The organism is Amycolatopsis dongchuanensis (assembly GCF_039542405.1).
In the GTDB taxonomy this organism is placed as follows: domain Bacteria; phylum Actinomycetota; class Actinomycetes; order Mycobacteriales; family Pseudonocardiaceae; genus Amycolatopsis_E; species Amycolatopsis_E sacchari.
The window spans coordinates 1-49702 of the sequence record NZ_BAABIB010000010.1 but is presented as its reverse complement, the minus strand read 5'-3'; the positions used below and the strand labels follow the sequence as shown (position 1 = coordinate 49702).

At 71.9% G+C, this 49702-nt stretch carries 46 protein-coding genes and 1 pseudogene; 20 read left to right on the top strand and 27 right to left on the bottom strand.

The genetic code is table 11. The features are described from left to right. Window positions 1-209 (top strand): annotated as a pseudogene (locus ABFX51_RS02080) (histidine kinase); the annotation flags it as partial. 4 nt (window positions 210-213) lie between these two features. Here the strand turns inward: ABFX51_RS02080 and ABFX51_RS02075 are convergent. Continuing rightward, window positions 214-927 (bottom strand): sigma 54 modulation/S30EA ribosomal C-terminal domain-containing protein, encoded by a 714-nt coding sequence (locus tag ABFX51_RS02075; RefSeq protein ID WP_346051689.1) that lies wholly within the window; start codon window positions 925-927, stop codon window positions 214-216. A 67-nt stretch (window positions 928-994) separates the two neighbouring features. Continuing rightward, complete coding sequence (gene ppk2, locus ABFX51_RS02070) at window positions 995-1786, bottom strand: polyphosphate kinase 2 (RefSeq protein ID WP_091504193.1); 792 nt, start codon at window positions 1784-1786, stop codon at window positions 995-997. Window positions 1787-2169: 383 nt separating this feature from the next. Between ppk2 and ABFX51_RS02065 the strand changes: the two genes are divergently transcribed. Further along, window positions 2170-3477, top strand: a complete 1308-nt coding sequence (locus ABFX51_RS02065) for a bifunctional aminoglycoside phosphotransferase/ATP-binding protein (RefSeq protein ID WP_346051687.1) — start codon at window positions 2170-2172, stop codon at window positions 3475-3477. Window positions 3478-3523: 46 nt separating this feature from the next. On the opposite strand, the gene ABFX51_RS02060 is transcribed toward ABFX51_RS02065, so the two are convergent. Then, a complete protein-coding gene (locus tag ABFX51_RS02060) occupies window positions 3524-4180 on the bottom strand; it encodes a CBS domain-containing protein (RefSeq protein ID WP_346051685.1) in 657 nt (218 codons plus the stop codon). Window positions 4181-4326: 146 nt separating this feature from the next. Between ABFX51_RS02060 and ftsH the strand changes: the two genes are divergently transcribed. Both ftsH and ABFX51_RS02050 read left to right on the top strand, forming a co-directional pair. Then, window positions 4327-6216, top strand: a complete 1890-nt coding sequence (ftsH, locus tag ABFX51_RS02055) for an ATP-dependent zinc metalloprotease FtsH (protein ID WP_346051683.1) — start codon at window positions 4327-4329, stop codon at window positions 6214-6216. A gap of 422 nt (window positions 6217-6638) precedes the next feature. Beyond that, entirely contained in the window at window positions 6639-6920 is a 282-nt protein-coding gene (locus ABFX51_RS02050; RefSeq protein ID WP_091504196.1) for a hypothetical protein, read from the top strand. A 4-nt stretch (window positions 6921-6924) separates the two neighbouring features. On the opposite strand, the gene ABFX51_RS02045 is transcribed toward ABFX51_RS02050, so the two are convergent. Together ABFX51_RS02045 and ABFX51_RS02040 are read right to left on the bottom strand one after the other, a co-directional pair. Continuing rightward, entirely contained in the window at window positions 6925-9174 is a 2250-nt protein-coding gene (locus ABFX51_RS02045) for a heavy metal translocating P-type ATPase (protein ID WP_346051681.1), read from the bottom strand. Beyond that, on the bottom strand, window positions 9171-9572 hold the full coding sequence (locus ABFX51_RS02040; RefSeq protein ID WP_091504198.1) for a hypothetical protein: 402 nt from the start codon (window positions 9570-9572) through the stop codon (window positions 9171-9173). Before ABFX51_RS02040 ends, ABFX51_RS02045 begins: the two co-directional genes overlap by 4 nt. Window positions 9573-9678: 106 nt before the next feature. Between ABFX51_RS02040 and ABFX51_RS02035 the strand changes: the two genes are divergently transcribed. Next, window positions 9679-9906 carry a PLDc N-terminal domain-containing protein gene (locus tag ABFX51_RS02035; protein ID WP_346051679.1) on the top strand — a complete coding sequence of 76 codons (228 nt, stop codon included), beginning with the start codon at window positions 9679-9681 and terminating at the stop codon, window positions 9904-9906. On the opposite strand, the gene ABFX51_RS02030 is transcribed toward ABFX51_RS02035, so the two are convergent. Beyond that, window positions 9858-12527: a cation-translocating P-type ATPase gene (locus ABFX51_RS02030; protein WP_346051677.1), complete on the bottom strand. Its 2670-nt coding sequence runs from the start codon at window positions 12525-12527 to the stop codon at window positions 9858-9860. The two genes, ABFX51_RS02035 and ABFX51_RS02030, sit on opposite strands and share 49 nt — an antisense overlap. A gap of 107 nt (window positions 12528-12634) precedes the next feature. Between ABFX51_RS02030 and ABFX51_RS02025 the strand changes: the two genes are divergently transcribed. After that, the gene (locus tag ABFX51_RS02025; protein WP_091504201.1) at window positions 12635-13171 is read left to right on the top strand and encodes a GNAT family N-acetyltransferase; all 537 of its coding nucleotides are present in this window, start codon (window positions 12635-12637) and stop codon (window positions 13169-13171) included. On the opposite strand, the gene ABFX51_RS02020 is transcribed toward ABFX51_RS02025, so the two are convergent. Together ABFX51_RS02020 and ppsA are read right to left on the bottom strand one after the other, a co-directional pair. Continuing rightward, the gene (locus ABFX51_RS02020; RefSeq protein ID WP_091504202.1) at window positions 13152-13583 is read right to left on the bottom strand and encodes a universal stress protein; all 432 of its coding nucleotides are present in this window, start codon (window positions 13581-13583) and stop codon (window positions 13152-13154) included. The genes ABFX51_RS02025 and ABFX51_RS02020 overlap by 20 nt on opposite strands. A 7-nt stretch (window positions 13584-13590) precedes the next feature. Next, a complete protein-coding gene (gene ppsA / locus ABFX51_RS02015) occupies window positions 13591-15852 on the bottom strand; it encodes a phosphoenolpyruvate synthase (protein WP_091504203.1) in 2262 nt (753 codons plus the stop codon). 169 nt (window positions 15853-16021) lie between these two features. Between ppsA and ABFX51_RS02010 the strand changes: the two genes are divergently transcribed. Both ABFX51_RS02010 and ABFX51_RS02005 read left to right on the top strand, forming a co-directional pair. After that, window positions 16022-16486, top strand: a complete 465-nt coding sequence (locus ABFX51_RS02010; protein ID WP_091504204.1) for a universal stress protein — start codon at window positions 16022-16024, stop codon at window positions 16484-16486. An 11-nt stretch (window positions 16487-16497) separates the two neighbouring features. Continuing rightward, window positions 16498-16722, top strand: coding sequence for a hypothetical protein (locus tag ABFX51_RS02005; RefSeq protein WP_091504205.1), 225 nt, complete (start codon window positions 16498-16500; stop codon window positions 16720-16722). A 275-nt stretch (window positions 16723-16997) separates the two neighbouring features. On the opposite strand, the gene ABFX51_RS02000 is transcribed toward ABFX51_RS02005, so the two are convergent. Together ABFX51_RS02000 and ABFX51_RS01995 are read right to left on the bottom strand one after the other, a co-directional pair. Beyond that, complete coding sequence (locus ABFX51_RS02000; RefSeq protein ID WP_091504206.1) at window positions 16998-18092, bottom strand: acetate/propionate family kinase; 1095 nt, start codon at window positions 18090-18092, stop codon at window positions 16998-17000. An 8-nt stretch (window positions 18093-18100) separates the two neighbouring features. Then, window positions 18101-20743 (bottom strand): bifunctional acetate--CoA ligase family protein/GNAT family N-acetyltransferase, encoded by a 2643-nt coding sequence (locus ABFX51_RS01995; RefSeq protein WP_091504207.1) that lies wholly within the window; start codon window positions 20741-20743, stop codon window positions 18101-18103. A gap of 203 nt (window positions 20744-20946) precedes the next feature. Here ABFX51_RS01995 and ABFX51_RS01990 point away from each other — a divergent pair, with 203 nt between their 5' ends. Continuing rightward, the gene (locus ABFX51_RS01990; protein ID WP_245782865.1) at window positions 20947-21741 is read left to right on the top strand and encodes a hypothetical protein; all 795 of its coding nucleotides are present in this window, start codon (window positions 20947-20949) and stop codon (window positions 21739-21741) included. Here ABFX51_RS01990 and ABFX51_RS01985 read toward each other — a convergent pair. The 5 genes from ABFX51_RS01985 to ABFX51_RS01965 all read right to left on the bottom strand — a co-directional run bounded on the left by ABFX51_RS01985 (window position 21723) and on the right by ABFX51_RS01965 (window position 26990). Next, window positions 21723-22166, bottom strand: coding sequence for a DUF488 domain-containing protein (locus ABFX51_RS01985; RefSeq protein ID WP_177228521.1), 444 nt, complete (start codon window positions 22164-22166; stop codon window positions 21723-21725). The genes ABFX51_RS01990 and ABFX51_RS01985 overlap by 19 nt on opposite strands. Before the next feature lie 90 nt (window positions 22167-22256). Then, window positions 22257-23057: a methyltransferase domain-containing protein gene (locus ABFX51_RS01980; protein WP_342743455.1), complete on the bottom strand. Its 801-nt coding sequence runs from the start codon at window positions 23055-23057 to the stop codon at window positions 22257-22259. Between the two features lie 81 nt (window positions 23058-23138). Further along, window positions 23139-25511, bottom strand: a complete 2373-nt coding sequence (locus ABFX51_RS01975; RefSeq protein WP_091504210.1) for a phosphoketolase family protein — start codon at window positions 25509-25511, stop codon at window positions 23139-23141. Then, window positions 25508-26380 (bottom strand): universal stress protein, encoded by an 873-nt coding sequence (locus tag ABFX51_RS01970; RefSeq protein ID WP_091504211.1) that lies wholly within the window; start codon window positions 26378-26380, stop codon window positions 25508-25510. Before ABFX51_RS01970 ends, ABFX51_RS01975 begins: the two co-directional genes overlap by 4 nt. Continuing rightward, a complete protein-coding gene (locus ABFX51_RS01965; RefSeq protein WP_091504352.1) occupies window positions 26373-26990 on the bottom strand; it encodes a CBS domain-containing protein in 618 nt (205 codons plus the stop codon). Before ABFX51_RS01965 ends, ABFX51_RS01970 begins: the two co-directional genes overlap by 8 nt. Window positions 26991-27137: 147 nt before the next feature. On the opposite strand from ABFX51_RS01965, the gene ABFX51_RS01960 reads away from it, so the two are divergent. Further along, window positions 27138-27566: a pyridoxamine 5'-phosphate oxidase family protein gene (locus ABFX51_RS01960; protein ID WP_091504212.1), complete on the top strand. Its 429-nt coding sequence runs from the start codon at window positions 27138-27140 to the stop codon at window positions 27564-27566. Window positions 27567-27689: 123 nt separating this feature from the next. On the opposite strand, the gene ABFX51_RS01955 is transcribed toward ABFX51_RS01960, so the two are convergent. Continuing rightward, window positions 27690-30323 (bottom strand): cation-translocating P-type ATPase, encoded by a 2634-nt coding sequence (locus ABFX51_RS01955; protein ID WP_091504213.1) that lies wholly within the window; start codon window positions 30321-30323, stop codon window positions 27690-27692. A 392-nt stretch (window positions 30324-30715) separates the two neighbouring features. Between ABFX51_RS01955 and ABFX51_RS01950 the strand changes: the two genes are divergently transcribed. Both ABFX51_RS01950 and ABFX51_RS01945 read left to right on the top strand, forming a co-directional pair. Continuing rightward, window positions 30716-31237: a hypothetical protein gene (locus tag ABFX51_RS01950; RefSeq protein ID WP_091504214.1), complete on the top strand. Its 522-nt coding sequence runs from the start codon at window positions 30716-30718 to the stop codon at window positions 31235-31237. Beyond that, the gene (locus ABFX51_RS01945; protein WP_091504215.1) at window positions 31234-32295 is read left to right on the top strand and encodes a hypothetical protein; all 1062 of its coding nucleotides are present in this window, start codon (window positions 31234-31236) and stop codon (window positions 32293-32295) included. Before ABFX51_RS01950 ends, ABFX51_RS01945 begins: the two co-directional genes overlap by 4 nt. A 44-nt stretch (window positions 32296-32339) precedes the next feature. Here ABFX51_RS01945 and ABFX51_RS01940 read toward each other — a convergent pair whose 3' ends face one another. The 3 genes from ABFX51_RS01940 to ABFX51_RS01930 all read right to left on the bottom strand — a co-directional run bounded on the left by ABFX51_RS01940 (window position 32340) and on the right by ABFX51_RS01930 (window position 33984). Further along, entirely contained in the window at window positions 32340-32831 is a 492-nt protein-coding gene (locus ABFX51_RS01940; protein ID WP_091504216.1) for an RICIN domain-containing protein, read from the bottom strand. 110 nt (window positions 32832-32941) lie between these two features. Next, window positions 32942-33220: a 2TM domain-containing protein gene (locus ABFX51_RS01935; protein WP_091504217.1), complete on the bottom strand. Its 279-nt coding sequence runs from the start codon at window positions 33218-33220 to the stop codon at window positions 32942-32944. Continuing rightward, window positions 33217-33984: a slipin family protein gene (locus ABFX51_RS01930; protein WP_091504218.1), complete on the bottom strand. Its 768-nt coding sequence runs from the start codon at window positions 33982-33984 to the stop codon at window positions 33217-33219. Before ABFX51_RS01930 ends, ABFX51_RS01935 begins: the two co-directional genes overlap by 4 nt. Before the next feature lie 147 nt (window positions 33985-34131). On the opposite strand from ABFX51_RS01930, the gene ABFX51_RS01925 reads away from it, so the two are divergent. Then, window positions 34132-35388: a glycosyltransferase gene (locus ABFX51_RS01925; protein WP_091504219.1), complete on the top strand. Its 1257-nt coding sequence runs from the start codon at window positions 34132-34134 to the stop codon at window positions 35386-35388. After that, a complete protein-coding gene (locus tag ABFX51_RS01920) occupies window positions 35388-36335 on the top strand; it encodes a galactose-1-phosphate uridylyltransferase (protein ID WP_091504220.1) in 948 nt (315 codons plus the stop codon). Before ABFX51_RS01925 ends, ABFX51_RS01920 begins: the two co-directional genes overlap by 1 nt. Here ABFX51_RS01920 and ABFX51_RS01915 read toward each other — a convergent pair. From ABFX51_RS01915 to ABFX51_RS01900, 4 genes are all read right to left on the bottom strand, one after another. Further along, on the bottom strand, window positions 36313-37173 hold the full coding sequence (locus ABFX51_RS01915) for a hypothetical protein (RefSeq protein WP_218153378.1): 861 nt from the start codon (window positions 37171-37173) through the stop codon (window positions 36313-36315). The genes ABFX51_RS01920 and ABFX51_RS01915 overlap by 23 nt on opposite strands. Before the next feature lie 88 nt (window positions 37174-37261). Next, window positions 37262-38293 (bottom strand): lysylphosphatidylglycerol synthase domain-containing protein, encoded by a 1032-nt coding sequence (locus tag ABFX51_RS01910; RefSeq protein WP_346051669.1) that lies wholly within the window; start codon window positions 38291-38293, stop codon window positions 37262-37264. A 3-nt stretch (window positions 38294-38296) separates the two neighbouring features. Continuing rightward, window positions 38297-39307, bottom strand: coding sequence for a type I glyceraldehyde-3-phosphate dehydrogenase (gene gap / locus ABFX51_RS01905; RefSeq protein ID WP_346051667.1), 1011 nt, complete (start codon window positions 39305-39307; stop codon window positions 38297-38299). Between the two features lie 313 nt (window positions 39308-39620). Beyond that, window positions 39621-41282 (bottom strand): CocE/NonD family hydrolase, encoded by a 1662-nt coding sequence (locus tag ABFX51_RS01900; protein WP_346051665.1) that lies wholly within the window; start codon window positions 41280-41282, stop codon window positions 39621-39623. A gap of 83 nt (window positions 41283-41365) precedes the next feature. Between ABFX51_RS01900 and ABFX51_RS01895 the strand changes: the two genes are divergently transcribed. Both ABFX51_RS01895 and ABFX51_RS01890 read left to right on the top strand, forming a co-directional pair. Further along, window positions 41366-41875: a GbsR/MarR family transcriptional regulator gene (locus ABFX51_RS01895; protein ID WP_091504224.1), complete on the top strand. Its 510-nt coding sequence runs from the start codon at window positions 41366-41368 to the stop codon at window positions 41873-41875. 642 nt (window positions 41876-42517) lie between these two features. Continuing rightward, a complete protein-coding gene (locus ABFX51_RS01890) occupies window positions 42518-43087 on the top strand; it encodes a hypothetical protein (protein WP_346051664.1) in 570 nt (189 codons plus the stop codon). Window positions 43088-43242: 155 nt separating this feature from the next. On the opposite strand, the gene ABFX51_RS01885 is transcribed toward ABFX51_RS01890, so the two are convergent. Next, entirely contained in the window at window positions 43243-43815 is a 573-nt protein-coding gene (locus ABFX51_RS01885; protein WP_346051662.1) for a CGNR zinc finger domain-containing protein, read from the bottom strand. A gap of 51 nt (window positions 43816-43866) precedes the next feature. On the opposite strand from ABFX51_RS01885, the gene ABFX51_RS01880 reads away from it, so the two are divergent. Together ABFX51_RS01880 and ABFX51_RS01875 are read left to right on the top strand one after the other, a co-directional pair. Beyond that, complete coding sequence (locus ABFX51_RS01880; protein WP_346051659.1) at window positions 43867-45282, top strand: MFS transporter; 1416 nt, start codon at window positions 43867-43869, stop codon at window positions 45280-45282. Between the two features lie 25 nt (window positions 45283-45307). Beyond that, complete coding sequence (locus tag ABFX51_RS01875) at window positions 45308-46429, top strand: epoxide hydrolase family protein (RefSeq protein ID WP_346051657.1); 1122 nt, start codon at window positions 45308-45310, stop codon at window positions 46427-46429. A 16-nt stretch (window positions 46430-46445) separates the two neighbouring features. Here ABFX51_RS01875 and ABFX51_RS01870 read toward each other — a convergent pair whose 3' ends face one another. Next, window positions 46446-47045: a TetR/AcrR family transcriptional regulator gene (locus tag ABFX51_RS01870; protein ID WP_346051655.1), complete on the bottom strand. Its 600-nt coding sequence runs from the start codon at window positions 47043-47045 to the stop codon at window positions 46446-46448. A gap of 45 nt (window positions 47046-47090) precedes the next feature. Between ABFX51_RS01870 and ABFX51_RS01865 the strand changes: the two genes are divergently transcribed. Next, window positions 47091-47846, top strand: a complete 756-nt coding sequence (locus tag ABFX51_RS01865) for an SDR family oxidoreductase (protein WP_346051653.1) — start codon at window positions 47091-47093, stop codon at window positions 47844-47846. Further along, the gene (locus ABFX51_RS01860; RefSeq protein WP_091504230.1) at window positions 47834-48562 is read left to right on the top strand and encodes an SDR family NAD(P)-dependent oxidoreductase; all 729 of its coding nucleotides are present in this window, start codon (window positions 47834-47836) and stop codon (window positions 48560-48562) included. The genes ABFX51_RS01865 and ABFX51_RS01860 overlap by 13 nt, the downstream gene beginning before the upstream one ends. Before the next feature lie 58 nt (window positions 48563-48620). Here ABFX51_RS01860 and ABFX51_RS01855 read toward each other — a convergent pair whose 3' ends face one another. Continuing rightward, the gene (locus ABFX51_RS01855; protein ID WP_428832429.1) at window positions 48621-48788 is read right to left on the bottom strand and encodes a hypothetical protein; all 168 of its coding nucleotides are present in this window, start codon (window positions 48786-48788) and stop codon (window positions 48621-48623) included. Window positions 48789-48991: 203 nt separating this feature from the next. Next, the coding region (locus ABFX51_RS01850) for a flavin monoamine oxidase family protein (RefSeq protein WP_346051651.1) at window positions 48992-49702 on the bottom strand (711 nt) is incomplete at its 5' end.

Here is a 49702-nt window from a genome sequence, read left to right as displayed (position 1 = left end):
CACGGGCGAACACGGTGACCATCACCATCTCCGTCGGCGACGACCTCGTCATCGACGTAACCGACGACGGCAAGGGCATGCCCCTGACGGTCTCCCGCAGCGGGCTGCACAACCTCGCGACCCGGGCAGAGGAAGCGAGCGGTGCCTTCCGCGTCCAGACAGCCGAGGCCGGCGGCACCAAACTGGTCTGGAGCGCGCCCGTCTCGTGAAGCGTCAGCCGGCGGTGACAAGACCGAGGTCGCCGTCGTGCCGCCGGTGCAGCAGGGCGCCACGGCCCGTGCCGGCCTCGGCGAAGAACAGGAACGGGCGGTCGTCGAGCTCGAAGCGCTCGCGGGCCTCGTCGAGGGTCAGGCGCGGGGCGGGATGGGGGCTTACCGTGGCCGGGCCGCCCTGCACGGCCGGATCGAGCCCTGCGAGCCGAAGGCCGCCGGGAACCCGGTAGAGCACGCAGTCCTGCCCGGTGCCCGCGTCGGTGAACAGGTGGAACTCGTAGCCCAGCGCCTGCAGTTCCTCCGCGGCGACGGCCACGGCGACCGGGGCCAGGCTGAACGTGCGGTGCCGCACGATCTCCCGGTCCCGGACCGCGACCGGCCGGGCCGGGCGGTGGCGGTCCGCCGCCGCGCGGTGCCGCCCCGCCCGGTCCAGCGCCCGCCGCACGCAGTCCTGCAGGTGATCCACGGCCGTGGCGACGGTCTCGCCGTCCACGTCAACGTGCAGGATCCGCCCGTTGAGATCGATGGTGGCGGAGATCCGGACGGCCGCGGCCGGGTCGTTGTGCCGGGTGATCGTCGCCCGGGCCGCCAGTACCGGCCGGGGTGCTCGCGCCAGGGCGTCGTGCAGGCGGCGGCGCAGGTGCTCGCCCGCGCCGGGCAACTGCCCTCGCACACTGATTTCGATGCTGCCGAGGGGAATTCCGTTGTCGTTCACGCCACCGACCCTGCTCCGCGTGGTCGTGAGCGCGGAGGGCACAAAGACCTCGGGGACCGGACGTCGGTCACAACGTGGCGGCGTGGTCGGGCACGTAGTTGCCCGGGTTCTTCTCCGGGCGCCGGTAGCCCGTGGCCGGCGGACGTTGCGGCAGCCGGATCGCCGGCGGGGGCACCTCGTGGTACGGCACGCTGCCCAGCAGGTGCGCGATCATGTTGACCCGCGCGCGGCGCTTGTCGTCACTGTCCACGATGGACCAAGGCGCCTCGGGTATGTCGGTGTAGAGGATCATCTCGTCCTTGGCGCGGGAGTAGTCGTCCCAGTGCTCGATGGACTCCAGGTCCACCGCGGACAGCTTCCAGCGGCGGACCGGGTCGCTCAGGCGGGCGCGGATCCGGTGCTCCTGCTCGGTTTCGCTGACCGAGAACCAGTACTTGCGCAGCAGGATGCCGTCCTCCACCAGCAGCCGCTCGAAGATGGGGCACTGGTGCAGGAACCGTCTGTGCTCCTCGTTCGAGCAGAAGCCCATCACCCACTCGACCCCAGCGCGGTTGTACCAGCTGCGGTCCATCAACACGATCTCCCCCGCCGCGGGCAGCTGTTCGACGTAGCGCTGGAAGTACCACTGCCCGCGCTCCCGGTCGTCGGGGCGTGGCAGTGCGACGATCCGCGCGACACGCGGGTTCAGGTACTCGGTGATGCGCTTGATCGTGCTGCCCTTGCCCGCCGCGTCGCGCCCTTCGAAGATCACCACGAGCCGCCGCCGCTCGGCGCGCACCCACTCCTGCAGCTTGACCAGCTCGGCCTGCAGCCGCGCCAGCTCGCGCTCGTAGACCTTGCGCGGCAGCCTGTCCCCCATCACACGCCGCCCGGGGACAGCACGCCGGCGACGGTTTCATGCCCGGCTTCGACGGGCCGTCCGTCCCCCCGCTCCGGCACCGTGTGCCGGTAGGTCTGCTCTGTCACACCCCCAGGCTCCGCCCGGGCCGGAACCGGGGCTAGGGACTGCCGACCCCGGCGACCATGACGTAGTGCCCTTCCCCGGTCGCCGAGTCCGGCGGAACGCTCGGGCCATGACCGCCAGTGCCCTGACCTCCCGGCCCGCCCGCACCACCGGCGACTGGGCCGCGGTGCGCGAGACGCACATCGGCTCGGTGTTCCTCGTCGGCGACCGCGCCTACAAGCTCAAGAAGCCCGTGGACCTCGTTCCTCGACTTCACCCGCCGCGAGACCCGGGAACGGGTGTGCCACAAGGAGGTCGCCCTCAACCGCCGGCTCGCCCCGGACGCCTACCTCGGCGTCGCGGACGTCACCGGGCCGGACGGTCAGGTGTGCGACCACCTCGTCGTGATGCGGCGGATGCCCGACGACCGCAGGCTGGCCACGCTGGTGCGCGAAGGCGCACCCCTGGCGGGCACGGTCCGCGACCTCGCCCGCGTTCTGGCACGGTTCCACGACCGGGCGCAGCGTGGTCCGGAGGTCTCCGCGCAGGGCACCCGGGACGCCATCCGCGCCCGGTGGCGCGCCAGTTTCGCCCAGGTCCGGCCTTTCCACGGACCGGTGCTGGATGCGGACATCGCGGCCGAAATCGAGCAGCGGACCGAGGAGTTCCTCGCGGGGCGAGAGGCGTTGTTCGAGCACCGGGTGAACACCGGACGTGTCGTCGACGGGCACGGGGACCTGCTCGCGGACGACATCTTCTGCCTGGACGAAGGCCCCCAGATCCTCGACTGCCTGGAGTTCGACGACCACCTGCGCTGGGTGGACGCGCTCGACGACGTCGCGTTCCTCGCCATGGACCTCGAGCGGCTGGGCGCACGCGAGCTCGGGCGGTCGCTGCTGGACCACTACGCCGAGTTCTCCGGCGACCCGGCACCATCCGCGTTGCGCCACCACTTCCTGGCCTACCGGGCGTTCGTCCGGGTGAAGGTCGCGTGCCTGCGCCACCAGCAGGGCGACGACGCGTCGGCACAGCTGGCGCGCGACTACGCGGACATCGCGCTGCGGCACCTGCGCCAGGGCGTGGTGCGGCTGATCCTCGTCGGCGGGCTCCCGGCGTCCGGGAAGTCCACCCTGGCCGGTGCGCTCGCCGACCACCTCGGCGCGACGGTGCTGCGCAGCGACCGTGTGCGCAAGGAGCTGGCCGGCCTGCCCGCCGAGCAGAGCGCCGCCGCCGAGTACGAGCGGGGCATCTACTCGCCGGAGCACACGAAACGGACCTACGACGAACTCGTCCGGCGCGCCGAACGCCTGCTGGCGATGGGTGAGACGGTCGTCCTGGACGCGTCGTGGAACTCCGCCGAGCGCCGTGCCGAAGCCGCGGCACTGGGCACCCGGACCCACAGCCGCCTGACGCCGTTGCGCTGCTGGGCGCCGGAGGCGACGACGTCCACGCGGCTCGCCTCACGGAAGGGCGGGATCTCCGACGCCACGCCCCGGATCGCGCGGCACATGGCGACCCACGTGCACCCGTGGCCCGACGCGCACGTCGTCTTCACCGCCGGCACGGAACGGGATTCCCTCACCCAGGCGCTGGCCTACCTGGACTGACCGCGGAAGGTGCCGCCGGGGCTTCCCGGCGGCACCTTCCGCGGTTTCAGCGCCCGTCGTCCCACACGTACCCGAGCCGGTTGCACACCTCGACCACCCCGGGCACCGACGCGGTCAGCGACCCGGCTGCCGCGGCCGAACTGCGGTATTCCAGCCGGCCCAGCAACATGACCTCGCCGTGGTGCACCGTCACGCTGTAACAGCCCGGCGCGGCCACCAGTGCCTTGCCGAACACCTCGGTCTCGACGTCGGCCTTGATCTGCTCGTCCGGGCGGAGGAAGACCCCGAGCAGGTCGCGCCGGGCCACCACGCCGACGAGCTTTCCGTTCTCCAGCACGAACAACCGCCGCAACCCACCGCCGCCCAGCCTGCGGGCGACCGCGGGCAGGGGTTCGCCGACGTCCACCGTCTGCGCCGGTGCGGTCATCAGCTCACGCGCCCGCACAGCACCGGCCTTGTGCCACGCTGCCTTGGTGCGGGACCGGGCGAAGCGGGACGGCGGCTCCTGGTCCCCGGCGTACTCCTCCTTGGGCAGCAGGTCGGCCTCGGACACCACGCCCAGCAGGGTGCCGTCGTCGCCCACGACGGGGACGGCACTGATCTCGCGTTGCGCCAGCAACACCGCGACATCCTTGAATTCGGCCTCGGGTGAGACCACGTACGGGTCCCTCGTCATCACCGCTTCGACGGTCAACGTTCGCATGGGCTCCTCCTCGTTCCTCGGTCACCGAAGCTAGGCGCGGCGCCACAAGCGGAAGGAGAGACTTCAGGCATCGCGGTGGAGGACTTTCGCCGCTCCTGCCGCCGTGCCGGCGTGCGGTCTCCTGGAAGCCGACGAAAGGAAGGCCCATGTCGCGAACCGCCCAGTCCGGGCCGCCGCCGGATCCCGTGCCGAAACCGGAGCCGCCCAAGCCCCCGGTGTGGCGGACGTGGCTGGTCTCGCTCGGTCTGCTGGCCGTGATGTTCCTGCTGTTCCTGCCCAGCATCCTGACCAGTTCGGCGGGTACCACGCCCTCGCTGTCCTACACCGAGCTGGTGACCAAAGTGGACTCCGGGCAGGTCAAGGCGGTCGAGATCGACGATCACGGTTCGGTCGGCGGCACCTACTCCGACGACTCGAAGTTCACCAGTCAGCTCCCCACCGCGCTCGGCGACACGCAGCTGGAGCAGAAGCTGCAGGCGCACGGAGTCCAGGTCACGGGCAAGGTCTCCTCGTCGGGCTCCGCCTGGCTGGCCGTCCTCATCGGACTCGTACCGGTGGTGCTGCTCATCGCGTTCATCGCCTGGGCCGGGCGCAACGCGCAACGCTCACTGGCCGGGGGCCTTGGCGGGTTCGGCCGGTCCAAGGCGAAGATCATCGAAGCGGAGCGGCCCACGACCCGGTTCGCCGACGTCGCCGGATACGAAGGTGTGAAGCAGGAAGTCAGCGAGGTCGTCGACTTCCTGCGCAACCCCGAGCGCTACGCCGCCGCCGGCGCGAAGGGCCCCCGCGGGGTGATCATGGTCGGGCCGCCGGGCACCGGCAAGACACTGCTCGCCCGCGCGGTGGCGGGCGAGGCCAGCGTGCCGTTCCTGTCGGTCACCGGCTCGGCCTTCGTGGAGATGTTCGTCGGCGTCGGCGCGTCCCGCGTGCGGGACCTGTTCACCGAGGCCCGCGACCGCGCGCCGTCGATCATCTTCATCGACGAGATCGACGCGGTCGGCAGCCGCCGCGGGATCGGCGGTGTGGGCGGGCACGACGAACGCGAACAGACCCTCAACCAGCTGCTGGCCGAGATGGACGGTTTCGACCAGAGCAGCGGCATCGTGGTACTGGCGGCCACGAACCGTCCCGAGACACTGGACGCGGCGCTGCTGCGGCCGGGGCGGTTCGACCGGCAGGTCACCGTGCCCCTGCCGAACCAGGCCGAGCGCGCCGCGATCCTCGCGGTGCACGTGGCGGACAAGCACCTCGCCCCCGACGTGGACCTGCAGCTGATCGCCCGTGGCACACCCGGTTTCTCCGGGGCGGACCTGGCGAACCTCGTCAACGAGGGCGCGATCAACGCCGTCCGGGACAACCGCACCCTCATCACCCGCGACGACCTCGGCGCCGCCCGCGACCGGGTCCTGCTCGGGCGCCGCGAGACCTCCAACGCCCTGCTGCCCGAGGAACGCCACTCCGTCGCCGTGCACGAATCGGGGCACGCGCTCGTCGCGGCGTTGTGCGAGCACGCCGATCCGGTCGAGAAGGTGACGATCCTGCCCGCCGGCATGGCGCTCGGCGCGACCGAGCAGCTGCCCGAAGCCGAACGGCACCTCTACAACGAGGCCTACCTGAAGGACCTGCTCGCGGTGCGGCTCGGTGGCCGCGCGGCCGAGCTGGTCGCGTTCGGCCAGGGCTCCACCGGTGCCGCGAACGACCTGTCGGGCGCGACCGACCTCGCCACGAAGATGGTGACCGAGTTCGGCCTGTCCCCCGCGCTGGGGCCGATCGGCTACCCGGCGACCGAGGCGGCCTACCTGCCCGGTGCGCCGGGAGCGGCAGGGCACCGGTACTCGGAGGAAACACAGCGCATCATCGACGAGGAGGTCGCGCGCCTGCTGCGGGAGGCGGAGAAGCGAGCGGTCGCGCTGCTCACCGCGCACCGCCCGGCGCTCGACAACCTCGCCGCCGAGCTGATGACCCACGAAACCGTGGACGGCGGGGCGGTCCTCGAGGCCTTGGCGCGGGAAGGCGCACTGGCACCGACGAGGTGAAGCCGGACACGTGGTCCTTTCTGTCGGTGGGTGGGGCTAGCGTCGGGCTGTCACTGCCGATCAACCTGGAGCAGACATGTTCGAACGCGACGCGGACTACCCGAAGGCTGTCGCCAGCTACGACGACGAAGGGGTGGACGCCGCGATCGACTGGTGCTGCGAGCACCTGCGGGACGGCGACGCGCTCACCGTGTGGACCTACCTCAAGTCCAACCTGCGGAACTGCACGCCGCTGCAGCAGTTCGTCGCCCGGTACTCCGACGTCGTGCACGTGACCGGCAGGGGCGGCGGGTCCGTCCGGGGCACTGGTCCGGTGCTGATGGCGTGGCCGGACATGGACGACATCGGGCAGCTGACGCAGCACAGCGGCCATCGCATCCGCGCGCTCTGCGTCCTGGCTCAGGATCACGAAGCGATCAGAGATGAAGAGCCTCACCAAGACGATCAACCACAGCAACACCATTTCCGCGGGTTTCGAGAAGGACATGGTCGTCGGCACCCTGCTCGCACTGCACGACGCCGGCGTTCCGATGGACGGCGAGGCGATGCAGGGCCGGGCGCTCGCCAACGGCTGGTCGGGCAAGAACCCGCAACGGCTCGCGCAGTACGTGCGCGACATCAACGCCGGGAAGCGCCCACGTTCTCGCCGCGTGTTGCGTACGGACTACGTCGAGTCGCTCCGGGAACGTGCCGGGAAGCGGTGACCCCTCACTCCCGCGCGAGCGTGAAGTACGCCTCTTCCTCCTGGGCGAAGTGCAGGGTCAGCACGGCATCCAGGCCGTACAGGGTGGCCCGCAGATCGTCGACCTGATCCGGCTGGATCGGCCCCGCCGCCAGGTGCCTGCCGAGCCTGCGCACCAGCCGCTCGATTTCGGCGTGGGAGCGGCTCATCGTGACGGTGCCCTCCGGGCCGCCGAGTACCGGGGTCAGTGCCGGGTACAGCTCCGACTCCTCCGCGCGCTCGTGCGGCAGCAGCTCCGCCACCAGCATCCGGTGCGCCTCCCGCACCGCCGCGTCCGCCGCCGGGCCCGCGCCTTCGGCCAGCGCGTCGGCGGCCTGGCGGACCGCGGCGCGGACCGGCACAAGTCCTGCGTGCTCACCGGAGAACCGGTGCAGCAGCTCGTCCGGGCCGGTGCGCGGACGGCGGCGGTGCAGGGCCCGCAGTGCGTTGAGGATGACCGCCACGTCGATGGCCTCCTGCACGACCGCGCCGGCGACCGGCACGAGCCAGCCGAAGGCCGCGGCCGCCATGGCCAGCAGCGACAGCACGGTGCCGGCTCCCGCGCTCTGCACGGCCAGCCGTCGCGTGCGGCGGGCGATCTCGATGACGTCCGCGAGCCGGTCGATGCGGTCGTCGAGGATCACCGCGTCGGCGGCCTGCGCGGCCGCGGTCGATCCTCGCGACCCCAGTGCGATGCCGACGTCCGCTGCCGCGAGCGCGGGTGCGTCGTTGACACCGTCGCCCACCATGACCGTGACGTCGCGCTCGTGTTCGGCCCGGACCCGTTCGATCTTCTGCGCGGGCGTGGCGTCGGCCTGGACCTCGTCGACCCCGATGAGCCCGGCCACCTCCCCCGCGTTGTCCACCCGGTCGCCGGTCAGCAGCACGACGTGCGCGAGCCCGGCCGCGCGCAGCCGCCGCAGCGTCCGGGCGGCGTCGCGGCGAACCTGGTCCCGCACCAGCAACGCCGCCGCTGGCACCCCGTCTCGTGTGACCCACACCAGCGACGCCAGATCGAGACTTCCCCGCCGCATCGCGTTGCGCGCCCACGGCGGCAGGTCGGCGGCGGAACCCAGCTTTCCCACGTGGACGAGGTGCCCGCCGACCGTCCCGTGCGCGCCGCGCCCGGGTTCCTCGGTCACCGATTCCGCTTGCGCCGCGACGACGTTGGCCCGCCGGGCCGCCCGTGTGACCGCAGTGGCCAGTACGTGCGGGGAGTACCGCTCGACCCCGGCGGCTTCGGCCAGCACCTGTCCCGCGGTGACCCCCGGCGCGCACACGACCGCGACGACCTCCGGCCGTCCCTCGGTGACCGTGCCGGTCTTGTCCATCGCCAACCGCCGCGCCTGCCCCAGCAGCTCCAGCGCCGCGCCGTCCTTGAGCACCACACCGGCCCGCGAGGCCAGCGACATCCCGCTGGTGACCGCAACCGGCACGGCCAGCAGCAGCGGGCACGGCGTGGCCGTCACGAGGACGGCCACGGCACGCCCGGGGTCCCCGGTGAGGGCCCACGCGGCCGCGGCGATCAGCACCGACAGCGGCAGGAACCACATCGCGATCCGGTCGGCCAGGCGCGCGACCGGTGCCGTTCCGGCGGCGGCCTGCTCGGCGAGCCGGACCACGCCCGCGTAGGTACTGGCCTCCGCCGTGGCGGTGACGCGCAGGTCCACGGCCGCTCCGGCGTTCACCACGCCGCTGCGCACCGGGTCCCCGCTGCGCCGCGCGACGGCGGCCGCCTCCCCGGTGAGCGCCGACTCGTCGAAGGCGCTGTCACCGAGCAGCGTCGCGTCGACCGGCACGACCTCGCCGGGCAGCACCACCACGCGGTCGCCGACGGCTATCCGCCCCACCGGCACGGTTTCCAGCTCATGGCCGCGACGGCGGTGCGCCTGGCTCGGCGCCCGCTCCAGCAGCGCCGACAGGTCACGCCCCGCCCGCCGCTGCGCTGCGGACTCCAGCAGGCGGCCGGTGGCCACCATGGCCGCGATGATCGCGCCCGCCAGGAACTCGCCGACCGCGAGCGTGCCCGCCAGCGCCAGCACCGCCAGCAGGTCGGCGCCCCACCGGTGCGCCCGCAGATCGGCGGCCACCCACCACACAGCCGGAACGAGGGCGAGCGCGTCAGCCACCGCCCACAGCACGTCCGCGGGCACCGGGCCGGCCAGGCGCGCGAAGCCGCCCGCCGCCAGCAACGAGGCCACCGCGATGAGCAGCCGGGCTTCCCACGAGAGTTTCACCTGCGGACTCCCCGGAGTCCCTGCAGCCCGGTGTGCAGGACCGCGACCCCGGCGAACGCGAACACCGGCTGCAGCCAGCTGTAGGTACGCACGAACCCCACCTCGACGGCGATCCACGCGATCAACAGTGCGCCCGCGACCACCGCCGCGGCACTGGTCCGGGCGTCACCGCGGAGACCGAGGGTGGTGACGACGGTCATCGGCACGCCGACGACCACCGCCAGCGCCACCCCGGCGAAGACCGGGCTCTCGAAGGGCAACCGCGCCTCGACCCCGGGCCCGAGCACTCCGGTCGCCACCGCGACCGCGCCGGCGTAGGCGAGGATCGCGATCAGGCCGGTGAACGAGGCGAGCCAGGCGTGCCGCCGGGTGTCGCTGTGCCAGTCGAGTCTGCTCATGCCCCCACTGTCGAAGCGCCCGCGAGCCCGGCACAGGGGAGCACGTCCCCGCGTGGAGCGACCTTGTGCCCTTCGCCGGCGCAACCGCGGGTGGCAGTCTCGCCGCATGACTCACCGCAAGCTCAGCGCCCCGCAGGTCTCCGCGCTGACCGGGGCCGCGCTCGTGCAGTTCGGACTCGCCGGGTTCGCCTGGTGGGACCTGTCCCGGCGGCCCGCGGCCGCGGTGCGCGGCTCGAAGACGGTGTGGGCGTTCGCGATCGCCGTGAACTTCGCGGGACCGCTGGCCTACCTGCGGTTCGGCCGCCGCCGCGTCCCCGGCGTTCCGGCGGTGTAGCGCCTCAGCCGGATCCACAACAGCTTGTCCGCCTCGACAACCGCGAACGCGAGCACGGCGGCCGCGAGGATCCGCAGCCATGCGCCGGCCCCGATCGGCGCCGTGTGGAAGATCGTGTTCATGGCGGGCAGGTAGGTGAACAGCACCTGCAGCCCCACGGTGATGCCGATGCCCACGGCGAGCATCCGGTTCCCGCGCGGCCAGGCCCGCACCACCGGGTGCTCCAGCGACCGGCAGCTGAACAGGTAGCCGATCTGCACGGCCACGAACAGGTTGATCGCCACCGTGCGCGCCTGCGCCACGGACGCGCCGCCGCCGAGCTCCCACCGGTACGCGGCGAAGGCGGCCACCACCAGCAGGAGCGAGATCAGGCCCACGCGGCGGAACAGGGCCGGCGTGAACAGCGGCCGGTCCGGCGGGCGGGGCGGGCGCGTCATGAGGCCCGGTTCCTTCGGCTCGAAGGCGAGCGTCAGCCCGAGGAACACCGCGGTGGTCATGTTGATCCACAGGATCTGCACCGGCACGATCGGCAGCGTCGCGCCCAGCAGGACCGCCGCCAGGATCACCATGCCCTCGCCGATGTTGGTGGGCAGCGTCCACGCCAGGAACTTGCGCAGGTTGTCGAACACCCCGCGCCCCTCCTCGACCGCGGACTCGATGGCGGCGAAGTCGTCGTCGGTCAGCACCATGTCCGCGGCGTCGCGGGCCGCGTCCGTGCCGCCGCGGCCCATCGCGACCCCGATGTCCGCCCGGCGCAACGCGGGCGCGTCGTTGACCCCGTCGCCGGTGATCGCGACGATGTGACCCGCGCCCTGGAAAGCCTTGACCAGCCGGAGTTTCTGGCCCGGCGACACGCGTGCGAACACGGTCGTGCGCGCTGCCGCGGCGGGTAGTTCCCCGTCGGTCAGCTCGTCGAGCCCCGCACCGGTGAGCACCACCGGCTCGTCCGCCAGGCCCACCGCCCTGCCGATCGCGCGGGCGGTGCCCGCGTGGTCCCCGGTGATCATCTTGACCGCGATGCCCGCGCTGTGACAGGCGGCGATCGCGCCGGCCACCTCGGGCCGGGGCGGGTCCTGCATCGCCTGCAGGCCCAGGAAGGTCCAGCCGCCGCGGTCGACGAGCACGGCGAGCGGCTCCTCACCGGACCGGAACCGGGCGAACGCCAGCACCCGCAGGCCCCGCTCGGCGAACTCCCGCTGGAGCCGGTGGGCCGCTGCCGCGTCCAGCGGCCCGGTGGAGCCATCGGCGCGCAGCTCCCGGTCGCACCGGGCGAGGATCTCTTCCACCGCGCCCTTCGCGTAGCCGACTCCGCCCGCGTGCGCTGTGGCCATCAGCCGCCGCTCCGGTTCGAACGGCACGAGGTCCACCCGCGGGTGCCGGGCCCTCAGCTCCGCCGGGTCCAGTCCGGCGCGCTCGGCGGCCGGCACGAGGGCCGTCTCGGTCGGATCGCCCTGGGCGCTCCAGAGACCGTCCACGCGGGACAGTGCCGCCTCGTTGCACACGACCCCGGCCGTCAGGCACTCCCGGACCGCCGGGTCGTCCGGCAGGTTCCCCGCGTCCACGGTGCGGCCTCCAGCGGCCACCGCGGTCACCGTCATGCGGTTCAGCGTGAGAGTGCCGGTCTTGTCGGTGCAGATCACCGTGGTACCGCCCAGGGTCTCCACCGCGGGCAGGTTGCGCACCACCGAGCGGCGCCTCGACATCCGCACCACGCCGATCGCGAGCACGATCGACACCGCCGCCGGCAGCCCCTCGGGAATCGCCCCGACCGCGAGCGCGACCGCGGCGGTGAACATCTCCGCGACGCCCGTGCCGCGCACGAGCCCCACGGCGAACGTGAGCACCGCGATCACCACAATGCCGACACTCAGCTGTTTCGAGAAGCCCGCGAGCTTGCGCGTCAACGGCGTGGCCACCGGGCCGGCGGTGGCCACCATCCGCTGGACGGCCCCGAGCTGGGTGGCCGCGCCGGTGGCGGTGACCAGCGCACGCGCGGATCCCCGCGTCACCATGGTCCCCGAGTGGGCCGTGTTCACCCGGTCCGCGAGCGCGGTGGCCGGCGGCAGTTCCCCCGTCGTCTTCGCGACCGGCAGCGACTCGCCGGTCAGCGCCGACTCGTCCACCTCGAACAGATGCGCCTCGACGATCCGCACGTCCGCGGGAACCTGGTCCCCCGCAGCGAGTTCCAGCACGTCGCCGGGCACCAGGTCCTCGGCGGGCACCCGCGCGGCCAGCCCGTCGCGGACGACCGTGGCGTGGGTGCGCACCATCCGGGCGAGCGCGTCGAGCGCCCGCCGAGCGCGGGACTCCTGGACGTAGCCGATCACCGCGTTGAGCACGACCACCCCGGCGATCACCGCCGCGTCCGGGTAGCCGCCGAAGACCGCCGTGACCACTCCCGCGACCAGCAGCACGTACACGAGCGGATCGCGGACCTGCGACACCAGCCGCCACAGCACCCCGTGGCCGGGCGGGGGCTCCAGTGCGTTCGGGCCGTACCGGCCCGCACGATCCCGCACCTGGCTCGCGGTCAAGCCCCCGCTGGGGTCGGTGCCGAGGTGCTCGGCGCTCTCGCGGACGGTCAGCGCGTGGAAGCCCGCCGTGGCGTCGACTGTCTGCATGCGGCAACGGTCCCGCGTCCCCGGCGATCACCACTGTGGCCGTTCTGCCCGGATCCCGGGGACCAACGACCTTTCCCGCCACCGTCCGCGCACGCCACACTCGGGCGGTGCACGGAAATGAGCCTGAGCCGCCGACCGGGTTCCGGCGGTCGCTGCGCCTGCGCGACGGGCGCGAAGTCGTGATCGCGCCGTTGACGGCCGGCGACGCCGAGGAGCTCGGCGACGCGCTGCGGCACGCCGACTCCGAGACGCTGTACCGGCGCTTCTGCGGCACGCCGCCGAAGGTCACCCCCGAGCTGCTGCGGTACCTGACCGAGCTCGACTACGTCCGCCGCTTCGCGCTCGTCGCCCGCGACCCCGCCGGAAAGGGTGTGGCGGTCGCGCGTTACGAAGCCACCGGTGCGCCTGGTGTCGCCGAGGTCGCCGTCGTGGTCGCTCCCGGCTGGCGCGGCAACGGCTTGGCGAGCGCGCTCCTGCGGATGCTCGCCGAGGCGGCCCAGGCGCGGGGGTTCACCGGGTTCACCGCGCTGTACCTGGCCGACAACCGTCCGGTGGCCGAGCTGCTGGCGTCGGTGCACGGTGCGCGGGTGATCAGCGACGGCATCGCCGAGGCGACCGCCCGGCTCACTTCGCCTCCAGGCTGACGGCGCCGTCGCGAGCGGTCCGGCCGGCACACCGCACCGGCAGGATGACCACCGGGCAGGACGCGAACCGCAGGCACTGGGCGCTCACCGAGCCCAGCAGCGCGTGCAGCCCCAGGCCGTGCCCGTGGCTGCCGAGCACCAGCAGGTCCGCGTCCTCCGCGGCCGCGAGGAGCACCTGAGCGGGATCGCCCACGACCGCCCGCGTACCCACGGTCACGGCCGGCGGCCGCGTCTGTCCCACCAGTTCGTCCAGCGCCAGGCGGCTGCCGCCGACCGCGGGCGGAGACGCACAGGCGGTCACGGCCACCACCTCCGTGCCGGTGGCGGCCGCGTAGCGCATCGCCCACCGCAACGCGGCGGTGGCCGAAGCCGATCCGTCCACACCGACGATGAGAAAGCGCTTACCGCTCATGGCGTACCTACCGCAACCCCTGCGCGTGTTCGAGCACCACGCGCCGCTCCGCCGAGGCGATCACGCCACGGGCCGCCGCCACCGCGTCCGGGTTGACCGAGATCGACGTGATGCCCGCCCGCACCAGGTGGTCGGCGAACTCCGGCCGGTTCGACGGGGCCTGCCCGCACAGCGACGAGGTGATGCCCAGCGCCCGGGCCTTGGACACGATGCCGCCGATCGCGTCGAGCACCGCCGGATCGGCCTCGTCGAACAGCTCCGCGCACTCGGTCGAGTCACGGTCGACGCCGAGCATCAGCTGCGTCAGGTCGTTGCTGCCGATGGACACCCCGTCGACGCCGAGCCCGACGTACTCCGGGAGCCAGTACAGCACCGAGGGCACCTCGGCCATGACCCAGCGGTGCAGCCCGCGCTGGCGCCCGAGCGGGCTCGCGTCGACCAGCCGCAGGCACTCCTCCAGCTCCCACTTGGTGCGCACGAACGGGATCATCAGATGCAGGTTCGGCGTCTGCTCACGCACGCGTGCCAGCACCTCCAGCTCCAGCGCGAAGAGGTCGGGCTGGCGGACGTAGCGGTAGCAGCCGCGGTAGCCGATCATCGGGTTGTGCTCCTCCGGCTCGTAGGCCGTTCCGCCCACGAGGCCCCGGAACTCGTTGCTGCGCAGATCCGTCGCCCGGTAGACCACGGGCCGCGGTGCGAACGGCTCGGTGATCTTCAGCAGGTACTCGGTCATTTCGTCCACAAAGGACTGCTGCTCGCCGTGCGCGAGCAGGTCGCGCGGATGCCGTCCTCCCAACGCCTCGGTGAGCATGAACTCCGCGCGCAGCAGCCCCACCCCGTCGACTCCGGGCAGGGCCGCGGCGTGCTCGGCCTGCTCCGGCATGGCGAGGTTGACGTACATCCGGGTTGCGATGGCTTCGACGGCGGCCGAGACCTCGACCGTCACCGGCTGGGTGCGCGCTGGTGTTCGCCGGGCTCCGGCGGTGATCTCTCCTGTCCCGCCGTCGACCGTGACGAGCTGGCCGTCGGTGAGCAGTTCAGTCGCCCGCTCGGTGCCCACGACGCAGGGCACGCCGAGCTCCCTGGCGACGATCGCGGCGTGACAGGTCATGCCGCCGCCGTCGGTCACCAGCGCGGCGGCACGGCGGATCGCCGGCACCCAGTCCGGGTTGGTCATCGGGGCGACGAGGATCTCCCCGTCGCGCAGCTGCTTGCCCTGCTCGGGACTGGTCAGCACGCGCACGGCACCTCCGGCGAGACCGGGCGACGCGGCCAGGCCGCGCAGGATCGGCTCGCCAGGCGTGGACGGACCGGCCGGCAGCGTGGTGATCGGCCGGGTCTGCACCAGGAACACCGCGCCGCCGTTGTCGATCGCCCACTCCATGTCCTGGGGACAGCCGTAGTGGTCCTCGACGCGGACGGCGAGGCGCGCCAGCTCCAGGACGGTCTCGTCGCCGAGGACGCGGCGGTGCGCGGCGGGCTCGGGCAGGTCCACCCGGGCGTCCCGCCCGTCGGGCCCGCGCACGATCTTGTACTTCTTGTCGCCGATCCGGACGTCCTCGACGTGCAGCTCGCCCTTGGCCACGACGTACGAGTCGGGTTCCACCGACCCGCTGACGAGCGTCTCGCCCTGCCCGAACACCGCTTCGACGACCAGCCGGTCCCGGTCGCCGGTGCGGGGGTCGGCGGTGAAGATCACCCCGGCGCGCTCGGCGCGCACCATCCGCTGCACCACCACGGCGATGGCGGGTTCACCGGTGAAGTCCCGCTCGGCTCGGTACGCCACGACGCGCGGCGAGAACGCCGACGCCCAGCAGTCCACGAGCCGTTCCAGCACGGCGGTTTCCCCTGTGGTGTTGGTGAAGGTCGCGTTCATCCCGGCGAACGAGGCGTCGGCGCCGTCCTCCCCGGTCGCCGAGGAGCGCACCGCGACGGGCACGTCCTCGCCGAGGCGGGCGTAGGCGGCCACGACCTCGTCCCGTGCCCCGGGTGACAGCGCCGCCCCGCGCACCATCTTCTGCATCTGCGCGCAGTTCTCGGTCAGCCGGTCGGAGTCGTCGGCGGCGGCGAGCGTCTCGGCGTGCAGGCGGGCCAGGTCCTCGCGGATCCCGCTGTACTCCATCGCGGCCCAGTACCCCTCCCGCAGCACCGTGAAGCCGGGCGGGACGGGGAACCCCGCCGAGGCGAGCTCACCCAGGTTGGCGCCTTTCCCGCCCGCGGATTCGGCGTCCACGGCGCGGAGCTCTCCCAGATCCTTGACGACGGCCATCGTGCTCCTCCTGGTGTTCCGGGCGACGTTGCTGCCAGCGTCACCACGCGCGGAAGCGGGGACGAGGGCCCGAAGTCCTCTGGGACGAGGCCTCCCGGCATGACCTTCGCCTCTCCCGCCCCGTGCCCGCGGCGCGCAGGCTGGTGGCGAACCGGAAAGGGAGGAAGCCATGGCGCGCAAGCGAAAGATCGTCGTCGGTGTCGACGGTTCCCCGCAGAGCGAGGCCGCGCTGCGCTGGGCGGTCGGCGAGGCCGCCGCGGACCGCGGCGAGGTCCGCGCGGTGCTCGTGCGCGCACGGGACGAACTGCTGCCCGGGACGTCGTACGCCATCCAGCCGCACGGCCGCCGACCAGTGGCCCAGGACGAGGACTACGCCGGCCTGCTCCGGGAGAGCGTGCGGAAGACGCTGCAGAACATCGAGAACCCGCCGCTCGTCGAGGACCTCGTCGCCGACGGCGACCCGGCCACCGAGCTGATCAAGGAATCCAGCGCGGCCGACCTGCTGGTCGTCGGCTCACACGGCGCCCGGATGGTCACAGAGCTGTTGCTCGGCAGCGTCGCGACGCAGTGCGTGCGCCACGCTCACTGCCCCGTGGTCGTCCTCACCGCCGAGTCCGCACAGCGACTGTCCTGAAAGGACCGGCGATGGCGAGCACCAGTCCGCGCATGCCCGAACCGGAACGCCGTGCGAGAGCGGTGCGGACCGTTGCGGGTCACGCGAAGGATGCCGAAGACCTGGTCGAGCTCCTGGACATGCTCGGCCTCAAGGCCACCGACGTCCACCCGCGACCCGAACGGCCCCAGGCGCCGCGGCAGCACAACAAGCACCTGTCGATCGCCGAGCTGGGCGAGCTGCTGCAGCACATTTAGACTCGGACGCGATGAGTAGCATCGAGATCAGGCCGGTCCCTCGGCCTCACGATGAGCCCGCCAAGACACGTTGTTGCTGGCAGGCGAGCTGATTGCCATCGATGGCGGGAAATGTGTGCTGCACTACCTCCGGAGGCACCCGGTCCGCCGGGCCGCGCGCACCAAGCCGCGTGGACGGTCGCGACGTCACAGCGTTCACCGCCGTCGCGTCCCAAGTCGCCGTTGACAGCCGGGACGGAGCGCGACAACTTCGAAGTCCCTGACCGGCGTGAGCCTCACGCCGGCGCCGTCGCCCCCAGCAGGGCCGCCGCTTCGCGGGCCAGTTCCAGGTCCTCCCGCGCGGTCACCGCGAACAGCGTCACCGGCGCCTCCGGCGGGCTGATCACCCTGTCGCCACTGCCCGCGAGCCGCGCCGGGTCGGTCCGCAGCCCCAGCACGCCAAGACCGTCCACCAGCTCGCCGACGAGCCCGGGCTGGTGCTCGGAGACGCCGCCGGTGAACACGACCGCGTCGAGCCGGTCCAGGCTCGTCACCGCGGCTCCGATCTCGCGCCGGAGCCGGTGCAGGTAGACCGCGACCGCGGTCTCCGCCGAGTCCTCCCCCGCCGCCCGTACCGCCAGCACCTCGCGCAGGTCCCCGCTCGTTCCGGTCATCCCCGCCAGGCCCGAGCGGTGGTACAGCGTGTCCGCCAGGCTGTCGACATCCGCCTCCCCGGTCGTGAGGACGTGCAGCAGCAGCCCGGGATCCACCGAGCCAGACCGCGTGGCCATCACCGCGCCTTCCAGCGGCGTGAAGCCCATGGAGGTGTCGACGCTGCGGCCGTTCCGGATCGCCGTCACCGACACGCCCGCGCCGAGGTGGCAGCACAGCATCTGCACGTCGGACGCCGCGAGCAGCTCGGCGCACCGGCGTGCGGAGTACTGACACGACAGCCCGTGGAAACCGTAGCGGCGCAACCTGTTCTGCGCCGTCCACGCGCGTGGGAGCGCGTAGCGGGACGCGGCCTCGGGGAGTCCACTGTGGAACGCGGTGTCGAAGCAGGCGACGACCGGCAGGTCGGGTAGTGCGGCGCGGACCAGCCGGGCGATGTCCACCGACAGCGGCTGGTGCAGCGGCGCGAGGGTGCCAAGCCGCTCCAGCTGCCGCAGCAGTTCGCTGTCGACCAACGCGGGACCGGGGCGTGAGCCACCGTGCACGAACCGCACGGCGATCGCCTGCGGGCGTCCCCAGCGCTCGATCGCCTCCCGCACCGCGCGTTCGTCCGAAACCGCTTCCGCGGCGGCCCACGTCTCGGCGTGCACCGACTCGCCGTCCTCGACCAGCGACACCTTCATGCTGGACGAACCGGGGTTCAGGGTCAGGATGCGCATGCTTCTCCTCAGGTCCGCAGTCGCCGCAGGAACGGGTCGGCAGGGGTGCGCGGCTCGATCCGGATGCGCGCGTCGAGCGCGAGGCACCCATCACCGCCGGCCACGAGGGGGTTCAGATCCAGCTCCGCGACCTCCGGCAGCAGCTCCGCCAGCCGGCTGACGCGCAGCAGCACGTTCCGCACCGCGTCCCGGTCGAGCTGCCCGCCGCCGAACAGTTTCGTCGACGAGCGCAGGCCGTCGAGCAGGCGATCGGCGTCGGTCGCGGTCAGCGGTGCCAGGCGCGCCGCCCGGTCCGCGACCACGTCGGTGTCGGTCCCGCCGAGACCGAACACGACCAGCGGGCCGAACACCTCGTCCGAGTTGATCCCCACCAGGAACTCGCGCCCCCGCGCGGCCATCGGCTGCAGCACGACCCCGCGCCAGCCGGCGCCGAACTCCCGCCGCCAGGCGGCCACGATCGTCCGCACGCGCGCCTCGTCGGACACATCGAGCGCGACACCGCCCTGGGCGCTCTTGTGCAACATCCCCTCGACGTCGGCCTTCAGCGCCACCGGCCGCGCCAGGTCGGCGAACGCCGCGACGGCCTCGTCCTCGGTCCCGGCGTAGCGGGTTTCGACGAGCGGGATGCCGAAGCAGCCCAGCACGTCCACGACCTCAGGTGGCGCGAGCCAGCGACGGCCTGCCGCGAGGTACGAACGCACCAGGGACGCCGCGCGCGAAGCGTCCACATCGGACAGCTCCGGTGCGGGCACGGCCGGTGCCGCCCGCCACCGCGCGTACCGCACGACGTGCCCGAGTGCCGCGGCGGCGTCGGCGGGATCGGTGTAGCTCGCGGTCACCGGCCCCTGCTCGTCGGCGAGCGGTTCGACGTGGGCGAGCTGCCCCAGGCGCACGGCGAGCACCGGTTTACCCGCCCGGCGGATCCGCGCGGGTACCGCGGTCATCGGATCGCCGAGTGCGGTCGGCACCGTCGCGGCGAGCACGGCGTCCACCTCCGGGTCGGCGAGCACCGCGTCCAGGCACGCGCCGAAGGTTTCGGCAGCAACGGCCGCGGTGGTGTCGATGGGATCGGCCAGGGAAGCCTGGGCCGGCAGCAGCGCACGCAGGGTGTCCGCCGTTTCCGGCCGGATCCCGGGAAGGACCAGCCCGTGCCGCACGCAGGCGTCGGCCGCGAGCACCCCGGCACCCCCAGCGTTGCTCAGGACGGCGACCCGGTTGCCCGCCGGAAAGGACTGCCACGACAGTGCGGCGACGGTCTCGACCAGTTCGCTGATCGTGTCCACGGCGATCACCCCGGCCTGCTCGTAGAGCGCATCGCGGGTGACCGCCGGAGTCGCCGCGGCGGCCGTGTGCGAAGCGGCGGCACGCTGAGCCACCTCGGTTTCACCGGTGCGGATCGCCACCACCGGTTTGTCCCGCGCGAGCATCCGGGCGAGCCGGCTGAACTTGCGGGGGTTGCCGAACGACTCCAGGTACAGCACGGCGATCTCCGTCGCCGGGTCGCGCAGCCACCACAGCAGCAGGTCGTTGCCGCTGACGTCGTACTTGTCGCCTGTGGACACCAGGCTGGACAGCCCGAGTCCCAGCCGGCGCAGGGACTCCAGCAGCGCGATCGCGAACCCGCCCGACTGGCTCACCACGCCGACCGGGCCCGCCGGTACCGTGCCGGGCACGAACGTGGCGTTCAGCCCGGCTCCCGGGTCCGCGACCCCGACGCAGTTCGGGCCGACCAGGCGCATGCCGTAGGTGCGGGCGGCGGTGACGACGCGGTCGCCGAGCTCGGTGCCCGTCAGCCCGGCCGAGATGACGACCACGGCACGGACACCGCGTTTCCCGCACTCCTCCACCGCTTCGGGCACGGCCGCGGCGGGCACGCAGACGACCGCCAGCTCCGGGCACTCGGGCAGCTGCGGCACCGAAGGCACGCATGGCACTCCGGCGACCTCCGTGGCATGCGGGTTCACCGCGAACAGTCGCCCAGGAAAGCCGCCATCGAGCAGGTTGCTCAGCACGGCACGCCCCACCGAGCCGGTACGGCGGCTCGCCCCGACCACCACGACGGACTCCGGCCGCAGGACCGACTGCAGGCTCGCGACGTCCGCCACCCGCTCCCGCTCGGCGAGCGCGGTCCAGTAATCCTCGCCGGGTTCCAGCACGATGACGAACTCCCGCTCCGGACCGCCGCGGCTCATCCGGTAGGGCAAGCCCAGATCGGTGAAGACGCGGAGCATGCGGTTGTTTTCGGCCATCACCTCCCCGGTGAACCGGCGGATGCCCTGGTTCCTGGCCAGCGACGCGAGGTGCTCCAGCAGCAGCGTGCCGACACCGTGCGCCTGAGCCCGTCCGTCCACGGCGAGCGCCACTTCGGCTTCGGTGGGATCGGCCGAGACCTCGAAGTGCGCGACGCCGATGAGCCGCTCACGCCGGAACGCGCCCACGGCCGCGTGCCGGGGCCCAGCCTCTCCGGCGATCTGCGCGCACAACCGGTCCAGCCCCGAGGGCAGGCCGAAGAACCGCAGGTAGCGGTCGCGATCGCCGAGCCCCTCGTGCAGGGCCAGAACGGCGGCGGTGTCCGGAGGGTGCAGGGGCCGCACGAAAACGACCTCGCCGTCGGCCAGCACGGCACTGGTGCCCGCGGAGGTAGGAGGCATGCCTTCAGAGAACCGTCAACCGCCCCGGCCCCGACGCGGCCGGAGTCCCCCAATGGCGATGACCAAGGTCCCTCGCGCCGGGGTCAGGCGCCGATCACCCGGCTGCCGGATTGCACACTGATCAACCGGACCCGCACGGTGGGAGGTCGCGGCCGTGGGGAGGCGGGATGAGCCAGGAAAGCTTGTTCGGACCGGGTGAAACCATGACGGGCAAACCTGCCGGCGACCAGTGGCAGGTGCTGCGCGTCCTGATCACCGTGAAAGCGGCTCCGAACCCGTCGGCGACCTACGGTGAGACCGTGTGCGTCGCCGGCATCCGGCTCGATCTCGCCAGCCCCGGCTGGGTTCGGCTCTACCCGATCAACTTCCGCGATCTCGAGAGCGACCGTTCCTTCAGGAAGTACGACGTGGTGAGAGTCCGCGCGCGGCCCGCACGCAACGATCCCCGCGTGGAGAGCTGGCGCCCGGACCTGCACAGCCTGCGCGTCGAGAGGCACCTGAACCCGTGGAACCCCCGTCGCCCCCACGTCGAGCCGTACCTGGGCGGGACCATGTGCGAACTCCTCGCCGCTGTCCGGTCGGCTCCGCCCGCTCGGTCGCTCGCCATCGTCCGGCCCGCGCGGATCGTGGGCCTGGACATCGAACCCCACCCGGGCTGGAACGAAGACGACCGCGCGAAGATCGACCAGTACGTGAGCCAGCTCGACCTCCTCGGCACCGAGCGCAGTGCACTGGAAGCTCCGAGACTGCGGGGCTGGTACCGCTACCGCTGCGACGCCTCCTGCCGTGGGCACCGCCAGGGCATCCTCGACTGGGAGTTCGTCGCGTTGCAACGTCGTCTGAACCACCTCGACGACGACGCCCTCGCCCGCGAATTGCGCGCCAGGTTCCTCGGGCAGCTCTGCGCTCCCGGCCGGAACGCCGCCTTCTACGTCGGCAACCAGGCGAAGCGGCAGCACGTCTTCAGCGTGCTCGGGGTCTACTCGCCGCCCCGGTGAGGATCCCGAGTCTCCCGCAACCGCTGTTCGACCAGGTTCAGCACGACGTGCCGGTGGCAGCGCTGCTCGTCGGCCTCGAAACACAGCACCGCGACCTTGGACTCCCGTGCGAGGTCGACGAGTTCGGACAGTGCCGCCTGGCTCGCGGGGTTCCGCTCGATGAGGTCGGCATAGGTGCTGCGAGCGGCCGCCAGCTCGTCCACCTTCCCGGCGAAACCCGGCCGGTTCTCCTTCGGGTTTCCCAGTGCCGGGCGGTGGAGGTACCGCACACCCGCCTCTTCGAGAGCGGCCGCCAGTGCGCGCTTGCTGAAACCGCGTTTACGGGACAGCGGCGTCAACCGCACATCCACCAGCAGCTCCGCGCCGGAGGCACGCAGATCGGCGACGAAACCGCCGACGTCGCGACCTTCATAACCCACTCCCATCACACCTCGACGCGCTGCCACGCCCGCCACCCTTTCACAGGCGACGCCGCCCGCTGCAGGGCAGCCACCTCGCGCTACCCGCACCGGTGGTCAGGCCCGGGCGAGCAGTTCGCCGTGGGGTATCAGCAGCACGCCGTCGGGATGGGCGGCCCAGTCCCGCCACGCCTGCGAGATCGCCGCGAGGTCGGCCTCCGTGGCCAGGCCGCGTTCGAGCGCCATCCGCCCCACCGAGGAGTGGATCCGCTCGGCCCACATCCCGCCCCAGCTCGCGCGGTCCTCGGGGGTCGCGTAGCTCCAGATCGAAGCCGAGGGCGTGACCTCGGTGAATCCCGCCTCGTGCGCCCAGGCGAGCAGGCGCCGGCCCGCGTCGGGCTCCGCGCCGTTGCCGTGGGCGACCGCGCGGTAGAGCTCCAGCCAGGCGTCCAGCCGCTCGTCCGCGGGCCACCACGTGAAGGCGGCGTAGTCCGCGTCGCGGACCGCCACGACCCCTCCGGGCTTGGTCACCCGCCGCATCTCGCGCAGCGCCGCCACCGGGTCGGACAGGTGCTGCAGCACCTGGTGGGCGTGGGTGACGTCGTAGGTGTCGTCGGGATCGGAGAGCCGGTAGGCGTCGTCGACGGCGAACTCGACGGCCAGCCCGCGCTCGGCGGCGCTCCGGCGAGCCTCCTGCAATGGCGCCTCGGTGATCTCGATGCCGCGCACCCGCCCCGGCGCGACGGCCTCCGCGAGGTCGAGGGTGATGCTTCCGGGCCCACAGCCCACATCGAGCAGGTCCAGTCCCGGCCGCAACAGCGGCAGCAGGTAGGCCGCCGAGCTCGCGGCCGTGCGAGCCGCATGGCTGCGCACGACGACCTCGCTGTGCCCGTGGGTGTAGATGTCCCGAGGTGCCACGATATCTCCCATCATGTGGGATACGAAACCCACATGATGGGAGACTACCGAGGAGCCTCCGGCCCCGCAAACAGCGGTCACTCAGCTCCAGGTCCAGTCCCGCACCTCGGGCAGGTCCTCGCCGTGTTCACTGATCCAGCGGTGGTGCCGCTCCCGCGCCTCCGTCATCGCCTGGCGGACGGGCGCCGCCGTGCGGGCCAGGCCCGGCACGCGGTCGATCACGTCGATCACCAGCTGGAAGCGGTCCATGTCGTTGAGCACCAGCATGTCGAACGGGGTCGTGGTGGTGCCGTGCTCCTTGTAACCGCGCACGTGGAACTCCGCGTGGTTCGTGCGCCGGTAGGCCAGTCGGTGGATCAGCCACGGGTACCCGTGGTAGGCGAAGATCACCGGGCGGTCCGGGGTGAACAGCGCGTCGAACTCCCAGCCCGTCATGCCGTGCGGGTGCTCGGTGTCCGGCTGCAGGCGCATGAGGTCCACCACGTTGACCACCCGCACCGCCAGCCGCGGCAGGTGCTCGCGCAGCAGTTTCGCCGCGGCCAGCACCTCCATCGTCGGCGCGTCCCCGGCACACGCGAGCACCACGTCGGGTTCGCGTTCGGGGAAGGTGCTCGCCCACTCCCAGATGCCCGCGCCGCGCGCGCAGTGCAGGGCGGCCTGCTCGGGGCCGAGCCAGTTCGGCGTCTCGTTCTTGCCCGCCACGATCACGTTCACGTAGTCCCGGCTGCGCAGGCAGTGCTCCGCGACCGACAACAGGGTGTTGGTGTCCGGCGGCAGGTACACCCGCACGACCTCGGCGCTCTTGTTCGCCACGTGGTCGATGAACCCGGGGTCCTGGTGGGAGAACCCGTTGTGGTCCTGGCGCCACACGTGCGAGGTCAGCAGGTAGTTCAGCGACGCGACCGGCCGCCGCCACGGAATTCCCCGCGCGGTGCGCAGCCACTTGATGTGCTGGTTGACCATCGAGTCCACGATGTGCACGAACGCCTCGTAGCAGGAGAACAACCCGTGCCGCCCGGTCAGCAGATAGCCCTCCAGCCAGCCCTGGCACAGGTGCTCCGAAAGCACCTCCACCACGCGCCCGTCGGTCGCGAGGTGCTCGTCGGCCGGCTCGACCTCAGCCTGCCACGCCTTCGCCGTCACGTCGTACACCGCGTCCAGCCGGTTCGACGCCGTCTCGTCCGGGCCGAACAGCCGGAAGTCCCGCCGCCCGGCGTCATTCGCGAACAGTTCCTTGAGGTAGCGGCCCAGCGCCCGGGTCGGTTCCGCGCTCGACGCACCCGGCTCGGGCACCACGACCGCGTGCGCGGCGAAGTCCGGCAACGGCAACGGCCGCAGCAGCAGCCCGCCGTTGGCGTGGGGGTTCGCGCCCATCCGCCGCTCCCCGCGCGGCACCAGGGCGGTCACCTCCGGTTTCGGCCCGCCGTCACGGTCGAACAGCTCCTCGGGACGGTAGGAGCGCAGCCACGCCTCCAACGCACGCAGGTGCTCGGGGTTGCCCCGCACGTTCGGCAACGGCACCTGGTGCGAGCGCCACGTGCCCTCCACCGGCTTGCCGTCCACAGTGGACGGGCCGGTCCAGCCCTTCGGGGACCTGAGCACGAGCACCGGCCAGCGCGGGCGCTCGCGGGAACCGCCGCGCGCCTCGTCCTGGATGCGCCGGATCCGCGCGTGCACGTCGTCCAGGGTCGCCGCCATCGCCTGGTGCATCAGCGCCGGATCGCTTCCGGTCACGTAATGGGGCGCGTACCCGTAACCGCGCAGCAGCTCGTCCAGCTCGGCCCCGGGGATGCGGGACAGCACAGTCGGGTTGGCGATCTTGTACCCGTTGAGGTGCAGGATCGGCAGCACCGCACCGTCGTGCACCGGGTCCAGGAACTTGTTGGCGTGCCAGCTCGTCGCCAGCGGCCCGGTCTCCGCCTCCCCGTCCCCGATCACGCAGGCGACGATCAGGTCCGGGTTGTCGAACGCCGCTCCGTAGGCGTGCGCGAGCGAGTAGCCCAGTTCACCGCCCTCGTGGATCGACCCGGGAACCTGCGGTGCCACGTGGCTCGGAACCCCACCCGGGAACGAGAACTGCCGGAACAGCACCCGCATCCCGTCGGCGTCTTGTCCCGCCTCCGGCGCCACCTCCGGGTAGCTGCCCTCCAGCCACGTGTTCGCCAGCAGCGCCGGACCACCGTGACCCGGCCCGGTCACGAACATCATGTCCAGGTCATGGCGTCGGATCAGGCGGTTCAGGTGCGCGTACACGAAGTTCAGCCCCGGCGAGGTGCCCCAGTGCCCCAGCAGGCGGGGCTTGATGTGTTCCGGCCGCAGCGGCTCGCGCAGCAACGGGTTGTCCAGCAGGTAGATCTGCCCCGCCGACAGGTAGTTCGCCGCCCGCCACAACGCGTCCACCTGGCTCAGCTCGTCCTCGCTCAGCGCCGCGCGGACCTCGGTCGCGGTGCTCACGGGCGCACCACCATGACCGGGCACTGCGCGCGGTGGACCAGCGCCTGGCTCGTCGAGCCCAGCAGCAGCCCCTGGAACCCGCCACGGCCGCGGCTGCCGACCACGACCAGCTGCGCCTTCGCACTCCAGTCGAGCAGCTGGTGGCGTGGGCGGTCCTTCACCACGACCCGCTCCACGGGCACGTCGGGGTACTTCTCCTGCCAGCCCGCCAGGCTCTCGGCCAGGACCCGGGCCTGCTCCTCCTCAGCGGGTTCCAGGTCGAGCACCGCGTACTCGACCGGCACCGCGGTCACGTACTCGTAGTCGCTCCAGGCGTGGACCGCCACCAGCGGCACCTCGCGCCGGCACGCTTCCTCGAACGCCGCTCCCAGCGCCTTGACGCTCGTGGGGCTGCCGTCGACGCCGACCACCACCGGCCCGCTCGCGGGTTCGTCCCCGCGGACGATCACCACGGGGCACTCGCTGTGGGCCACCACCGCGACCGCGGTCGAGCCCGTCATCATGCCGCCGAACCCGCCCCGCCCGGTGGGTCCCAGGACGATCATGCGGGCCACCCGGGACAGTTCGATGAGGAACGGCACCGGCGACACGCGCACCCGCTCGGTGGTCGCCACCAGATCGCCGTCCACGTCGCGGGCGATTTCCGCGGCTTCGGCCAGCCGGTCCTCGGCGAGCTTTTCGACCGCGTCGAAGGCCTCCTGCGGCATCGGAAGACCCGCGCCGTAGTAGCCCAGGGCCGGGTCGAAGCACGACACCAGGTGCAGGCGCAGCTTGCGGGCCGATGCCTCGGCCGCCGCCCACGTCACCGCCCGCAGTGCCGACTCGGACCCATCGACACCGGCGACGATCGCGCCAGCGGAGTCAGTCATCGGTTCTCTCCCTGTTCCGGGTCAGCACGGTCGCGCTGACCACTCCCGGTACCGATTCCGCCAGGACTTTCGCGACGTGGCGGTCGGTCTGGTCGTCGAACTCGTCGAGGACGCGCACGACCCCGTCGTGCACCTCGACCTCCCACCGTTCCGGCCCGCCGTACACCGACAGGTGGTGGCGGACGTCGGTGGCGATGTCGTTGTCCCGCCGGGCGAAGACGCGCACGAGGTCGCCGCGGGTGACGATCCCGACCACGCGTGAACCGTCGACGATCGGCATCGCGCGGATGCGGGAATCCAGCAGTGCCCTGGCCACCTCGGCGAGGTCCGCGCCCGGCGCCATCCCGATGGCCGGGGTGCTCATCAGGGCACCGACAGTGGCTCCGGCCGTCCGCGGTCCCACCCGTTCGCCGGGAGCGCACCGCGCGTCCCGGGGAATCCGGTCGGCGATGAGGTCGGCCTCGGTCACGACGCCGACCAGCCGGTCGTCCTCGTCCACCACCGGCAGTGCGGTGAACCCGTGCTGGGTCAGCAGTTCCGCCGCGTGTTTGGCCGCGGTGCCGGTGGTCACCGTGGTCACCGGCCTGCTCATGATGTCCTGTGCCCGCATGCCGACCACGCTAGGAACAGCAGGGGTGGCCGGACAGCGGCCGACCGTCCCGGGATCAAGTGACTTCCTGCCCTCATCGGAGCCGGGACCTCCCGGGCACGCTCGACCCTGACACCATCGCTCCACCGAAATCGCAGGGATCGAGTCATGACCGAGTTGCGCGCGCTGTCCCCACGGCAGTGCATGGATCTCCTGTCCTCCGGGACCGTGGGCAGGCTGGCCTTCTCCGAGCACGCGATGCCGGCCATCCGGCCGGTCAACTTCCTGCTGCACGGCGGAGACCTCGTCATCCGCACGAGCCGGACGGGATCGATCGCGAAGCTCGTCGACGAGGTGGTCGCGTTCGAGGTCGACGACATCGACCCCGCCACCCACACCGGCTGGAGCGTCGTCGTGGTCGGAAAGATTCACCCGGTCACGAACATCGAGGAACTGGTGACCCTCGCCGATCCGCGTCGGCGGCCGTGGCCGGGTGGGGAACGGTCGTGTTTCCTGCGGCTGCCCATCGACATCGTCAGCGGCCGCACGTTCGAGGCGTACGACGTCGGCCCGGCGGAGACCGTCGCCGCGAGCTGAAGCCACCGGCTACCCCCCGTACCCGGGGTCAGGGAGACTGGTGCAGCACGGGCCGGGTGCCCGATCCGTCCTCGACTTCGATTCGCAAGCGGTCCGTCCGATGCATCCACGGCCGCATCGCGGTCAGCTCCCGGGGAACGCCGCCCGACGCGACTGGTCCCTCCGGCGGCGCCGGTAGCGCAGCAGCTCGTCGGCACCCCACACGACCACGGGGAACGGCACCAGCATCGCGAGCATCCACGGCGACAGCGCGGCCGTGCCGAACACGTCCTGCAACGGCGGCACGGAGACCAGCGCGGCGGTGAAGACCAGTTCGAACAGGATCCCGCCCAGCAGCAGCCGGTTGCTGAAGACGCCGACGGACCGCAGCGACGCCCACTCGGTGCGGGCGGCGAACGCGGTGCCCACCTGGCAGGCGACGATCCCGGCGAAGGTGACCGTGGTGGCCTGCAGGTAGGCGTGGTGCAACGGCGTGCCCTCCCCCACCGGGTCACCCGGGTGCCAGCCCGCCGCCAGGAGCACGGCGAAGAACCCGGCGGTCACCAGCACCGCCGACACCACCCCGAGCAGACCCCAGGCGCGAGCGAGCAGCCGCCGCGTGATGACGCCCTCGGTGCGCGGGCGCGGGCGCCGCGACATCAGCCCGGGCTCCGCGGGTTCGCGGCCGAGCGCGAGGGCGGGCAAGGTCTCGGTGCCCAGGTCGATCGCCAGGATCTGCAGCACCGTCAGCGGTAGCGGGATCAGGCCGCCGGACAGCGCGAACAGCAGGAACGGCACGATCTCCGGGACGGCGTGGGCGAAGATGTAGAGCACGAACTTGCGGACGTTGTCGAAGACCCGGCGGCCCTCCTCGATCCCGGCGGCGATCGTGGCGAAGTTGTCGTCGGTCAGCACCAGGGTCGCGGCCTCCCGGGCCACATCGGTCCCGCCCCTGCCCATCGCGACGCCGATGTCGGCGCGTCGCAACGCCGGGGCGTCGTTCACGCCGTCACCGGTCATCGCGACCGTTTCCCCGTTGTGGCGCAGGGCATCGGCGATCCGCAGCTTCATCTCGGGGGTGGCGCGGGCGAACACGATCTCGCCCGGCGCGGCCAGCAGCGCGTCCAGCTCGGCGTCGGACATCGCGTCCACCGCCGTCCCGTCGACCACCCGGTCCGCACCGATACCGACCTCCCGCGCGATCTCCCCCGCGGTCCGCCCGTTGTCGCCGGTGATCACGTGCACGCGGATTCCCGCGGCGTGCACCACCCCCACCGCGGCGGACACCTCCGGCCGGGGCGGGTCGAGCAACCCGACCAGCCCGACGAAACGCAGCCCCTGCTCGGCTTCTTCCTGCGACGGCAGGCGCGGCCCGTCCCAGTCCCGGCAGGCGACCGCGAGCACCCTCAGCCCGCGCCCGGTCCACTCGTCCACCCGGTCCTGAACGTCCACAGTGGAACCGCAGCGTGGCAGCACCGCTTCGGGCGCGCCCTTCACGTGCACCCGAAGTGCTCCACCGATCTGGTCCACAGTGGACATCATCTTGCGGCGCGGGTCGAAGGCGTTCAGGACGCGCCTCCCGGCCTCACGCCGGTCCGGCGGCAACGCGGTGCCCGCGGACTCCGCGTAGCGCAGCAGCGCGATCTCCATCGGATCACCCGCCTCGTGCTCCCCCAGCTCCGCCGTGGAACACCAGGCCAGCACCTCCCCCAGCTCCGGCGAGTCCGCACTCGCCTCGACCACCCGCATCGAGTTGGCCGTCAGCGTTCCGGTCTTGTCGGTGCAGACCACCGTCGTCGAGCCCAGGGTTTCGACCGCGGACAGCCGTTTCACCACGGCACCCCGGCGGGCCATGGACCGCACACCCACCGCCAGCGCCAGGGTGATCGTCGGCAGCAGCCCTTCGGGAACGTTGGCCACCAGCAGCCCGATCGCGAACAGGAACGCCGCCCCCAGCGACAGCCCCGCCACCAGCCCCAGCGGCAGGAACGCCACCCCGGCGCCCACCGCCACCGCCGCGATCAGCCACGCCACCCGCCGGACCTGCCGCTCCAGCGGACTCTCGTCCTGCCGCACCCGTTGCGACAACGCCGCGATCCGGCCCAGCTCGGTGTGCACTCCGGTGCCGTGCACCACGGCCCGTCCCTCGCCACCGGTGCAGACCGTTCCGCTGAACACCAGCACCGGCGAATCCAGCGTCCGGTCCGCGTCGTCGGCGGCGGAGGCGCTGCGCGGCACCGGGTTCGACTCGCCGGTGAGCGCGGACATGTCCACCTCGACGGCCCCGTCGACCAGCCGCGCGTCGGCGGGAACACGCTCCCCCTCCTCGACCACGAGCAGGTCGCCGCGCACCAGCTCCCGCACCGGGACGCGGGTGCGGTGCCCGTCGCGCACGACCCAGACCTGCTGCGGCAGGAAGCGGCCCAGCGCCTCCACCGCGTGCTCGGCCTGGCTCTCCTGCCAGAACGCCAGCACCGCGTTGAGCACGATCACGACGAACACCGCGATGCCCAGCGACGTCGAACCGGACACCAGCGCCAGCACCGCGGCCAGCCACAGGAGCAGGGCGAGCGGATGGGTGAACTGCTTGCCCAGCGAAACCCACCAGCGGCGGCCCCGCCGCTGCGGAAGCTCGTTCGGCCCGTACAGCTCCAGCCGGCGCGCCGCCTCCCGCTCACCGAGCCCGGCGCTGCCGGTGCGCAGGTCGCGCATCAGCGCGGCGGCAGGCTCCCGCGGATCGATGTCGTCGGGCACCGGGGCGGCGGAAGTCAGCGTCATGGCTCACGACAGTGGCAGCGCGTAGGGGGTGACCGCTGGTTGCTTAAGTCCTTTCGGCAGGGCCGATGGTCTCCGCGCCACGCACGGGGGACTTTCGGTTCTGTTCCGGTGTCCGGCTCGCCGCGAACGTCCTGGCACACGACGGCAGCGAGGAGATCGCATGGCACCGCGACGAAAACACTGCTCACCATCACGGCACTCGCCGCGCGAACGCTCACCGGGGTGGCGTCGGCCGGGGCTGCCTGCGCGAACCCGGCCAACCTGGGCCCCGGGGCAGGAGTTCCACACCGTGCGCTGGGACCGGCACGGCGGGATCAACGACCACGGTGACATCGCCGGTTACACCGATGTCGCAGGCTTGGCTTACGCGTCGCCAGCGGTGGAGTGGACCGGTGACGGTGCTGCCCATCCCGGCGGAGGCCTGGTCGGCCAACGCTACGGACGTCGACCACACCGGAACGGTGGTGGGCAGCGTGTCGCTCGCGGCCGGCACCCGCGCCGTCGCCTGGGCCGCCACCGGCCGGCCCACCGACCTCGGAACGCTGCCCCGCCACCCGGACAGCGCGGCGCCGGCGTCCGACGACCGGGGCACGGTCGTCGGTACCACCCATGACGCGAACGGTTTTCCGCACGCGGTCGGCCGGAACAGGGGCGCGATCGCGGAATTGCCCGGACTGGCCACCGGGCCCGGCACGACCGGCAGCGACGCCTTCGCCGTCGACGACAGTGGAGTGGTCATCGGGATCAGCGGCCGGGTGAACGTCCTGCCCGCTCTCGGCACCGTCGGCGGACGGACTTACGCGGGAGCCACCGCGGTCGCCGTCGCCGGTTTCGCCGGCTCCCCCGGAAACGGCCAGAGCCACGCCGTGCTCTGGCGTTGCCACGACAGCTCATCTCAGGAGGTAGTGCGATGAAAACGCTGTTTCTGGCCCTGTCCCTCGCCGTCGCGGCGGTTCCGGGCGTCTCCGCGGCCGCGACCGCACCGGCGTCCGTACCGGGCGTAGCGCTCGAGCCGGGGAACGGCGCGAGCTGGGCGTCCGGACTCAACGAGCGCGGTGAGGTGCTCGGCGCGCACGTCGTCGGGGCCGACGTCCACGGCTACGTCTGGCGCAAGGGCGTGGTGACGGACCTCGGCACCCTGCCCGGCGGCGACTACAGCCTCGCGACGGCGATCAACGAGTCCGGCGACATCGCCGGTTACAGCGGGATCTACCCGCTCGGCCCGCTGCACGCCGTGCTGTGGCACCACGGCACGATCACCGACCTCGGAACGCTGGGAGGCAACAGTTTCGCCGCGGCCATCAACGACCGCGGGATGATCGTGGGGAACAGCCAGCCGGAACTCCACGCTCCGCAGTTCCGCGCCGTCACGTGGTATCGCGGCGTCATGACCGTCCTCCCGGCGCTCGCCGGCGCCGAATACGACAACCCGGGGTTCGTGAACGACCGCGGCGACGTGGCCGGGTACAGCTCACTGGGGACGGGTGTGCACGCGGTTCTGTGGACCGGCGGCCGGGTCGTGGACCTTGGCCCCGGGCGGGTGACCGCGCTCGACGAGCAGGGCCGTGTCCTCGTCGACGGCACCGACGAGCAGGGACAGGTGTCCCGCTTCCTCTGGGACCACGGCCGCCGCATCGCCCTGCCGACAGGCGTGACCGGCTTGGGCGAGCGGGGCGAGATCTTCGGCACCTACCAGCCGTCCGGGGCGTCGTCGGAGCACGGATTCCTGTGGTACCAGGACAGGTTCGTCGACCTGGGCAACTTCGTCCCGAGCGCGGCGCACGGGTTCGGGCCGGTGCTGGGCAGCGTGCCCGGCAGCGGCGCCGCCCTGTGGTACCGCGGGCGCACGACCGCGCTGCTGCCGGTGCCCGACCGCGGTGATGCCCGCCCGATGTTCGTCAACGGCAGCGGACTGGTCGTGGGCGACACCGGGAACGACACCGCCACCGCGTGGGTCGTGCCGCTCCGCTGAACGAGGGCCGCCCGGCGGGTGCGGAACCCGCCGGGCGGGGTCTCCTACTCCGTGGTCCACTTCTGCTGGATCTGCCCGTTGCAGTCCCACAGCTGGATCTTGGTCCCGTTCGCCCCGAGCGTGGCGAGGTCGGCGTCGAGGCACCGGCCGTTGTACCCGCTGCGAATCGAACCGTCCTCCTGCAGGAACCACCTCTGCTGCGGTTGGCCGTTGCAGTCCCACAGCTGCACTTTAACCCCGTTGAACCCGATCCGGTTCAGGTCCGCGTCCAGGCACCGGGCGTTGGCGCTCCGGATCGTGGCGTCACGCAACGGTGTCCACGACTGCTGCGGCTGCCCGTTGCAGTCCCAGAGCTGCACCTTCCCACCGTTGGTTCCCATGGTGTTCAGATCCGCATCCAGACATCTCCCGTTGTAGCCAGAGCGCTCTGTCGTGTAAGGCGACGTCGCGTTCGCAGGCGCTGCCCAGAACAGCGAGAGTCCGGTGGACGCCACCACCAGCACGAAAATGGCGAGCACGGCTGGTATTCTGCGCATGTTTCCCTCCTCGGATTCGCGGACGGCCGGGCCAGCGAATCGGGCAGGAGGAACTCGCAACACAGCATTTCTGCTCTTGTGCCAGTGACAAACGCCCCTCGCGGTGAGCGTCACCGGCGGCGGTTCATTTCGCGGCGGATCCTCTCCTCACTGATCCTCGCGGGGGTGAAGGTGTCCCAGGCGTGCAGGGCCAGCCCGACACCCCAGAAGCCGAGGGGGAACGCCGGCCAGAAGAAGCCCGGCGCGAGGACGAGCCACCAGATCAGCACGAGGAAACCGTTCATCAGCACGTACACCAGGACGTGCTGGTAGAAGTCCCGCCTCTTCTTCAGCCGGGCGAGTGCCTCCGCACGCGGGTCCGGCCTCTCCTCGGGTGTCTGCTCGGTCATGACCGGCCATCTCCCTTCAGCACGGGCTCGAAACCCGCAGGCGCGGCGGTCGTCTCCCCGCCCACGAACGAGGTCAGTGAGCGGAAGCTGTCCATCAGCTGCGCGGGGAACACGATCGTCGAGTTGCGCTCGATCGCGATCTCCGAGAGCACCTGGAGGTTGCGCAGCTGCAACGCGACCGGGTGCCGTGCGATGACGTCGGCGGCCTCGGCGAGCTTGCCCGCCGAAAGGGCCTCCCCCTCGGCCGCGATGATCTTGCCGCGCTTCTCCCGCTCCGCCTCGGCCTCCCGCGCCATCGCGCGCTGCATCGACTGCGGCAGCTCGATGTCCTTGAGCTCCACCAGCTCGACCAGCACGCCCCAGCGTTCGGTGGTCGTGTCGAGGATCGTCTTGATGGCTTCGTTCAGCTTGTCCGTCTCCGACAGGACGTGGTCGAGGTTGGAGCGGCCGACCACGTTGCGGACCGTCGTCTGCGCGATCTGGCTGATCGCCGCCTCCACGTTCTCGATGGCCACGATCGAGCGCACCGGGTCCACGCGCTGGAAGTACGCCACCGCGGCCACCCCGATCGACACGTTGTCCTTCGTGATGACCTGCTGGGACGGGATCGGCATCGTCACCGTCCGCAGGCTCACCTTCCGCATCCGGTCCACGAGCGGGATCATGAACCGGATACCGGGCTCCCGCACCGGACGGATCTTCCCGAACCGGAACACCACGCCGCGCTGGTACTGGCGGACGATGGCCACACCCAGACTGCTCACAGCCGCCTCCTTCGGTCGACGGCCACCATGCTCGTCCGCCGGCACCGCCTCCACAGGGACCGAGAGTCCCCCGTCCGCGGGACCGAAGTCTCCTGTGCCGCGGCGCAGCCCACGCCAGTGTTCGAGGCGGAACGACGGAGGTGCGCCGTGCTGCAGACCGTGGACGTGGGTGAGCTGTCGATCGGCGCCTACCTGCAGGTCGTGCCCGAGGAGATCATGGCCCCGCTGCTGGAGGTGGCCGGCCGCCTGCGTGGCGCCCGCGTGCTGCACCTCAGCGCGACCCCCTACGGCGGAGGGGTGTCGGAGCTGCTGCGGTCCGCTGTCCCGCTCTACAACGACCTCGGGGTCCACGCGACCTGGAAGATCATCACCGGCCTGCCGCCGTTCTTCGCCGTCACCAAGAAGATGCACAACGCGCTGCAGGGCGCCACCACCCCGGTCACCGCCGAGGACCGGGCCCTGTACGAACGGACGGCCGAGCGCAACGCCGCCCAGCTGCGGGCCGACCCGGAGTTCGCCGGCTTCGACTACGTCTTCGTCCACGACCCCCAGCCGACCGCGGTCCGGTCCTATGTGGACGGATCCCGCGCCCGGTGGGTCTGGCGCTGCCACATCGACACGTCGCAGCCCGACCTCGCGACCTGGCACTACCTGCGGCGCTTCCTCGAACCCTACGACGCCACCGTGTTCACCACGGCGCAGTTCGTCCCGCCCGACCTGCCGCCCGGCCGGGTTGAGATCATCCCGCCCGCGATCGACCCGCTGAGCCCCAAGAACATGTCGCTGGACGACCGGACCGCGCACGCCGTGCTCAACTGGATCGGCATCGAGCCGCGGCGGCCGCTGATCACGCAGGTGTCCCGGTTCGACCCGTGGAAGGACCCGCTCGGCGTCATCGACGCCTACCGGCTGGTCCGCAAGGAAGTGCCGGACCTGCAGCTCGCGCTCGTCGGGTCGATGGCGCTGGACGACCCGGAGGCGTGGGAGGTCTACCGCACCATCGCCGACGCCGCCCGCGACGACCCTGCCGTGCACCTGTTCACCAACCTCACCGGCGTCGGCAACGTCGAGGTCAACGCGTTCCAGCGGATGTCCGCGGTGATGGTGCAGAAATCGCTGCGCGAGGGTTTCGGGCTCGTCGTCTGCGAAGCGCTGTGGAAGGGCACCCCCGTCGTCGCGGGACGAGCGGGCGGGATCCCGCTGCAGATCGCCGACGGCGTGGGCGGCGTCCTCGTCGACTCGGTGGCCGGCTGCGCCGAAGCGATCACCGGGCTGCTCACCGACCGGCCCCGCGCGGCGGCGCTGGCCGCCGCCGGCCACGAACGCGTCCGCCGCCACTTCCTGCTGCCCCGGCTCCTGCTCGACGAGCTCACCCTGCTCGACGCACTGGCCCAGGAGCGGTGATGACGGCGAAACGCTGGCACGGCGGTGAACTGCGCTGGGACCACCACAGCGGGGAGTGGACCGTGCTCGCTCCCGGCCGGGCCGGTCGTCCGCACGGCGCGGTCACCTGCCCGTTCTGCCCTGGCCCCGGCGAGGACACGCCCCCCGAGACCTGGCGCCTGCCGGATCCCGGCGGCGGTTGGCGCATGCGCGCCGTGCCCAACCGGTACGCGCTGTCCGACCACCACGAAGTCGTCATCGAATCACCCGACCACGGCTGGGATCTCGCCATGGCCACCGACGCGGAAGCCACGGCGCTCCTGAAGGCGTGGCAGCACCGCCACCTCATGACCAGGGCGGGCACGGCGCAGGTGCTGGTCTTCCGCAACCACGGAGAAGCCGCCGGGACCTCGTTGAGCCATCCCCACTCGCAGGTGGTCGGCCTGCCGGTGCTGTCCGCGGCCACCCAGCGGGAGCTCGCCGTCGCCCGCGAGCACTACGACGCGACGACCCGGCCCCTCGCCGTCGAGCTGCTGGCCGGCGAGCTCGCCCACGGCGAGCGGATCGTGCTCTCCCACGGTCAGGCGGTCGCGTTCACGCCGTTCGCCCCCGCCGCGAACTTCGAGGTCCGCGTGGTGCCGACCCGTCACCACGCGGACTTCTGCGCGGCCTCCCCCGCGGAACTGGCCGCCGTCGCCCACGTGCTGCGGATCGTGCTCGCGGCGCTGCGCATCGGACTGGTCGACCCGCCGTACAACCTCATCGTCCACAGTGCACCGACCGGGCTGGAGCAGGTGCCCTACCTGTCGTGGTGGCTGCGGATCCTGCCCCGGCTGAGCGTCCCCGCCGGGCTGGAGCTCGCCACCGGTGTCCCGGTCAGCACCGTCACGCCCGAAGACGCCGCCGAGCGCCTCCGGGCGTGGATCGCCGGCCTCGAGCCGGACGTCATCCCGCCACCACCGCCGTGACGGCGAACCGTTCGACGTCGGTGACGTGTCCACCGGTGGCGACGGCGATCGTGAGCACACTGCCCACGGGTGCCCTGAACGAAACCCGCACTGACCACGGGGTGTTCTGACCGCCCGCCGGAACACCGGGCGCCTGCCCGACGAGGCCCAGCCGCGATTCGCGGATCTGGGTCACGAGGTTCTCGTCCACGCCGGTGACGCGGCCTCCGACGGTCACCGGCGAGGCGACCATGGCGCCGTAACGCGGTTGTGTGAGGGTGAGGAGGGTGTCGCGGGTACCCACGACCTCCCACGGCGCGTCCGTGCCCGAGCCCAGCTTCGCCAGGTGGATCACCCCCGCGGTGGACGGTGTTCCGCTCGGGTTCCGGTAGCCGACGCCGACCCACGCCTCCCGGCCGTGCACGGTCGTTTCCGTGACGAGGTCGACGTTCTGGTAGCCCAGGTAGCCCTGTGTGAAGGACTGGGCGGTGCTGCCCGCGTCCAGGTGCCACGGCTGGTGCCCGCCGCTGCGGTAGCTCTGCTGCCAGGCCAGCGCGTCAGCGGTGCCGGTGAAGGGCCACAACGGCGGGAACCCGAACCCCGGAACCGGCAGGCTCCGCGAGCTGGACGGCGGGGGCGCCGGGGGCGAAGACGGGACCGGCACCACCGGGGCGGGCGTGCTCTCGGTCGTGCCGGGCGGGGAGCCGGGAGAGGCTTCCCGCTCACCCGGGCCGGACCGCAGGAGCACGGCGGTCAGCACCCCGGCGACGACGACCACGACGGCCGCGAGCACGGCGATCCAGCGCCGCCGGTGGGACTTCGACGCGGGAGGGGACGGTTGTTCGACGGGTGCACTCATGACCACATCACCTCACCCGCCACCGTGCGCCCGGCACGAGCGTGGCGGCGAGATACCGAAGTCCCCGGGAAGGCGGACCAAAGACTTCTCACCTGCCGTCCGTCCGCACCGCGTGAACAGCGAAGACGAGCCAGCCCGCGGCGGTCAGCCCGAGCCACGTGATCGCCCGGTACAGCACCACCGCCAGCGCCGCCCCAGGTGCGGCCAGTCCCCCGGCCACCAACGCGGCCAGCAGACCCGTCTCCGCCGGTCCGGCACCGGCCGGGGTGAGCTGGATCCCGATGCTCACCTGGACCGCGAGGTAGCCGGCGGCCAGCGCGAGCCAGGGCACCGTGCTGGCGCTCGCCAGGACGCAGGCGACCAGCGCGACGTAGTCCAGCGCCCAGCTGAGCAGGGCCCAGGAGGCGAACCCCGACCACGCCCTCGCGGACGGGCGGAACCGCGCCAACCGGCCGAGGAGTTCGTCGAGCGGACTGATCCCAGCGTGCACCCACCGGCCGTTGCGGAGCGCGGGAACGTGCCGCACCAACGCGAAAACCCGGCGGGCGGCCCAGTGCGCCGCCGCGGGCCGGTGAACCAACCGCGAACCGAGAACCGCGAGCGCCGCGAACAACGCGACCAGTCCCAGTGCCGCGGGCCAGCCGAGCACACCGGCGCCGGCGAGCATCGCGGGAGCGGGCACGACGAGCACCGCCGCCGACAGCAGCGCCGCCACCGTGGCCGACCAGAGGGACGCCGCCGTGTCCACACCTCGCGCGCGCAGTGCCGCCACGGTGTAGGCGGCGCCGGCGGTGGACCCGGCGGACGGCATCGTTTGTGCGATGGCGTTTCCGGCGAAGTTGACGGCCTGCACCGTTCCCACGGGCACGCGCGCGCCGGCGGTGACCAGCAGGCGGCGGTGCAGCTCACCGTAGGCCGCCAACGACGACAGCGCGGCGGCCACGGCGAGCGCCACCCACTGCCAGCGCACCGCGGCGAACCGCGCGCCGAAGTCACCGACGGTCGTCAGCGCCGGCGCGACCCGCCACACCGCGATCCCGATGCCGCCCGCGGCCAGCACCACGTCGAGGACCAGCCGCACGGCAGGTCGCCGGGCGGTGCGCAGCGCCTCCCGCAGCACCGGTCAGCCGAGGTAGGCGGCGACCAGCTCGACGAGGTCCAGCGTGCGGTGGGCGTAGCCCCACTCGTTGTCGTACCAGCCGAACACCTTCACCAGGTTCTCGTCCGCCTTCGTCAGGGTCGAGTCGAACACGCACGAAGCCGGATCACCCACGATGTCCCGCGAGACGATCGGCCGGTCCGTGTAGCGCAGCACCGTCTTCAGCCCGCCCGACGCGGCTTCCGCGAACGCCCGGTTCACCTGCCCGGCCGTGGCGGGTTCTTCGAGCTCCACGGTGAGGTCCGTCAGCGAACCGTCCTCGACGGGTACCCGCACCGACACGCCGTCCAGCCGGCCCGCGAGTTCGGGCAGCACCTCGCCGATCGCCCGCGCCGCACCGGTGCTGGTCGGGATCAGGTTGACCGCCGCCGACCGCGCGCGCCGCAGGTCCTTGTGGGGGCCGTCCAACAGCGACTGGTCGCTGGTGTAGCTGTGGATCGTCGTCATGAAACCGCGCCGCACCCCGAACGCGCGGTGCAGCACCTGCGCCATGGGCGCCACGCAGTTGGTGGTGCACGAGGCGTTGGAGATCACGTCGTGCCGGTGCGGATCGTAGGCGTCCGCGTTGACCCCCATGACGATCGTCGCGTCGACCCCCTTGCCAGGCGCGGACACGATCACCTTCCGCGCCCCCGCCGTCAGGTGCGCGGCGGCCGCTTCGCGGGTGCGGAACCGGCCGGTGGACTCGATCACGACGTCCACGTCGTGCTCGCCCCACGGCAGGCGTGCCGGGTCGGCCTCCTCGGTCACGTGGACCGTCTGCGTCCCGACCACCATGGCCGACTTGCGCACGTGTACGGGCGTGCCGAGGTGGCCGTAGGTGGAATCGAACTCCAGCAGGTGCGCCAGCGTCTCCGCCGGCACCAGGTCGTTCACCGCCACCACCTCGATGTCCTCGCGGGGAGCGGCGAGCACGCACCGCAGCACGTCCCGCCCGATCCGGCCGAACCCGTTGATCGCCACTCGCGTCGCCATGTCTCGTCTCCTTCGCCGGGTTTCGGCCCATGCTTCGTCCGCCGGGCGTGCACGGCCTAGGGACTTCCGGCCTTTGCCGTGAGGCCCGAGGCCGCTTGGCCGACTCCGGTGCGGCTCACGGCGCGAACTGACGCGAGGTCGAGGACGCCCACCGACTCCCGGTCCAACCACTTCCAGCAGAGCGGACTTGCCCACCAGCAAGCCCGCGGAGCACCACCGCACCCGCCTGAGGCCAGCAGGCCGGCGATCACCTCCTGCTCGCTCGCCCGCGACCCACCAGCACGCCGACCCCCATCCCGGACCTCCGCGGTGGCTAGACCGGCGCCACCGGAAGCACCACCCGTGAGGCCGACAGGTCGATCGTCCGGTGCGACGGCAGCATTCTCGTCGAGGTGGCCGGGTCCTCGCCGGTACCCAGGTTGCGTTCCCAGCGCGGATGCGACCCGCCCGCGACGATCAGCCGAAGCCGGTTGCCCCCCGCGAACCGGTGCGCGACGGGGTCAAGCTCGACCCGGACCACGTCCGGGGGCGCCGACGGGTCGAGCCGGACGAACCCGTCGCTCATGTTGCGCGAGCAGCCACGAGTATCCACTTCGGACAGACGGACGAACAGGTCCGCGAAGGGGTTGTCGGACCGGTGACCGAGTTCCACCACGGGGCTGCCGAGGACTTCGAGGTGCGCGGTCAACGGCTCCGAGGTGAAGGCCAGCACGTCGGAACGCGAGGCGAGCGCGCTGTCGTCGGTGTAACCAGCGGTGATACCAGGAGAAACCTGCGTGACGAAGGGGCCACCGCAGGTGGGCGTCGGCGTAGCCGGGTCATAGGTGAACCCGCCCACCTCTCCCGGCTCCGCCGGCCGCGTGGCCAGAAGCTCGCCCGAGCGCGGGTACAGGACCTGCTCGACCGTCGGGGGTGGCCAGGCCGGGAGGTCGCGCCACCCCTCGCCCGGGCCGCTGACGAACACCTTGACGGGCGTGACCCGATGCTGAACCCCCGATCCGGCCAGGTGCTCGTCGAACCAGGCGAGGGCTTCGGGGAGCAGGACACGGGCGCCCTCGGCGCCCCCCTGCGCATGCGTCCACGGGCCCATGGTGAGCCCGACATCGATGCCCCGTTCGGCCAGCCGCGCGTACCCCGCCAGCGTCTGGCGGAGGAAACCGTCCTGCCAGCCACCCTGCAGCAGCACCGGGACGCGCGCACGGTCCAGCGCACCGGTCAGGTCCGCGCGCTTCCACCACGGGTCGTCCAAGTCCCGCCGGCTGACCCACTCGCGATACCAGGGTGCCTGTCCGCCCATCAGCTTCTCGGCCGCGTCCACCAGCGGAAGACCCGCCAAGGCCTTCTTGACACGGCCCCGGGCGGACAGCACCGCGAGCATCCGGGACAGGATCGGCTTCTCCTGCTGGGTCGTGACGAACGACCACTCCAGCATCGTGCTGAGCGTGAACGCTCCATTGGTATAGACCAGCGCGCGGAAGTCGTGCGGCGCGTGCGCGATGACGGCGGTGACCAGCTCCGGCGGAGGATCCTTCAGCAGAGCCCAGGCGGCGAAGCCGACCGAGGAGAAGCCGTGCGCGGCGAAGCGCCCGTCGAACCACGGCTGCTCGCGCATCCAGGCGACGATGTCGGCCGCGTCGTCGGCCTCCCGCATGTGCGGTTCGAAGGTTCCGCCCGACCCGAACGTGCCCCGCCACCGGACCAGCAGGACCCGGTAGCCACGGCGGGCGAACAGCCCGCCGGTCATCGCCATGCCCATCGCGTTGTAGCCGTAGGGCGAGTTGACGAGGATCGTTCCGGACACCGGCCCTTCCGGCTCCAGGAGATCCGCGAGCAGGTCGACACCGTCTCTCATCGGGATCCGCACGTCACGGGTCGTGCGGTAGCCGGTCGTCGCGGCGGGCAGCCGGGCGTACTTCGTCCACAGCAGGTCGGCGAGCCGTTGCCCGAGCGTCCGTTCCCTGGCTCGCTGGTTCATCCGTCCTCCGTCTCGCCACCTGACCACAACCTACACCAGCTTTCAGTATTTATTGAAAGTTCGTGCGGTATGGTGGCGGTGAGATGACCGAAGGGGGCGCCGTGCGCGAAGACGAGAGAGACGAGGTCAGCCGGTTCGCCGAACGCTTCGCCGCCACCCTCACCGACACCGGCTTTCCCCGTCTGGCCGCCCGTGTCTTCGCGACGCTGCTGGTCAGCGAGAGCGGGCGGATGACCGCCGCCGAACTCTCCGGACGGCTGCGCGCCAGCACCGGCGGGGTCTCGGGTGCCGTCCGCTACCTGGTCCAGCTCCGCCTCATCCGCACCGAACGGGACCCCGGGACGCGCCGCCACGCCTACGTCGTCGACAGCTCGTGGTACGAGTCCACAGTCACGGCGAACCCGTTCCTCGAAAGGGGCGAGGCCGACCTCCGCGAAGGCATCGCCGTCCTGGGCGAGTCACCAGCAGCCGACCGGCTGACCGAGACACTCGAGCTCATCCAGTTCCTCAAGGAGGAGACCCGCGCCATGATGCGTCGCTGGCACGAACGCAAAGCGGCGCCACGCACACGACGAACCGCGGGCCGGGCCTGAGGGCCAAGATCTTCGAGGCGCTCCCGGCCGCACCCCTCGTAGTACTCCAGCAGCCGCCACAGCTCGGTCAGCTAGTAGTTGTGTGCCACGGCCTGCCGAGTAATCCATCGATCGGCCATGGGGCGGCCCGCCTGCTGTGCCGTCTGGGCCAGGTAGCGCCGTCAGGTTGGCCGGCAGGGCCGGTGCGCCAGTAGAACGCACACGACGTCGTTTCGATCCCGGACGACCCGAGAGTTCCAGGGACCCCCTCGACGGTCACGTCGCAGCAGGAGCTGCCCGTCCGCACCGACCTTCGCCGGTGCGGACAGACCTACTCGATGATCTCGCGGACCAGCGCGAACCAGACTTCCCACCTGATCGAAGCGGCCTCAGGAGCATTCGGCGCCGGGAACATTTACCTTCGTCACGAGCTCGCTGTGCAGCAAATAGGCGTCCAACAGCGCCTGCAACGCCCTACCCCTGACCCCCGAGCTCTGCCCAGGCCGCGGCGCGCGCTCCAGCCCTTGTGGCCAAGCACGTAAGCGAAGCGCTACGCCGCACACGCAGGGCACAGTCACCGTCAAGGAAGCTGCAGGTCGGTCGCATACACCAGGCTGGGGACTTGGGTCAGTTCCCCCTCGGACACTTCCCATAACCCCAACTGTGCGGGTCGAGATTCGTCTCGGCTCGCACTGTTCGTTTTCCAGGGTGGTAGACCTCCGCCTTGTCCGCCGGGTCGGGGTTGATCAGCGTCCGGCGGATGTCGCCCAAACCGTGAGCTTGTTCCTCGTCCGTGATGTCGGCGCGCCCGGCGAGAGCCTGGCCACCAGTGGCGGCGGTCTTGCCGACGAGCGCGTCGAGACGGTCCGTTCGACGAGCCACCACGGTCACCCGTGCGCCGAGAGCGGCCGGCGCCAGCGCGACCTGCACGCCGCGCGCCTGCTGCCGACCCGCCTGGGCCTGTCCCCCGAGGACCTCCTCACGACGCCCGCCGCCCGGCCAACGATGCCCACCTTCCGTGAGTACATCCCGATCGTCTCGGCCGCGGTCACCGACGACACCCGCCGCGTCTACGGCTCCTACCGGAACCGCATCGACGCTCACGGGGGACACCGCCCACTCGACGAACCCACCCCATCAGAGTCGAACAGCTGGCCGAGCACGTGGAGATCAACGTCGTTCCGCGGCGCAATGCCCGCGGCGGACGGGGAGGCAGTGTGGGCCGAGCGCTGACGCTGCCGGCAAATCGGGTCCGCGTGCCCGTGGCGTTCCGGCACACGCAACACCGCCCGGCACGTGTCGCCGCGGGCGACGAGGGTCAGCCGCCGTGATCAGCGATCGCCTGGACACCGAAGCCCGGCGCCTGCCCGACAGGGCCGTGCCGGGACTCAACGCGCGCTTTGCCGGCTCCGGTAGGCCGTGACGCTGGCCCGGTGTGCGCAGGTTCGTGTGCAGTATTGCTTCGACCCGTTGCGCGAGAGGTCCACGAAAGTCGCCCGGCAGGCCGGCCCGGCACAGACGCCGAGGCGGGCCGGACCGAGCGTGGCGATCACGGAGGCCAGTGCGCTGAGTGTGGTCGCGGCCAGGTGCGCCCAGCAGCGGTCGGTATCGGAGGTGATCTCGGTCCGCCAACGGTCGTGATCGTGGCGCAGCGCCGGGGTGGCGCGGCTGCGGCGCAGACCGTCGTTGATCAGGGCCGCGGCTTCGCCCGCGTCCGTGTTCGCTCGTTCGAGCACGGCACGCACCGTCTCGCGCAGCGCGCGGACCTCCGCCAGATCGGCACGGGTGAGACGCCGCCGGCCGGCTCCGTGGTCCGCGGGCTCGGCTGGGGAATGCTCGTCGAGGAAGTCCCGCAGCTGCTCCACGGTCTCGAGCTCGTCCTCCCCCTTGACCGGCTTCAAGGTGTTGGCAAGATCGACGGCCGTCTGGACCGCCGATGGGTTGTAACACGCGTCAAGCATTTGACGTGTCTCCTCGCCGCCTTATAACGTGATACCCGTTGTAGCTTTTGCGTGTCACAGCGTACCCCGGAGGCGATGGCGATGCCGCAGGCGATCCCGTCTGGGAGGGTCCTCCGCGGCGGATCGGGAGACGCCCCGGACGGGCGTCGGCTCGGGCTGACGCTGGGCCTGCTGGTGCTGCCGATGTACATGGCACTGGGCGCACCGTCGGTGGCGCTGCCGGTCATCGGCCGCGCGCTGGGGGTGCCGTTCGGGGCCACGGCGTGGATTCTCGCCGCGTGGTCGCTGACCTCCGCGCTCGCGATGCCGGTCGCGGGCCGGCTGATGGCCCGGCGGAGCCCCTTCCGGGTACTCGTCGCCGGGGTCGTGGCACTCGCCGCGGGCTCGGCGCTCGCGGGGTTCGGCCCGACACTGGCAGTCGTGATCATCGGCCGGCTGATCGGTGGTGCCGGGGCGGGTACGACCGTGATCGCCGTCTTCGCCGCGGTCACTGCCCTTGCGGGGCGGGAACGGATTCGCGCGCTGGTAATCGTCGCAGCCGCCAGCGCCACGGCGTCGGGGTGCGGGACGCTGTTGGGCGGGGCGGTGACGGCGTGGCTGGGGTGGCGTGCCGTGCTCGCGATCCCGGTCCTCGCGCTCCCCCTCCTGCTGGCCGCAGTGCCGGGTAGGCGCGCACTGACGCGGAACGGTGGCAGGGAAGGGAACAACTCGGCCGAGCGACTCGACATCGTCGGCGCGGCCGTGCTGTCCGTGCTCGCCGGTTCGCTGATCACGTTGCTGCAGGCCCATTCGGTCGGCCTGTCCACTTCGGTCACGCTCGTCGTGGCTGCCGCCGGGGCGCTCGCCGCCGCGGGACTGTGGTGGCGCGTGCGGCGCACGCCCGACGGGTTCGTGCCCCGGCGGGTGATCACCGCCCGCGGCTTCCTGCCAGCCGGCCTCATCGGCGGGACGGTCTTCGCCGGCTACTACGGCGTGCTGTTCCTCGCCCCGTCCCTGATCGAGCAGGCCACCGGCGGTGGCGCCCTGGAAGCCGGCGTGCTCCTGGTCCCGGCTGCCGCCTGCTCGGTACCCGCAGGGCGGCTGGCCGGCGCCGCGTCCGCACGGTTCACCGCGTGGCAGGTCTCGGCCGGGCTCGCGGCACTCACCGCCGTCGGCGTGCTCGTGGTCGCGATCTTCACCGGGCCGATCCCGGTTGTCGTCGGCGTGGCGCTGACCGTGTGCGGATTCGCCGGCGCCCAAGCCGTACTGGTGGGCCTCGCACCGGAACTGGTCACCGCGCACGATCGCAACACCGCACAGGGCCTGCTCACCTCCGTGATCAACCTGGGTGGCGGGATCGGCCCGGCCGCGGTCGCGGGCCTGTCCGGCATCGCGCCGGTGCCGGTGGCCCTCGCCGTGCTCGCGGCACTTCCCTCGACCGGACTCGTCCTCAGCCTGACCCGGCGCCCCGGTGCCGGCATCCGATAACCCCGTGACCGGAAAGGAGCCCGCCATGGCCCCCGAGCCATTCAAGGTCAGCATCACCGAAACCGAGATCGCGGATCTGCGGGAACGGTTGCGGCGGACGCGATGGCCCGAGCCCGAGCCGGTGGACGACTGGTCGCAGGGCGTGCCGCTGGCCTACGCGCAGGAGCTCTGCCGCAGCTGGGCCGAGGACTACGACTTCGGGTTCGCCGAGCGGCTGAACGCCTTCCCGCAGTACCGCGACACGATCGACGGACTGGGCATTCACTTCCTGCACGTCCGGTCACCAGAACCGGACGCGTTCCCGCTCGTGCTCACGCACGGATGGCCGGGTTCGGTGCTCGAGTTCCTGGAGATCCTCGGCCCGCTGACCGACCCGCGCGCACACGGCGGCGACCCGGCGGACGCGTTCCACGTGGTCGCGCCGTCGTTGCCCGGATACGGCTGGAGTGACAAGCCGTCGACGACCGGGTGGAACGTCACGCGCATCGCGCGCGCCTGGGACACGTTGATGGTTTCGCTGGGATACGAGCGGTACGGCGCGCAAGGCGGCGACTGGGGTTCGGCGGTGTCCGGCGCGCTGGGTGAGGTGGCGCCCGAGCGCGTCGCCGGCGTGCACCTGAACCTGGGGTCCGTGGCGGCGGGCACCTTCGACGACCCGACACCCGCGGAGCTGGCGAACCTCGAGGCCGAGAAAGAGTTCCAGCGCACCGGCCGGGGGTACTCGGCCATCCAGTCGACCCGGCCGCAGACCCTCGGCTACGGCCTCACCGACTCCCCGGCGGGCCAGGCCACCTGGATCGCCGAGAAGTTCTGGGCCTGGACGGACAACAACGGACACCCCGAGGACGCGTTGTCACGGCAGACCATCCTCGACGAGATCTCGGTCTACTGGTTCACCGCGTCGGCCACGTCATCGGCGCGCCTGTACTGGGAAAGCTTCGCCAACTTCCGGGACAAGGTCACCGCGCCATCCGGGCTGTCGGTCTACCCGCGCGACATCACCCGCCCGTCGCGGCGGGAGGCCGAGCTGAGGTTCACCGACCTGCGCTGGTTCGAGGAACTGCCGCGAGGCGGTCATTTCGCCGCGTTGGAGCAGCCGGAGTCGCTGGTCGACCAGGTGCGCGGGTTCTTCCGCCTCTTCCGCTGAGGAATCGGCTACCGCGTCACTTTGCGAAGGCGGCGGCTTCCCCGGGGAGTTCGGGGCCGGAATTCGCAGTTCCGGCAAGGAGTACGGCGAGCACCCGGTCTCGTTGTGTGGCACCGGCTTGGAGGTCCAGACAGTTCTGCGTCATCCCCGCCGCGGCGGCGGCGAGGAACGGCACGTCGGTCCACGACAGGTCCGGGCGCACGGCGCCGGCCCGCTGCGCCCGTTCGGTCGTCCGGCGGATGAGATCGCGCAGACGGTCGCGCGCCTTGTCGGCCTCGGGACTTCCGCCCTGCGCGGCCAGCGCGTCCGACAGGCCCCTGTTCTCCACCTGGGACAGCGTGAACGCCCGCAACAGCCGGGCGAAACCCCGGCCTGGATCGGGATCCTCGAGCGCGGCTCGCGCCTTGTCCTCCAGTTCGCCGATGACCTCCAGCAGGATCGTCTCGAGCAGCGCCTGCCGTGACGGGAAGCGCCGGTAGAACGTGCCCGGCCCGACACCGGCCCGCTTGACGATCTCGTTGGTCGACACGTCGAGCCCGACTTCCGCGACGGCCTTGCGCGCCGCCGCGACCAGTGCCGCCTCGCTTCGCCGGGCGTCCGCCCGCAGTCCAGCCATGCCCCCACGCTAGACGGAGAGGGGTTCTCCGTCTAGCGTGGGGGCATGGGAAAACGAGTTTGGCTGGTCACCGGCGCGTCCGGAGGACTGGGCTCAGCGCTGGTGCACGCGGTCCGCGCGGCCGGGGACGAGGTGTTCGCGATCAGCAGGAAATCCGTGGACATCAGCGACCCTGAGCAAGTCCGGCGGGCTGTCGCCGGGGCCGTCACCGCTCTCGGCCGGATCGACGTCGTCGTGAACAACGCCGGCTATGCGGCGGCGGGCGCCTTCGAGGAGCTGTCCGACTCGGCGCTGCGCGAACAGTTCGAGGTCAACTTCTTCGCGGCCGCCAACGTCCTGCGTGCGACGTTGCCGTACCTGCGGGCCGCTCGCTCGGGTCACATCGTGCAGATCAGCTCGCTGACCGGTCAGATCGGCGCCCCCGGGATGAGCGCGTACACGGCGAGCAAACACGCGCTCGAAGGGTTGTCGGTGTCGCTCGCCGAGGAGCTGGCTCCGTTCGGCATCCAGGTCAGCATCGTCGAACCGGGCGCCGTCAACACCGGATTTCGCCGGAGCTGGGCCGAACGCGAGCGTCCCGGGACGATCGCCGACTACGACGATCTCGCCGCCCGGCTCGACCGCATGGGGCGCGATGCTCGGCGGCCGACCGAGCCGGAGGAAGTGGCTGCCGCGATCATCGCGCTGGTCGGCCTGCCGCAACCGCCCTTGCGGCTCACCGTCGGCAGCGACGCCTCGGCCGGAATCCGCGCCGCCCGGATCCGCCAGCTGGCCGACTTGGAGACCCGATGGATCGCCTGACCGGCAAGACCGCGTTGATCACCGGTGGCAGCGAGGGAATCGGCCTCGCCATCGCCACGGCCTTCGCGCGGGAAGGGGCGAACCTCGTGCTTCTCGCGCGCGACAGCCGCAAGCTCGACGCTGTGACATTGCCGAACACGCGCACCGTCGCCGTCGACCTCAACGACGAGGACGCACTCGTCGCCGCTGCCGGATCCCTGGACGTCGACGTGCTCGTGAACAACGCCGGTGTCTCGCACATGCCGCCGCTGTCCGAACTCACCAAGCCCCAGTTCGACGCGATGGTGCACCTCAACCTGCGCGTACCGGTGCTGCTGACCCAGTTGCTGCGCGAGCGGCTGAGCGCGATCGTGAACATCTCCAGCTACTGGGCGGACAAAATGGTCGCCGGGCGCCCCTCTTCGGTCTATTCGGCCACCCGCGGCGCGCTCAACTCGCTCACCAAGGCGCTGGCGAACGAACTCGGTCCGCGTGTCCGGGTCAACGCCATCGCGCCCGGCTCGATCCGCACGCCGACGTTCGAACGCGCCTACCTCGCGCGAATGACCTCGGACCAGCGCGCGGATTACCTGCACTACGTCCACGACGCGTATCCGGCCCAGCGGATCGGCGAACCCGAGGACGTGGCCGAAGCCGCCGTTTACCTCGCCTCGGACGACGCCCGCTGGGTGACCGGCACAGTGCTGCACGTCGACGGTGGACTGACGATCAGGTAGGACACGCGCGCCGACGCCGTCCGGATTGGACCGGTCCCGACAGTCCTTCGAGCCCGCTTCACGGCGCCGAGGTGATGCCGTGCGAGACGTAGGCGGCCAGGTTCTCCTCGAGCGGGCGCGGCGTGAACCGCGCGCCCGGCGGTCCGAGTGACCCCTCGATGCGGTCGACCCGGAAGGACGGGTTCGTGCTCACCCACGCCGTCGAACGCGTCGACCTGCCCGCCACACTGGCCGCACACCTACAACCATCACCGTGGCCACACCCCGCTCGCAGGCCACCCACAGGTCAGTACAACTAGATCGGCGACCTCAGCCGGGTGCGAGGCGAACACGGCGTGGAACGCGCCCTCGATGCTGACGATCTCGCTCTTGGCTCGCTCGGCCATGAAGTGCTGGGCGGCTGCCGTTACCCGCACTCCTGTTTTGTGATCAACCGCCCGCTTGGACGCGAGAATGCAGTGCGGTGACCACTTTCCGCGCCGAGTCGAAGGCGCCGTTCTGCCAGGCGATCCAGTAGGTGAGCCAGTCGCCCGCGAAATAGACCCGGCCCTGTGGCTGGTTCAACAGCTCGTATTCACCGGTTGTGCGCGACGGCCAGCCGACCCAGCCCGCCTCGAGGTACGGCGTGCGGTGCCAGGCGACCGAGAACGCGTTCGCCAGCTCGGTCCGGTACCTGTCGCCGTGGATCTTCGCACCCTGCGCGAGCGCACGCTCGACCCGTTGCCCCGGCGTCAGTGATCCATAGGTCCGCGCGTTGGCGCCGGTGTTGTAGTAGCCGACGATCGTGCCGCGCTTGCCGTGGAAGCCGTACGAGGGGTACCAGACGTGCGTGAGATCGAGGTCGGTCTCGGTGATCCCGCCGTAGATCCGGTCCTCCGCCTCCCACCAGCGGCTCCTGTACTCGAGACCGATCTTGCCGACAGGTGTCAGCGTAGGTGTCTTGAGCGCGGCGGTCACGGCGTCGCCGAGGTTTGTCGGCACGCGCGCCATGATGTGCGGCGGCAGCGCGGCGACGCAGTAGTCCGCACTGATCGTGCGCTCGCCGGTGGCGTCGCGATAGGCGACCTCGACGCCGTTCGCGTGGTTCGTCACGCGGGTGACCTCCGCGCCGAGGCGGACCTTGTGCGTGCCGATCGCGCG

Coding starts and splice junctions, on each gene's coding strand:
- ABFX51_RS02030 (WP_346051677.1), bottom strand. CDS start 12,527: ATGCAGACAGTCGACGCCACGGCGGGCTTCCACGCGCTGACCGTCCGC.
- ABFX51_RS01995 (WP_091504207.1), bottom strand. CDS start 20,743: ATGCCTCCTACCTCCGCGGGCACCAGTGCCGTGCTGGCCGACGGCGAG.
- ABFX51_RS01945 (WP_091504215.1), top strand. CDS start 31,234: ATGAAAACGCTGTTTCTGGCCCTGTCCCTCGCCGTCGCGGCGGTTCCG.
- ABFX51_RS01860 (WP_091504230.1), top strand. CDS start 47,834: ATGGATCGCCTGACCGGCAAGACCGCGTTGATCACCGGTGGCAGCGAG.
- ppsA (WP_091504203.1), bottom strand. CDS start 15,852: ATGGCCGTCGTCAAGGATCTGGGAGAGCTCCGCGCCGTGGACGCCGAA.
- gap (WP_346051667.1), bottom strand. CDS start 39,307: ATGGCGACGCGAGTGGCGATCAACGGGTTCGGCCGGATCGGGCGGGAC.
- ABFX51_RS01915 (WP_218153378.1), bottom strand. CDS start 37,173: ATGAGTGCACCCGTCGAACAACCGTCCCCTCCCGCGTCGAAGTCCCAC.
- ABFX51_RS01965 (WP_091504352.1), bottom strand. CDS start 26,990: ATGCGGGCACAGGACATCATGAGCAGGCCGGTGACCACGGTGACCACC.
- ABFX51_RS01895 (WP_091504224.1), top strand. CDS start 41,366: ATGACCGAAGGGGGCGCCGTGCGCGAAGACGAGAGAGACGAGGTCAGC.
- ABFX51_RS02040 (WP_091504198.1), bottom strand. CDS start 9,572: ATGAGCAGACTCGACTGGCACAGCGACACCCGGCGGCACGCCTGGCTC.
- ABFX51_RS01985 (WP_177228521.1), bottom strand. CDS start 22,166: ATGGGAGTGGGTTATGAAGGTCGCGACGTCGGCGGTTTCGTCGCCGAT.
- ABFX51_RS02005 (WP_091504205.1), top strand. CDS start 16,498: ATGGCGAGCACCAGTCCGCGCATGCCCGAACCGGAACGCCGTGCGAGA.
- ftsH (WP_346051683.1), top strand. CDS start 4,327: ATGTCGCGAACCGCCCAGTCCGGGCCGCCGCCGGATCCCGTGCCGAAA.
- ABFX51_RS02060 (WP_346051685.1), bottom strand. CDS start 4,180: ATGCGAACGTTGACCGTCGAAGCGGTGATGACGAGGGACCCGTACGTG.
- ABFX51_RS01900 (WP_346051665.1), bottom strand. CDS start 41,282: ATGAACCAGCGAGCCAGGGAACGGACGCTCGGGCAACGGCTCGCCGAC.
- ABFX51_RS02010 (WP_091504204.1), top strand. CDS start 16,022: ATGGCGCGCAAGCGAAAGATCGTCGTCGGTGTCGACGGTTCCCCGCAG.
- ABFX51_RS02050 (WP_091504196.1), top strand. CDS start 6,639: ATGAAGAGCCTCACCAAGACGATCAACCACAGCAACACCATTTCCGCG.
- ABFX51_RS01875 (WP_346051657.1), top strand. CDS start 45,308: ATGGCCCCCGAGCCATTCAAGGTCAGCATCACCGAAACCGAGATCGCG.
- ABFX51_RS02035 (WP_346051679.1), top strand. CDS start 9,679: ATGACTCACCGCAAGCTCAGCGCCCCGCAGGTCTCCGCGCTGACCGGG.
- ABFX51_RS01870 (WP_346051655.1), bottom strand. CDS start 47,045: ATGGCTGGACTGCGGGCGGACGCCCGGCGAAGCGAGGCGGCACTGGTC.
- ABFX51_RS02020 (WP_091504202.1), bottom strand. CDS start 13,583: ATGAGCGGTAAGCGCTTTCTCATCGTCGGTGTGGACGGATCGGCTTCG.
- ABFX51_RS02000 (WP_091504206.1), bottom strand. CDS start 18,092: ATGCGCATCCTGACCCTGAACCCCGGTTCGTCCAGCATGAAGGTGTCG.
- ABFX51_RS01935 (WP_091504217.1), bottom strand. CDS start 33,220: ATGACCGAGCAGACACCCGAGGAGAGGCCGGACCCGCGTGCGGAGGCA.
- ABFX51_RS01955 (WP_091504213.1), bottom strand. CDS start 30,323: ATGACGCTGACTTCCGCCGCCCCGGTGCCCGACGACATCGATCCGCGG.
- ppk2 (WP_091504193.1), bottom strand. CDS start 1,786: ATGGGGGACAGGCTGCCGCGCAAGGTCTACGAGCGCGAGCTGGCGCGG.
- ABFX51_RS01960 (WP_091504212.1), top strand. CDS start 27,138: ATGACCGAGTTGCGCGCGCTGTCCCCACGGCAGTGCATGGATCTCCTG.
- ABFX51_RS01940 (WP_091504216.1), bottom strand. CDS start 32,831: ATGCGCAGAATACCAGCCGTGCTCGCCATTTTCGTGCTGGTGGTGGCG.
- ABFX51_RS01865 (WP_346051653.1), top strand. CDS start 47,091: ATGGGAAAACGAGTTTGGCTGGTCACCGGCGCGTCCGGAGGACTGGGC.
- ABFX51_RS01885 (WP_346051662.1), bottom strand. CDS start 43,815: ATGCTTGACGCGTGTTACAACCCATCGGCGGTCCAGACGGCCGTCGAT.
- ABFX51_RS01970 (WP_091504211.1), bottom strand. CDS start 26,380: ATGACTGACTCCGCTGGCGCGATCGTCGCCGGTGTCGATGGGTCCGAG.
- ABFX51_RS01990 (WP_245782865.1), top strand. CDS start 20,947: ATGACGGGCAAACCTGCCGGCGACCAGTGGCAGGTGCTGCGCGTCCTG.
- ABFX51_RS01920 (WP_091504220.1), top strand. CDS start 35,388: ATGACGGCGAAACGCTGGCACGGCGGTGAACTGCGCTGGGACCACCAC.